This window comes from Synergistaceae bacterium, assembly GCA_017450125.1.
Taxonomy (GTDB): domain Bacteria; phylum Synergistota; class Synergistia; order Synergistales; family Aminobacteriaceae; genus JAFUXM01.
Genome location: JAFSWZ010000039.1, coordinates 1 through 57671, shown reverse-complemented (window position 1 = coordinate 57671; position 57671 = coordinate 1). Strand labels below are relative to the sequence as shown.

Genomic DNA, 57671 nt, shown 5'->3' with positions numbered 1-57671 from the left:
CCGTGAACTGCAAGTCCTTCTGCCGCGCCTTGAACACTATCATGTTCGTTACGTCGTTGAGCACGGAGCTGAGCTTGTAGTCTGCCTCCGAAATCTCCATCTTTCCGGCCTCAATCTTGCTGAAGTCAAGAATGTCGTTGATGATTGAAAGAAGGTTACGTCCTGCGCTCTCGATGTTGCGGGCGTAGGTGGTGATGCGGCTGTTGGTGCTCTCCCTGATAATCATCTCGTTCATGCCTAAAACAGCGTTAATCGGCGTACGAATCTCATGCGACATGTTGGCGAGAAATTCGCTCTTGGCACTGTTCGCGCGGCGTGCCTGCTCGGTTGCTGCTTTCGCGAGGGCTAGTGCGTCCTCAAGCTGTCGGCTGCGTTCCTCCTGCTCGCGGTGAAGCCTCGTCGTGTCAGCAACAAGTATGATGTAGAAGCCCGGGTTGACCGCGTAGAAGTTGAACTGCTTGTAGAATGTTCCGCCGTCAATGTCGCACACAATGTTTACCTCGTACAGCGAATCCTTCTGCGTCCCGAAAGCTATCGAGTCCGGCCCTAGCGCGAGAGCCATCGACTGCCTCTGCTCGTCCGTCCCGTGAAGTATAGGTAGTATCTCGTCATGAACGTAACTGTTGAAGATGTTGTGCTCGGACTTGGGGATTATGCTTCCTTCGGCGAGAGGTGTGCTCACAGTTATTGTGTACCTTCCCAGAGACATATACGCGATCATCTCGAACTGACGGGACAGTATCTTGTCCACGATCGTCTGATAGGCTTTGGTGTCGTTGCATTCCCTTTCCGTAATGAACGCTATAACGTGCCCGTTGAGGGGGTTGCGTGTCATCATTGCGGAGATTTCGACGTAGGAGATTATGCCCTTCTCGCGCCTGGACAACAAGACCTGCTTTATGCCGATCCTGCTCTTGACGTAAACATCAAGCAGTGAATTTACGCTGAAAGTATCAAGGAACTTCTTGCGCTCCATGAAGTTTATGTAGTGCCTGGCCCTGCGCCGTATCAGCTCGGAGTACACCGGCTCTTCGCGGTCGTGGCTGAAGAGGTCTTTACCGCGCGCCTCGTCGACGTGGTCAAGCGTCAGGTCAACCCTGAACATCGCCAGTGTGTGCTCGTCCTGATGGTAGAACGTCTGCCCCAGCGAGTCATAACTGGTGCGAATCTTCTCCTCGTAGCTCTTGAAGAGGGTGATGTCGCTGAAGGTCATGTACAGGTACTCGTCTTCGCCTGAAGATACGCGTGAACAGCGCACGTCGCACCAGATGACGTTGTGCTTTGCGGTAACCTTGCGGATCTGTATGCTTCTGGACTTGTCGGGAGCTTCGCAGTGCTTGAGCATGTACTGGGCGAGCTCCCTGTCCTCGTGGTAAATCACTTCGTCAATGTCCCGCATAACGTCATAGCTTGCAGAGGCTTCTTCGGAGTCCTCCATCATTGCGGAGTATTCGGGCGATACGTACAGCGTCTCGTAGCGTCCTCCGATGGTGCGCAGAAGGATAGAGTTTCCGCCGAGCTGCTTGATGGTATCTACGAAGTTTCTGCGTGAGTCGTCAGGCACATAAATCATGCTCCTTTGAGAATTATTGAGAGATATGCGCCTTATTATATTACCAGTAAAGATTTAGTGCAGAACCTCAGCGATAATATTCATGCCTTCCTCGACGAGTTCAGACCTTGCCTGAGAACCCATGTGCCCGATGCGGAAGACTTTGCCGGACAGCTCACCGTAATTCCCTCCGACAACGAGCCCTTTGCTCCTGAACGCCGCGTCAAGTTCCGGCCAAGACCACCCGTCAGGCACACAGAACGCCGTAACTGTCGGCGAGCAGATGTCTTCACGCTTGGGGTAGAGCTTGAGGCCGATGCGCCTGCCCATGTCCCTGCACAGCTGAGCAGCCTTCTCATGACGCGTTAATACCTCGTTCATTCCCTCTGACATTATCGCGTTGAGGGAGATATTAAGAGCCTTCATGCTGTGCCAGTCGTGGGAGTATGGCATGTAGTGAACGGCGGGAACGTTGCGCCACCCGGAATATGCCTCGTAGCCCTGATAGTTCACGTCCTCGATGACTTCCCATGCACGGGGCGATATGCTGGAGATTGAGAGGGATGACGTGAGGGAAAGAACCTTCTGGCTTCCGAGAAGGCCGATGTCTATCCCGCACGCGTCAACGTCGAGCGGAGCACCTCCCGCGCTCGAGACGAAGTCCACGACGAACAGCGCGCCGTACTCGTGGGCAATGCTCCCCAGTTCTTCGAGGCAGGGCGTGAGCGTCCCGCTCGGTGTCTCGCAGTGAACGGCGGTGATGACCTTCGGGCGGAAACGTTTTGCGTACTCGCGAACCTTCTGGGGATTGGGCACGTCGTCGTACTGGAACACGCAGACGATAGCGTCAGCACCGAAGCTCCGTGCCATGTCGCAGAATCCGTCGCCAAAGAGTCCCGACGAGACTGCGAGCAGCTTTTCGCCGGGTCTGAGGGTGCACTTGAGAGCCGCCCAGAGGACGGACATTGCTTCGCCGGAAGTTATCACGATGTCGCTGTTCGTGTGAAGCAATTGCTGTGTAAGAGACTGGTTGTCCCTGTAGAGAGTGAAGAACTCTTCCTCGAGGTCTGAGCTGCCGTAATCACTGCTCCATGCCGCGCGGATGTTTTCGGGGACAGTTACCGGGCCTGGAACGAGTCCTATTCTGTACTTCTCCATGATAACGAAACACCTCCGCCGCAATGTTAGTACAGTTTACAGCGGAGGCAATAATCATAAATGCTAGCCCGTCAATGCTTTACTTTTCCCGTACTTCCCCATAAAATTACCGTGAAGCCGCTGGCTTTGGCCATTATGATCGTTTACTGGGAGGGTAACATGAAGCGTTCTGCATTAACACTCGTTGAACTTATAGCAGGATTGGCGATACTTGCGCTTATTGCCGGAGTTACGTCGCTGAACACGGATTTTTCCCGGCAGACATCGGTCAACGAAGCCGCAAAGGTAGCGAAGTTCATCACCAGCAGCATGGTGAAGGCAGACAACCTTCACTCCAATTTCACGCTGGCTGTCGAGTCGCAGAGCATCAAGATAACGTGGATGAGACTGCCTTACGGCTCTGAGGGGCGCGAGGAAGTCCTTGAGGCAAGTCGGGGATGTTCCTACACGGTGAACAACGCAAATATCGAGTACTCATACTCGTCCAGTGCCTACTCTAAGGGCGGAACAATCGCTGTCAGAGGCAGGGGCGACCCGCACTACGTCATCTTAGCTTCGATCGGCGGAAGAGTCAGAACCTCCGATACTCCCCCAAGAAGCGACGAAGACAACGACGACTAACCCACGCTACACCGAAAAACGCAAGGCACATCCTTTTGTTGCTATAATAGGGCGCAAAAACTAACAGGATGTGCTTTCAACTTGCAGAATAATTCACGCAAACGCAAAAAGAAGAGCGGACGGCTCTCCGTCATCAAGGGAATCTTTCTCATAATCATAACCGTTGCGGCAGTGGGAAGTGCCTTTGCCTCATACTACCTCAAGAGGCCTTCAGAGTTCTGGGAAGAAATCATACCCATACCTGAGGGTGCAAAGGTCAGCGTCTCCGTCGAAAACGGAATGACCGCCGCTCAGGCCGCCCGTGCCTTCGAGATTCAGGGAGCACTGCTCAGAGGTTCTCCCGCCGACCTGTCAAAGTGGATGGTGAAATTCGGCATCGACAGAAGAATCAAGGCCGGACATTACGCGGTAGTTCCGTCTGACGCGTGGAACTTGGCCCGGCAGCTTCGGACGGTAAAGCCCGCTCTCCTCAAGGCGCAGATTGTGCCGGGACTTGATGTCTTCGCGGTGATAGAGTCCCTCGAGAGCCAGGACAGGAAAATTACCCGCAAAGCATTCTGTGAAGCACTGCTCAACAACAAAAACTATCCCCCGAAAATGGCAGACCTCCTCTCAGCCCTCCCTGAAGACGAAGAGACCCGTGTTGCTTTCCTCATGCCGGAAACATACATGCTCGTTGACCGCAACGCCGACGAACTCGTGAACGTCTCAGCCTCCGCGTGGTGGAATCACTGGGGAGACTTCATCAGCGAACACAAGCTGACCTCGCGTGACGTTCAGGAAGCCTCGATAGTCGCCGCAATGGTTGAGCGTGAAGTTCTGCATGACGCGGAGTGCCGTACAGTTGCCGGAGTTATACACAACAGGCTCCGCAGGAATATGAAGCTGCAGATTGATGCTACTGTAGTCTACGCGTGGAGGCTGAAGGGCAGGAAGCTCACGCGCGTGCTGTATAAGGACTTGGAGATTGATTCGCCGTACAACACCTACAAGATTCCCGGCCTTCCTCCGAGACCGATATGTGTTCCCGGCGTTGAGGCGTGGGGAGCTGCGCTTGACCCGGAAGACAACGAGTACCTGTACTACGTTGCGGACAAGAGCGGCTACCACCACTTCGCGAAGACCAGCGCGGAACACCAGCGCAACATCAAGCAGGTACGCTCTGAGCGTTGAGGGAGGTGCGTAACGTGGCAAGAAGGAGGCAGGACAGCGGAAAAGGCAGCTGGACAGAATTGTTCCTGTTCGTGCTGATAGTTGCGTGCATATACTTTATGCTTGCGTTGTTCGACAGCTCATTAACGGGCGAAGGCGGGCGCGAATGGGGAAAATCCCTGCGCGAAACGTGGGGAGGAGCAGTGATTGTGCTTCTGCTGTTCCTGATGTATGTCTGCATCGCAAAGCTGATGAGGTTCAGGATACCCAGACTTCCCCGTCAGGTTCTGGGAACGGTTCAGCTGTACATATCGTTTGCGTTCATGCTGGGCTTCCTCCGCGAGACGGGCTGGGAGTCGCAGATGACTCTGTTCCGCCCGGGTTCTTTCGGGAGCGGGCTGGCGAAGTTCTTTGTCCTCAACATCGGAACGTTCATCACCCTGCTGCTGGTTGCCGGGTCGTTCGTTCTGTCGGCAGTGTTCTACGGGTCGCGAATCCTCAGGCTGACTCTTCCTGCGCTTCCGTCATGGCGTTTCAGGCGGAGGAAGCCCAAGCCCCGCCGTCGTGAACGTGAGGACTACGAGCCCGACACGCCGGAAAGCATACTGTTCACAGAGAGCGTACCTTCGCCCAAGCTCAAGCCCGCCTCTCAGGACGACGAAGAAGACTCCGCGCAGATTGAGCTGCCAGAAATCGAGATGCCCGCTAGCCCCCGCCCTGCACCGAAACTCAGGACAGGACAGAAGGCCATAGAGATTATTGACGACGCACTTGCGATGATCGACGCAGGAACGACGGAGACCCCGAGACGCAAAGCTCCCGCGACACCGCCGCGCCCCCGCAAAGCCCGCCGTCCTCTCCCTGAAATTACGTTCCCTGACGGCACGGCAACTCCTGACACCGACTCTCCGAAACCCCAAGCAAGAACAAGGCGCGATGAAGCTGTCTTCCCTCCTCCGCCGGAAATCTTCGGCGAACGTTCGAGGTTCGATGCGTCGCGCAGTCTTCAGCGTGATTCGGAGAAGCAAGGCAGGACGATAATCACCACCCTCAAGAACTTCGGGATAAGTGCGAACGTTGCACAGACAGCGGCAGGGCCTTCGGTTGTACAGTACAAGCTCGAGCTTGCTCCGGGCACAAAGATAAGCAAGATCTCCGGCCTCGACGAGGAAATTGCGATGGACTTGGCCGTCATGACCGTTCGCATCGAAGCACCGATACTCGGGACGCATTACGTCGGCGTTGAGGTCCCGGCGGCTGAACGCAAGACCGTAACCCTCCGCAGCCTCATAGAGTCCGGCGAGTTCATCAACACTGCGGCGCGTCTGCCCCTGCCGTTGGGCGTGAGGACGGGAGGGCGTGTCTTGGTCAAGGGGCTCGAGGACATGCCTAATCTCTTGGCCGCAGGAGGAGAGGGCTCGGGGCGCACTACGTTCGTGAACACGTGCATCGTCAGCCTGTGCTCGGTAAAAACTCCTGACGAGCTCAAGCTCCTGCTCATCGACACGGAGCATTCCGACTTCTCCGGCTACGAGAAGCTTCCTCACCTGCTCGCCGAACCAGTCAGCACGCTCGACACTGCCCGCAAAGCTCTCGAGTGGGCGTGTGCCGAGATGGACAAGAGGACGGCAGACTTCGCGCAGGAGAAGGCCAAGAACATCGAGGCCTACAACCGAAAAGTTCCCAAGTCCAGAAGGATTCCCGAGATAGTGATAATTATCGGCGAACTCTCTGACCTCGTGTACGCGGCGGATAACGACTTCAGCGGTCTCATCATCAAGCTGGCTCGCAAGTCAGGCGGAGCTGGAATACACATGATCGTCTCTGCGCAGAAGCCCTCAGTGGACATTCTGCCCTCGATGATGAAGTCAGTCTTCCCCGCAAGAGCGGCCTTCACACTGAGTTCAGCAGCAGACTCCCGCAACATCATCGACACTGCGGATGCCGCGAAACTCACCGGCAAAGGAGACCTGCTCTTCATCAGCACAAACAGCCCCGTTCCCGTCAGGCTTCAGGCACCGTACATAGCGGCAGACAAAATCGCCGACTTCGTTGAGTACATGAGCACAAGCCTAGAACCGCCGGAACTGATGACGTTCTGAGGTGCTTCCCCCTGCCGAAAATGCGGGGGTAATTTTTTTGTCATGTTACAATAGCTCATTCAACCATCACAAAACTTAGGGGTGTAAGCATGATGAATAACGTACAGCGCGTCCACCTTATGGGCATCGGCGGTGCTGGAATGAGCGCGCTCGCCAAGCTCTTGCGGGCTGACGGGCTAGATGTCTCCGGCTGTGATCTCTGCGAGCCGCATTACGACCTGAACGGCATTCCCTGTATGATCGGGCATTCTCACACTCACATCACCAGCCTCAGCCCTGACGCATTGATCCTCAGCTCAGCAGTCCACCGCGACAACGAAGAAGTAACTTTCGCACAAGAGCACGGCCTCAAGATATTCTCCCGCGCACAGGCTTTGAGCTCGCTGTTCAACAAGTCGTACGGCATCGGCATAGCCGGAGCTCACGGCAAGACCACAACAACATCAATGACCGGCCTAATCTTCTTGAAGGCTGAGCTTGACCCGACAATCTACGTCGGCGCGAACGTCCCGGACATCGGGAGCAACGCAGTTTCCGGCAAAGGAGAACACTTCATCGCGGAGCTCGACGAGTCCGACGGAACGTTTGAGCTCTTCCACCCGTCAATAGCAGTCATCACCAACGCGGACTGGGATCACGTCGACCATTACCCGACGCGCGAAGCAGTGATTCAGGCGTTCACGAGGTTTGCGGACGGACGCAAGGAAGGCGGGACGCTCGTGATGTGCGCTGAGGACGAAGGAGCATCGCAGGTCTACGAGCTCTGCAGCAAGACGCGCGGCAAGATAGTACGTTACGGCTGGGGGAAGGGCCGCGACTGGGGCGCGTACAACATTATTCACATGAACGGCGGAGGAATCTCCTGCAGTGTTGCACGTGAAGGACACTTCTTGGGGCGGCTTGAACTCACTGTGAGCGGAGAGCACAACATCATGAACGCACTCGCGGCAATAGCTTCGGCGGACATCTGCGGGATAGACTTCGAGCTGTCTGCGGCGATACTGAAGGACTTTCACGGTTCGGAACGCCGGATGCAGGTCAAGGGCATAACCAGCGGCGACATTCTCGTGATGGATGACTACGCTCACCACCCGTCGGAGATTCACGCGACGATACGTGCTGTGCGGAACATTTACCCTGACAGAAGGCTCGTAGTTGTGTACCAGCCGCACAGGTATTCGCGTACGGCGAAATTCGCGGGATACATTGCGCAGTCTCTCGGACAGGCTGACAGCGCGTACGTTCTGCCGGTGTTCTCGGCTGGTGAAGACGAGATAGAGGCGGGCAGCTCTGAGGAGATAATCAAGCTCGCTCCCGAAAGCGTAAAGCCTGCAGAATTTGCGGAAATTCCTGCACTGCTTAAGGACGCTCTGAAGCCCGGAGATATTCTGCTGACTATGGGAGCAGGGGATGTCTACAAGCTCGGCGAAAAGTTTTTGACGGAGAATTAAAGCGTTTAAGGTATAATTACCAAAAATTTATCAGGAACTATTGAATGCGCTATGTTGTTGAATAACCTGCAGACCACTTTACCAGACATAACGATACACAAGAACGTGCCGCTTTCTCCGTTGTGCACGCTTGGTGTGGGCGGCGAGGCTGAATTTTTCGCAGCTCCTTCGACCATCGAGCAGATGCACATACTTTTTGCTGAAGCAGTAAAGGAAGGCTGCCCCGTATATGTTCTTGGAGGAGGAAGCAATGTACTTTTCCCCGACGGCCTCGTCAAAGGCATCGTAATTTCCACGCAGAACCTCACAGCCATAGAGTGGCGGACGAATCTCACAGCGGACATCGACGCTGGCTTCAAGCTCCCTCTTCTCATGAAGGAAGTACGGGAGCACGGGCTTGCGGGGATGGAGTTTGCGGCGGGGATACCGGGAACTTTGGGCGGTGCAATCGCGGGGAATGCAGGTGCGGGCGGTCATGGAGTTTGCGAGCTTCTTGACGAGGTTATAGCTGTAGAGCCGGACGGAAGCATAAGGATGTGGCACTCGAACGAGATAGCTTATTCCTACCGCAGGTGTTCGCTGGCCGGAGAAAAGCGCGTGATAGTTTCTGCCCGTATGACCTTCAGGAAAGCAACGCCGAAAGACGCTGACGTTCTGGAGAGCTATCTTCTCAGGCGCGGGACTCAGCCTCACGGCCTCCGCAACGCAGGCTGTACCTTCAAGAACCCCGACGGCAATTCCGCCGGAAAACTCCTCGACGAAGCAGGGTGCAAGGGCTTGCGTGCAGGCGATGCTGTTGTGTCGGACGTTCACGCGAACTTCATCCTGAACAGGGGACACGCAACCAGTTCGGACATCATGGAGCTGGTGAAGCAGTGCTCGCAGAGAGTGTTTGACAGCACGGGAATACGGCTTGAGCCTGAGATAAAGATACTTGACCCGTGTTTCAGCGTGTCGTGAGAAATTGTGCGCCGTAAACTTATCGTGCTTGTTATGCTGATAGGATGTATGACACGCATATACGAATACCGTTTTTGGTTCACCCTTAAGGACTACAAGGTGGAAGCGCAGTCTCAGGCACTGGAGCGCAGGCTGTGGGAGGTTTTTCCGCAGAGATGCCTGACGTTCTGGCCGTACCTGATCAGGGACTCTAAGGGCATGAAGGATTTTCTCGAGCGTGATATGCCCGTCATCGTAGAGACGAAAATGGAGGGCTTGGGGAACTTCAGGACGCGCATTGAGTGGCTGAAGGCTTGGGTTAAAGTCGAGTGGCGCGGAAAAATCTGGTGCATCTCCAGAGACCGCAAGATGTGGCTCTACGAACCGGGAAGACCCAGCGAAGCGGAAGCCGGTTCTCTGGTCTGGAAAGTCCCGGAGGACGGAGGAACAGGAGACGTGAGCGTACAGCCGCCGACGTTCGGAGTGTTCGCGTCGCCGATATCGACGGAAGTTATCGACTCGTTCCTCGAGGAGTTCAGGGGCTACCGTTGGTTTGATGCCGCGCAGGAAATCACGTGGGAACGCCGTGCAGGAATGGACTTGTTCGTGCTGAAGCTGGCTCACGGAAGACAGAGGTTCGAGCTTTACCTTCAGCGCAGAAAGTACGACGGACAGGAGATAGGAGCCTCGATAGACAGAGTGTTTGACGACCTCATCAAGCAGGGCGGCAACCATGTAATAGACGCTACATACGAGGGCAAAATAGTGCTTCGCAAGCTATAGATATACACAACAAAAGAAGGGAACTTGAGACAAAATGCCGGGAAAATCGGATAACCTAATTGTAGGGCTGAGTATTGGTACAACCAAAACTTTCATGATAGTTGCGGAGAAGAACCCGAACTATCCAGATTCCGTTCAAGTGATCGGATTCGGACCAGCACCTTCAAAGGGTATCACTAAGGGCATAATTGTGAATCTTCCTGACGCCCGGCAGTCAGTGATGAGAGCCTTGCAGGAAGCACAGAGCATAACCGGCGTTCCGGCCAAGAGGCTGAAGAACGTCATCGTAGCCTTCAACGCGCACAACGTGAAGAGCGAGCCGACGCACGGCATGATCACGCTCGGAGGAAGAGAGTCCAGAGCAGTAAGCGAGGAAGCCCTGCGCAACGTCATAGCGCGGGCGCGGGATCTTGTCTCGATGAGGAGCGACATCTGTGCCCTGCACATGATACCGACGCGCTACGAGCTCGACGGACAGAACGTTGATGACCCGCTGGACATGAACGGCAACAAGCTCGACGTGTGGCTTCAGACAGTAACCTTCCCCATGACTTTTGTGCAGAACGTAGTCAGCTGCGTAAGGGGAGCAGACCTCAACGTCAAAGGCCTCGTGCTGAAACCGCTAGCCGCGTCTCTGGGGGCAATCTATGAGGACGAAATGCGTGTAGGCTGCATCTCCATCAACATCGGCGGAGGCACGACAGGAATCGTTCTCTACAGGGGCGGGCGTGCTTTCCACGTAACGAGCATTCCTATCGGCGGCGAACACGTCAGCAGAGACCTCGCGATGGTGCTTCACCTGACTTTGAGGGAAGCTGAGTTCCTGAAGAAGAAGCTGTTTGTCGACAGCGAGGACGAACTCAGGAGCAGGGGCATCGATGTAGATACAGCGTTTCAGGTGGTGGTTGCGCGCCTCGAAGAACTGTTTGACGTGTACATCCGCAACGCGCTGGCCGAATGCACTCCGCAGAACTTTCCGGGGGGGATAATTCTTTCCGGCGGAGTGGCTTTGATGCCGGGCATTGACGTGATGATGGAGAACATTCTGCAGATGCCTGTGCGTATCGCTGACCGCCCGATCTACAACATGCCGGACGGCCTCGACAATGCCGCCTACGTTGACTTGGCCGGAATCCTGAAGTATGCCTCGATCACCGACAGAGACCCCTACGTGTTCATGAAGCCGGAACAGCCTCTGCCGGGACTGTCTGTGCAGTCGGACGAACAGCAGGAACAGCCCAAGAAACGTTCGCGGTTCTTTGGTGGGATTCCCGATGAGGAAGAGGACGAAGAGGAGACACCCCAGCCCGACAGCAGGGAAGAGGACGAGGAACCAGAAGAAACCGACGACGATGACGACGAACCCCGCGAGAGCGTCGGCGATAAGCTCAAGAGATTCCTTCACGACATAGGCAAGATGTTCTAGTGCCGCGCAAAATTGTAATGCCTGAAAAAATACAGTAAAATACGTTGCGCCGCATATCGCAGGAGGTAAATAAATTAATGAATCAGGACGAATTATTCAGCCTTACAGACACCAGTTCGCAGAAAGCAGAACAGCTGGTAGTCTTCGGAGTAGGAGGCGGAGGCGGAAACGCTCTCAACCACATAATTGAGTCCAACGTAATGGGCGTGGATTTCGTAGCCGCCAACACAGACCGCAAAGCCCTCGAGTCCAACCGTGCCCCCAACAGGATACTTCTGGGCGAGGCACTGACGCGCGGGCTCGGAGCGGGAGCTAACCCAGCCACAGGAGCTGCCGCCGCAAAAGAAAGCATCGACAAGATCCGCGAATACATCAACGGAGCAGACATGCTGTTCGTAACCGCAGGCATGGGCGGAGGGACAGGAACAGGAGCTGCACCCATCATCGCAGAAGCCGCCAAAGAAATGGGAGTGCTTGTTGTCGGCGTAGTAACCAAGCCGTTCGGGTTCGAGATGCGCAAGCGTATGTCAACCGCAGAAGAAGGCATCGCACAGCTCAAGAAGAACGTTGACGCGCTGCTTATCGTCGAGAACCAGAAGCTGCTTGAGCTCGACAACGGCCTAAAGATGAAGATAGTCGACGCGTACAAGAAGGTTGATGAGGTGCTCCGTCAGGCGGTGCAGGGAGTTACTGACCTCATCACGAAGGAAGGCTTCATCAACCTGGACTTTGCGGACATCAAGACCATCCTGAAAGCTCCCGAGAACGGCGGTGCAACGATCGCCATCATGGGCATGGGAGAAGGCGAAGGTGAAGGACGTGCCCGCAAGGCCGCAGAGCAGGCTATACACTCGCCGCTTATGACGCTTGACCTTTCCGGCGCGAAGGGAATGCTCCTCAACGTAACGACCGGCCCGGAAATCACGCTCGAGGAGATGACGCAGGCGGCGGACATCATACAGTCGACGGCCGACGAGGACGCGCAGGTAATCTGGGGGCACGTTATTGACGAGTCGCTGGGCGACAAGGTGCGCGTAACGCTCATTGCGACGTTCCCTGAGGGAGCACAGGCCGTGAGGAAGACCAGCGGTGCAACAGGCGGAACGGTCGGCGGGACAAGAATTCCCGGCAGCGGAACGACACCTGCAGGCACAGGCCAGACCGGCGGAAGAATAGGCATCCGTCCTCCTCTGCCGCCTCAGCCCACGCCGCCACAGCCCCTCATAAGAACGGGGAACAGGACATTAGCGGACTTGTACAACAGGAAGAAGAACATAGTTCAGGAAGATTTTCAGGAAGCATCGTTAGGAGAACCGAGCGAGGAAAGCGCGGCATTTCCGGGAGGATTGAAGAGATCATATGACCAGCCAGCCTACTACAGAACGACCGGCAGGAACTGAGCGTCGGCCAAGAATGCGTAGAGGAATCAAGAAGCGCGGTATATTGCCGTCATTCGGAGACATTGTCCTGCCAGTGGTGAGCGTTGCGGCTGTGGGACTGCTTATACTTGCGGGACGGCAGTTCTTCATCAGCGGCATGAACACTGCGCCGGAGATAACTTCAACGAAGGCGTACGCTGAAGCACCGGCTCTCATTGCTGAGCGCGAGAAGGAACAGGAAGCCTCTCTGCCTCCCGTGCAGCCTGCTGCTCCTGAGGTTGTGGAGGAAGCTCCGCAGAAAGAAGCAGAGACGCTAGCTGTTGCCGAACCTATACCTCCGATAACCGCTCCGGCAAAGGCATCAGCACCCGCGCCAGCTCCGGCCAAGAAGACCGAACCCGCGAAAGCCGCCGCTGTCCCGATGGACAAACAGTGGAGGGTACAGATAGGCTCGTACGGCTCTAAGGCAGCAGCTCAGGAGGCCGCAAAGAAGGTCAAGAAGGCGGGCTACAAGGCTGTTGTGTACCAGAACCCGGCCTCGAAGTACGTGAAGGTCTGGGTTGAAGGAGGAGTAAGCAAGTATCAGGCCGGTCTTGTTGTTGATGCGATGAAGAAGCTCGGCTACAAGACGAGTTTTGCTTTTCCGCCAGCAAAGAAGTAGACTTTCGGCGGCGGGCATCTCTTGAATGGGTGTCTGCCGTATTTTTTCTGCCATGAACACATTTGACACGCTTGAAGAATTACTGCACAGACATTCCGCCAACAGAATAATTCCCGGCCTTGAGAGAATAGAGCGGCTGCTTGAACGTCTCGGCAATCCTCAGGACACCTTCAAGGCGATTCACATTGTCGGAACGAACGGCAAAGGCTCAACTGGAGCGTTCATCTCGTCGGTGCTGCGGGCATCGCATTACAAGACGGCGTTCTACTCGAGCCCGCACCTCGAGAGCCCGGGAGAGAGGCTGCTCATTGACGGCCAGCCTCTGAGCGCGGATGAATGGATTGACGCTGTGAACGAAGCAGTGAGCGTCATCCGTGAGGACGAAGACCCGCCGTCGTACTTCGAGCTTCTGACTGCGGGGGCGTTCCTGCTGATGAGGCGGAAGAAGGTTGACGTGGGAGTTGTTGAGGCCGGGCTTGGCGGCAAGCTCGACGCGACGAACACCATGCACAACGTGATCTGTACAGCTATCGCGTCAATCTCAATCGACCACACGGAATATCTCGGCCCGACGCTTGAGGACATTGCGGGGGAAAAATTCGCTGTTGTGAGGAAGGACACTCCGGCGTGCTTCTCCGGGAATCCCGCGTCATTAATCCCTATGTTCAAGAAAGTCTGCAGGGAGCGGGGAGCTCAGCCGTTCGTCGTGAGCGAATCAGCTCGTGTAGTCGGAGTGAATGTTTCGCCGGAAGGCGTAACGCTGGGCTTCTCGGACGGCAGCTTTGAGATTGAGGAAGTCAGGACGAAGCTGACCGGCAGCTATCAGGTGAAGAATGCTGCTCTTGCTCTGTCGGCCTTGTCGCTCGTGAGGAATGTCCTGCCCTGCATCAGCGTATCTTCTGTGCGTGAAGGCATGGCTGTTGCGTTTTGGCCGGGAAGGCTCGAGGTTGTAGCGTATGACCCTGACATTGTTCTTGACGGGGGGCACAACCTTGACGGCGTGAAGAACCTCTGCGCGAGCGTGAAAGAGCTGTGGCCGGGAAAGAAGATCGGGATTGTTTACGCGGCTATGAGGGACAAGGACTACGCGGGATGCCTTGAGCTGATGAGCAGTGAGCTTGACCCGAAGCTGTACGTTACGACAGTGCCGGGAATGCCCAGAGCAGCTGTGCCGGATGAGTTGTTGGGAGCGTCGAGGGGGCTGGCGTGGAGAAACGAGCCGGAAGGATTCGCTCTGCCGGAAGACGCGCTGAAGAAAGCACGCAATGACGGGAATGATGTTGTGGTTGTGTGCGGAAGCCTGTATCTTGTGGGGTACATTAGGGGAAAGATAGGGAGCAGGGATTAGTCTGCCCCCTTAAACGCTATTTCGTTATTGCCTCGCGGGCTTCGCGTGCCTTAACCGCTATCTCTTCCGCATCGAGCGTCGGATACTCGCCGTTACGGTACAGCCAGCGGCCGTTGACCATAGTCCCCGCGACATCCGCAGAACTCCCCGCGTAAACAAGATACATCGCTAGGTTCTCCTCGTTCACGCCGATGTAGTGAGGCCTGTCGAGGTTCACCAGCACGAGGTCAGCGAACCAGCCCTCGCGAATCATTCCCTTCTGCGAGAAACCGAACGCCCTCGCACCCTCGTACGTCGCCATCCGCAGGACATCGAGAGCGGACACGCACACAGGGTCTCTCCGTGCTCCCTTGTGCAGAAGCGCGGCCGTGCGCATCTCTTCCCACATGTCGAGGCGGTTGTTGCTCGACGCTCCGTCTGTTCCGAGCGCAACAGGTATCCCCCTGTCCAGCCACTCCGGCAGAGGCATTATCCCGCTCCCGAGCTTCAGGTTGCTGCAGGGGTTGTGCACGAGAGAAACATTATCGGGAAGAGAGACTGACGGGTCAAGGTACACCGCGTGCGCAAGAACAGTATACGGTGCATCAAGAAGGCCGGACTCGTTAAGGTAGTCTTCTGCGGGCATATCGAGATTGTCGAGCTCTCCCTTAGTCTCCAAGAAGTGGAAGTGCACCCCGAGACCGTTGGACTTTGCCGCATCGGTTATCATCTTCATGTAGTTCATAGGCACAGTGTACGGAGCATGAGGGCCGAGCTGAACGGTGATTAATCCCTCGCGTCCGTGATACGCCTTCGCGAGCTCGAGGTTGTTCTCCAGCGAACGCTCTATCTTGCCGGGCTCGCCTGCTGTTATGCCCCTGCAGAGTGCCGCGCGCATTCCTGTACCTAACACGGCCTCAGCTACCCTGTCCATCTCGAAGTACATATCAGCAAAGCACGTCGTGCCTGTGGATAACATCTCCAGCATCGCACCCAGCGTTCCCCAGTAAATGTATTCGGGGGTTAGCTTGTCCTCCACAGGCCATATCTGTGTCTGCAGCCACTCCATTAAGGGTGTCTCCTCGCCGAGCCCGCGAAGAAGCGTCATCGCCGCGTGAGTGTGTGCGTTCACGAAGCCGGGAATCACCGCCATCCTTCCCCTGCCGGAAACTATCTTGTCTGCAGTCGGAGGGGTCTGCGACGCGTCAATAATCTCCGCAATCCTGCCCTTCGAGACCAGAAGGTGAACCCGCTCTGCCTTTGCCCGCGAACCGTCAGCAATGTATACGTCCTTGAAGAGTGTCGCCATTATTCCTGCCAGCTCCTCATGTACGCGGTCTGTTCAGGTGTCATCGTGTCAATCTCGATGCCCAGTGCCGCAAGTTTCGACTCCATCACGGCGCGGTCTGTCTCGTAAGGTACGGGGTAAAGTCCCGGCTCTAGCTTGTGAGTGTAGACGTGCAGTGCTGAGGCGAGCTGAAGCGAGAAGCTCAAGTCCATAATCTCGATGGGGTGTCCGTCCGCACACGCAAGGTTCGTCAATCTTCCTTCGCCGAGAAGGTTTATCCTGCGTCCGTCCTTCATCACGTAGGTGTCGATGTTGTCGCGCAGGTGCTCGATGTGGTCAGAGAGTGCCTCGAGGTCGGGCTTGCTTATCTCTACGTCGAAGTGTCCGGCGTTCCCGAGAACTGCGCCGTTCTTCATCAGCATCATGTGTTCGCGGCGGATGACATGAATGTTCCCCGTGAGGGTCAGGAAGATGTCGCCGACACGGGCGGCCTTCTCCATGCTCATTACGCGGAAGCCGTCCATCAGTGCCTCGCAGGCTTTGTGCGGGTCAATCTCCGTAACTACAACATGTGCCCCCATGCCTTGCGCGCGCATAGCTACTCCTCTTCCGCACCAGCCGTAACCCACAACTACGACGGTCTTGCCCGCAACAACCATGTTAGTAGTGCGAATGAAGCCGTCCCACACAGATTGCCCCGTACCATAGCGGTTGTCGAAAAGGTACTTGCTCAGTGCGTCGTTCACGTCGATAACAGGGAACTTCAGCACTCCCTGATTCGCCATTGCCTTAAGACGCTTAACGCCCGATGTCGTCTCCTCAGAACTGCCCAGAATGTTGGGTATCAAGTCCTGCATCTCCGTGTGAACTGTCGCGACAAGGTCAGCTCCGTCATCAATAATCACGTTGGGCTTGTAGTTCAGCACCTTCTTGACGTTGGAGAAGTATTCTTCTGTGGACATTCCGCGACGGCTGTAGACGTTCACGCCGTTCTTTGCGAGGGCGGCGCAGATGTCGTCCTGCGTTGAGAGAGGATTGCTCCCGCAGGCGGCGACACGTGCACCGAGCTTCTTGAGGGTGATGAGCAGGTTTGCGGTCTTGGCCTCAAGGTGAAGGCACGCGGCGATTGTTGCTCCCTTGAAGGGCTGGTCGTTGCGGTGCTTGTTGTAGAGGAACTGCAGGGAGGGCATGTACTGCCACGCCCAGTCGATTTTGTTCTGTCCGTGCTGAGCCAGTTCGATGTCAGCGACTTCGTAATCTGCCATAAAGTTTTATACCTCCTGTGAATATGTCTGCAAGAATTTTGCCGTATAGCCTGTATTGCTCTTAATGACCTCTTCAGGTGTCCCGAAGGTTACGATTTCCCCTCCGGCCTCTCCGCCTTCCGGCCCCAAGTCAATTATATAATCTGCCGACATTAATACGTCAAGGTTGTGCTCAATGAATATCACTGTGCACTTGTTCTTGTCGATCATCCTGTGAACAATCTGCAGCAGCTTCTTCACGTCCGTGTAGTAGAGCCCCGTCGTCGGTTCGTCAAGCAGGTACAGTGTCCTACCTCCGAACTTCTTCGACAGTTCTTTAGCGAGCTTCACGCGCTGTGCCTCTCCTCCTGAGAGCGTCAGTGCTGACTGCCCCAGCTGAATATACCCCAGCCCCGCGTCCTGAATCACCTTGAGCTTCCCGGCAATCTTCGGGATGTCAGCAAAGAACTCTATAGCCTCGTCAACCGTCATCCCCAGAACGTCCGCAATGTTCTTCCCCTTGAAGCGCACCTCCAGCGTCTCGTGGTTGTACCTTGTGCCATGACAGATTTCGCAGTCAGAGTATATGTCCGGCAGGAACAGCATAGACGTTTTCACGCTCCCCGCACCTCCGCAGGCCTCACACCGCCCGCCCTTGACGTTGAAGCTGAACCGTCCGGCGTTGTAGCCCCTCACTCTGGCTTCCGGCAATTGCGCGAAGAACTCACGGATCAGCGAGAAGACTCCCGTGTACGTCGCAGGGTTTGAGCGCGGAGTCCTGCCTATAGGCGACTGGTCGACAAGAACGATGTTGTCGAACATATCAGCTCCCTCAATGCTGGTGAACTTGCCGGGACGCTCCCTAAAATCACGGTCAAGCATCCTGCGCATTCCCTTGTACAGAACATCGTAGACCAGAGAGCTTTTGCCCGAGCCCGACACCCCGCTAATGCACGTGAACACTCCCGCCGGAATCTTCACGTCAATGTGCTTCAGGTTGTTGTGTGCCGCACCCTTCACCGTGAACCACCCCGAAGGTGAACGACGCGTTTCAGGCCTCACGATTCCCGATGCCTCGCCGCGCAGGTATCTCGCCGTCTGGCCGTCAGTCTTCAGCACGTCGTCATAGCTCCCCGCGTAGAGAATCCTGCCTCCGTTCTCTCCGGCTTCAGGGCCGAGCTCTATCAGTTCGTCTGCCGCCTGCATAGTGTCGCGGTCATGCTCGACGACTACTACGGTGTTACCGAGTGCCTTGATCGACTTCAGCGAACGTATCAGCTTCTCCGTGTCGCGGGAGTGAAGGCCTATCGTGGGTTCGTCGAGGACGTAGAGCACTCCGCTGAGGTTAGAGCCTATCTGTGTTGCGAGGCGTATTCTCTGCGACTCTCCGCCTGAAAGCGTGTCAGCCCTCCGCAGTAACGACAGGTAACCTACTCCGACATCAACGAGAAATTCTAACCTCTTGAGGATTTCGCTCATGACTTGGCCGATGATTATTGATTCATTCTTGGTGAGAGTTAGGGACTTCATGACGGCCAAGAGTTTATCCACCGGCATAGTGAGAAGGTCTCCGATGCCGTAACCCGACACTTTGACGTTCAGGGCTTCCTGCCGCAAGCGTAACCCTCCGCAGGTCTTGCACACGTCCTCTTCACGGTAAGACACAACCTCGTCCGCAACGTTCTCGTTGTCCGCAAACCACTTCAGCTTTGCTTCAAGCCATCCCGTTACGCCCTCAAAGCGTCCCATGTACGGGCGGGCTATTCCCTTCTCGTCGAAAATCATCGGCAGCTTCTCGTCCCCGCTTCCGTTCCAGATGAAGTCCTGAACTTCGGGAGAAAGGTCCTTCCACGCTACCGACAAGTCCCAGCCGTGCTTCTCCGCGAACATGTTGAGCTTGGTGATTGAGTGAGGCTTCGACCGCCAAGGGATAACCGCGCCGTCGAGCACGGAACGTTCCGGGTCAATCGCAAGCTCCCGCGAAAAATGCTCGTGGCTTCCCAGTCCTCCGCAGTCAGGGCACGCACCTTTAGGGACGTTAAACGAGAACAATGCGGGCTCTATTTCCGGCATCGAGATTTCACAGTCGGGGCAGGAGTAATTCTCGGTCATAGTGTATTCGGCCTTGCCCTCAGGAGCAATAAGCACGTAACCATCCGACAATTTCAGCGCGGCTTCAACGCTCTCCGCCAGCCTCGTGCGCTTGTCGGCGGAAACTCTCAGACGGTCAATCACTGCTTCAATGGTGTGGCGTTTGTTCTTGTCGAGGGAGATTTCTTCCTCGAGGTAATAAGTTGTGCCGTCAACCCGTGTGCGCGTGTAGCCTTTCGCCTGCGTCTGGCTGAAGAGGTTTCGGAACTCTCCCTTCTTGCCCCTCACTAACGGCGAAAGTATCTCGACTCTCGCTCCGTCCTCGTGCTCGAGGATGTACCCTAGAATCTCGTCGATGCTGTGCCGCTGTACGGGCTTTCCACATTTCGGGCAGTGCGGGATTCCGATTCGTCCGAACAACAGCCTGAAGTAGTCGTATATCTCCGTAACTGTCCCGACGGTTGAGCGTGGGTTGTGCCCCGTGCCTTTCTGCTCGATTGAGATTGCGGGCGACAGGCCGGAGATCTCGTCAACGTCGGGCTTCTTCTGAACGCCGAGAAACTGCCGCGCATAAGCAGACAAGCTCTCGACGTACCTTCTCTGCCCCTCAGCGTAAAGAGTGTCGAACGCCAGAGACGATTTCCCTGAGCCGGACGGGCCGGTGATAACGATTAACTTTCCGCGCGGAAGGTCAAGGTCAACGTTCTTGAGGTTGTGCTCCCTCGCGCCTCTGATTGTGATTGTGTCTGTCATGGCTAGAAGAGTAGGGTAAGCAGAGGAACGCTCACGAGTGATATTATCGTCGAGACAACAACGCACCGTGCCGCGAACTGGTAGTCCTTGCCGTACATCTCCGCGATGATTTCCGTGTTCGCCGCCGCAGGCATAGCAGTCAGCACCACCGCAACCTGCCACAGCAAAGTATCAACTCCCGCCAGCTTCATCAAGACCATGTAGATTATCGGGAGCACCGCCAGCCTTACAGCTGTCAGCTTGAACGCATCAGCGTCGAACGCCGAACGCAGATCGCTTTCACCGAGTGCCGCACCGATTATCATCATCGACAGCGGGCCGGTCATGTCCCCGATGTTCTTTATGGCGACGGACAGAACTCCCGGCAGCTTGAACGGCATGAACATTAACGCGATGCCAACGAACACCACAACGAGGCTAGGAGTTTTCGCGAGAATCATCATGCGTTCCTTAGTGTTCCCGCCGTCAACGAACAGCGACAGCCCCAGCGTCCAGATGAGCACTCTAACCGGCAGAAGGTAGAATGACGCGTAAAACACTCCCTGCGCACCGAAGACTGATGCGACAATCGGCATACCGGCATTCCCGGCATTCGAGAAGAGAGTCGAGAACTGCAGGACTGCATAACGGTTTACGCTCTCTTTGCGCCACAAGAATTTTCCCATAAACCACGCAATCACTACGCAGACTGTGGAGATAACCATAATTTCACACGCGGCTATGAGCTCGTCAATGCCTATATCAACGTTAAAGGAGTCCAGAATCATGCACGGAAGCGTGATGTCCAGCAGAAGATTTATGAAGCTGGAGCGTCCCTCGTGCTTAAGTATCTTTGTCTTGGCCATGATGATGCCGGTAACTACGTAGACGAACATCAAGGCTTGAGTGTTCAGCATACGCTGGAATACAGTCATGAATTATGCACCTCGCAATATGCCTCATTATACAGAAAATCCCTCCGGTTAAGCGCGAATCGCCGGAAGGATTCTCATCCGTATAAAGTTGTCCGTGTCATAATCTCATGCCGCAGGAAGAAGCCCCTGTATCTGGTATTCAGCAACCGCCGCCAGTACTGACGCTACTCCGTTCTTGTTCGGGTCTGTCTCCTCTTCGTCCGCACCAGCGAAAATCGGCGTGCCTTCCGCGACCTTCGAGGGGTGCTGTTCGCCGTCCTCTTCTTCCTTGTCCTCACGCGAGAGCTGTGCCCTTGCCTTCGCCGCTAACGCCGCCGCACGTGCCGCTACGCTTCTGTCCTGGCCGCTCGGGTCTGCGGGAGCATTCGCCGCCGCCTGAACCTGCTGCATGTTCCTGATGGTCTCTTCGGGTGTAGCTCCCTGCTTCATCTTTATGGGAACTTCCCCGCCCGTAATGTAGCGTTTTCCGTCCGGGCCTTCAGTGTACGTGTAGCTTATTGCTCCCCCGAACTCCCCTGCTGCTGCTTTGTGGGCCGCCTCGTGGGCTATGACTTCACGTTCCGTCTGCTCGAGCTCGTGGATCTGGGCTTCCTCTTCGTCGTCGGCTTTGTCCTCTCTGCGTGAAGCTGCCTGTTTGCCGGACTCCTCCTCAAGGATGTTCTGTGTCTGCTCTGACTCGCGGCCGTCCTTGTCCTGAGCGTCGCTGACTTCCTGCTGTCCTGTCTTGATGTCCTCGCTCGTTATTCCTCCGTTCACGCGGCTGAGCTGTTCCTCAGTACCCTTCATGGTGATTGACGCGCCCGTGATGTACCGGCGGCCGTCCTCACCTATCGCGTACTGGTACACCGTGTGAACCTCCGCAGAACTCCCGAGACGGGCACGAATGTTCTGCTCCTCCGCGAGAATCTCCTGCTCCTTTGCCTGACGGTACTGGTCAGCCTTCTGCGTTGTGCGGGAACTCTGCATCATTGGCTGCAAATATCCTGCCGACAGCATTGATGTTACCTGCATGATCTACACCTCCTTGTGCTTTGGGTACGTATATTATACTAGATACCGCCTCCCCTATTAACTTTTGCGTAACGAGACACACATAGATTATCGGCTAAACTTTCGCCATAAGTTCCCAGATTATCAGCTCGAAGCCCTGCCAGCCTTCCGCTCTTGATGTCTTCTCGAGGAACGACAGCCGGATTGCTCCGAGCATGAAGCGTTTGATTCGTTCTGCCCCGTAATGCTTCAGCGCGCTTCGGGACTTCCCCACCGCGTACTTCTTCTTCACGGGGTCATTGTCCGTCGCTTTGAGGGCTTCTGTGTACTGTCGTTCGGGAAAACACGACATGATGAACGCCGGACGCAGACGGTTGGTGATTGCGGCGAGTGGCTGAAGGATCGAGTCTGTTCGCAGGTAGCGTATCGCCCGTGCAACGTCGCGGGGCTTGTTGTCGCACACTCCGTCAATCAACATCATCTGTGCGCGCCCTCCCTCGTCGAACGACAACGCTTCAACGTCCGACTGTGTTATCTCTCTGCCTTCAGCGTAAAGACCGAGCTTCAGGACTTCGTTGCGCAGTTCCTCCTGAGACTCTATGCTGTCCGCAAGTAACTGTGCCGCATCAGGCGAGAGCTTGAACTTCTCGGACTTCGCGATGTCCATCAGCCAGCTCTGACGCTTCCACGGGGGAATCTGTGCTTCCGGCTTGATGATGGTGATTGCTGAGGCTATGGGCTTTAGGGTCTTGGTGTCCGTCGTGAAAACCAGAACAATCTGCGTGTCGGCTTTGTCGTCCTCAAGAAGTGATGACAGCGTCTCAGGAAAATCTCCCAGCGTCTCTGCTCCTTCGACGACCACTGCTTCACGCTCGGCGAACAGTCCCGGCTGAATGATTGTGCTGAACATTTCCTGCCATGACGGGAAAGTCTGCGCGTCATACTTTGCGGAGAGAGGCCAGCCCTTCTTGGCGAGCTCCCCCAGAAGTTCCGCTAGCTGCCTTCTCTGTGCTTCAGAATACTCTATTGCGGTTATGTGCGGCAAGTCTTATCACCTCAGGGGGAATTATAAAATAAGGAGGCTGCTTGAGCCCCCTTCATCCCCTAACTTTCCGAAGAAAGAATCTGTATCCACACTTCCCCGCCGCTGGTGTACGGTGTCTTCATGTCGCGTTCGAGAAGCCCGGCAACTTCTGCCCTGTCCGCCAGCTTGCTCCTCATCCATTCGTTGTCATCAAGCTCGCATCCCGCGTAAAGTCCGTCTTCCGTCCTCAGTATCATGCATCCGTCGAAAACTCTCACTGCCTTCTTTCCGTCCCTCTGCCCCGATAATACCGCCACTCTCGCGCTCTGCAGCCTGCTGATTACACGCCTTGCCTGAGCTGTCGTCTCTGCGTTGATGTTCGACAAAGTCAGTACTGTGCTCAGTACTCCCGTGAATGTTACCACTATCAGTATCTCGATCAACGTGAAACCTTTGTGTATATTTGCCATTGTGTTTTTCCTCCTGATGTGTGTATTTTCGGAGGAGGCGGGCAATTCTTTAACGCCGCAAAAAATCTCCCGCCCATCTCTGAGCAGGAGACTGCTTTACGGAGAACTTAACCCTTCACCACAATGTTCACGAGCTTGTCGGGCACAACTATGACCTTCACGAGGTCTTTACCTGCAATCCTCTCGGCAATGTAGCCCTCAGACAGAATGCTTGCCTGAAGCTCATCCCTGTCCATTCCTGCAGGACGCTCGAACTTTCCGCGAACCTTGCCGTTTATCTGCACGACGATTGTAACGCTGTCTTTCGTGAGCGACGACTCATCGACAGCAGGCCAAGATTCCGCGCAGAGCATGTTTTCATGACCGAGCATCTCCCAGAGCTCCTCAGTGATGTGCGGGCAGAAGGGGGACAGGCAGTTCAGCAGAACGTCAACAGCTTCGCGCCTGAGCTCCCATGCTTCGGGCGAGTCGCCGTTCGCGGAGTAGATGGCGTTCGTGAGCTCCATAAGGCGGGCTATCGCGGTGTTGAACTGCTTCTCGTCGCTGATGTCGTGGGTAACGTCCTTGATGGTCGTGTGAATCTTCCGCTTGAGATCCCTCAATTGTGCGTCCTTCAGCTCGCTCATCGGGATGACCTTGCCGTACTCCTTGAGCTTGGCCGCGTTGTCCTCGACGTAACGCCATACCCTATTAAGGAAGCGATGCGCGCCCTCGACGTTGCGGTCTGACCACTCCAGGTCATTATTCGGCGGTGCGGCGAAAAGAATGAACAGCCTTATTGTGTCCGCGCCGAACTTCTTGACCATCTCGGTGGGGTCTACGGTGTTGCCCAGAGACTTCGACATCTTCGCGCCGTCCTTGATGACCATTCCCTGAGTGAGCAGGCGGGTGAAGGGTTCGCGGTAATCCGTGAGGCCGATGTCCGTGAGGAACTTCGCGAAGAACCGCGCGTAAATCAGGTGAAGGCACGCGTGCTCGATTCCGCCGATGTACTGGTCAACCGGCATCCAGTAATCCACGTCGGACTTCTCGAAGGGTGCGCGCGTGTCTCCGGGCGAGCAGTACCTGTCGAAGTACCACGACGAGCAGAAGAACGTGTCCATCGTATCAGCCTCGCGGCGTGCCGGGCCTCCGCAGTGCGGGCAGGTAGTGTTGAGGAAGTCAGGCAGGTCGAGAAGCGGTGAATGTCCGACCTCCTTAACCTCAACATCTTCAGGGAGACGGACGGGGAGCTGGTCTTCAGGTACAGGAACGACTCCGCACTTGTCGCAGTACACGAACGGTATCGGCGTTCCCCAGTATCTCTGGCGCGAAATCAGCCAGTCCCTCAGCTTGAAGTTGACCTCACGCTTGCAGTAGCCTTCCTTTTCTCCCCAGTCAATCATTGCGGGGATTGCGTCGGCTGTCTTCATTCCGTCGAATTTTCCTGAATTACAGACTATGCCATCGTCCTCGAACGCATGAGACAGCGTTTCGCCGTCAAGAGGCTCGCCGTCTGCCGGGTTGATGACGGGGATAACGGAGATGCCGTACTTGCGCGCAAAGTCGAAGTCGCGTCCGTCGTGGGCAGGGACACCCATTATCGCGCCGGTGCCGTAATCGATGAGGATGTAGTTAGCTACCCAGATGGGAATCTGCTTGCCGGTAACAGGGTTGATGCCGAAGAACGGAGTCTTGAAGCCGAGCTTCTCTGCTCCTGCGTCGCTCCTCTCGATGGATGACTGAGCCGCCGTCTGCTTCACGAACTCAGCGAGCTTCTGTGCGTCCTCAGGCTTCATGGCGGCCTGCATCTTCTTCACGAGCTCGTGCTCGGGTGCTAGTGCAATGAACGTTACGCCGTAAATCGTGTCGAAACGCGTCGTGAAAGCCTCAAGCTCATAGTCCAGCTCGGGAATCTTGAAGGACAGCCGCGCACCTTCAGACCTGCCTATCCAGTTGGTCTGCATTATGCGGACTCGTCTCGGCCAGCCGTCTAAATCCTTCTCGATGTCGTCTAGGAGCTCCTGCGCGTAGTCCGTAATCTTGATGAACCACTGCTTGAGGTTCTTCTTGTGCACAGGGCTTCCGCACCTCCAGCATCCGCCGTCAACGACCTGCTCGTTCGCAAGGACAGTGCCGCAAGTGTCGCACCAGTTCACTGGAGCTTCCTTCTGGTAGACTATGCCGCGCTTGTACATCTGCAGGAATATCCACTGATTCCAGCGGTAATACTCGGGCAGGCAGGTTATAGCTTCGCGCCGCCAGTCGTAGCTGTAGCCCATGCGCTTGAGCTGCTCAGTCATGTAGGCGATGTTGGACAGCGTCCAGTCGTGGGGCTTGGTCTTGTACTTCAGGGCGGCGTTTTCTGCGGGCATTCCGAAACTGTCGAAGCCGATGGTGTAGAGGACGTTCTTGCCGTTCTTGCGGAAGAAGCGGGCTAACACGTCGCCGATGGAGTAGTTGCGTATGTGTCCCATGTGTAGAGCACCTGACGGGTAGGGGAACATTTCGAGGCAGAAGAATTTTTCGCGCGTTGGGTCGGTGCGGGATTCGAAGCAGTGTGAGGCATTCCAGCGTGCCTGCCACTTGGATTCTATGTCAGCAAAGTTGTAGGGCATTAAGAGATTCGTACCTCCGGGTAAAGTTTGTGATATTCGGAGGGAATTATACAACTAAAAATTTACCCTCCCAAAAGTTCAGGAGGGATTGTGCTCTTGCTGCCTTATTGCTCGCTGTGCGTTATCACTGCGTCGTAGATTGCCCTGACCGCATTCTCAAAGTCCTCGTCGTAGACCCCCAGCAGGATATTCAGGTCATCGCCCCCCTGCTCGACAAGCCTCACCTTGATGTGTGCTCCGGCAAGTGCGTTGAAGATCCGCGCGAAGATCCCGTGAACTGTCCCCATCCCCTGACCGATTACAGCTATCACGGACAAGTCATTGCGCACCTCGATAGCCTCAGGCTTGATTGCGTCCTCGAGCTCCTTGATGATCTCTGCCCTCTTCAGGTCGAACAGCGGACTCTTCACCGCTATCGAGAACTGGTAGATTCCTGACAGGTAATGCTCGCAGGAAATGTTCCTGTCGGAGAATATCCCGAAGACTTTTCGCCCTATCCCTACCGTCCTGTTCAGCCCGAACTTGTGGATGTGTATAACCTTGTACTTCCTGCGCCCGGCTATGCACGCGGCTACTCCCCTATGCGAATCTTCCGGAAGCTCCTTAGTTATCAGCGTGCCTCTGTCGTCAGGGTGGTGAATGTTGCGGATAAGTATCGGGATGCCGGCATCGTGCATAAGCAGGATAACGTCCTCGTAGACCACTTTGATGCCCATGTATGTCAGCTCTTTGAGCTCGGCAAAGGTTATATTGCGTATTATCTCGGGATTCGGGACTATTGCAGGGTCTGCGCTGAATATCTCCGTAGCTTCCGCCCACTTCTCGTACTTGTCAGCTTTCAGGGCAAGGGCTATCACTGCTCCCGTCGCGTCGCCTCCTCCGCGCTCGAAGGTCTTGATGTTGTTGCCGGAGACAGTGCCGTAGAAGCCGGGTATCACCGCGTGTTCTACGCTGCTCAGGACTTCCTGCACTGCGGCGATGGACTTCTCGGCGTTCAGGGTTCCGTCGCGGTTGAAGATTATCACCTGTGCCGCGTCAATGAACTCCCAGCCCAAGTACTCAGCCATTATCCGGCCCATAATATACTCTCCGCGCGAAACTATGTATTCGTTTGTCCGGCCAAGAAACAGGTTCTTCTTGAGGTCAGTGATCATCGCGTGCATGTCGAAGTCTATGCCCAGACCGTCAATTATCTCGTTGTAGCGCGCTTCGATCTTGTCGAGCATCTCGGTGAAGTTCTCGCGGTTGCCGTATCTGGCGTGGCAGATGTAGAACATGTCCGTAACACGGATTTCATCGCCCGAACGTATTCCCGGCGCGGAAACCACAACGTAACGCCGCGAAGGGTCTGACATGATTATATCTGCTGTCCTGCGTATGCTCTCGGCATCTGCAAGGGATATACCTCCGAACTTGGAGACAATAAGGCTCATGTGATTACTCACTTCCCTGAAAGATTAGGATTGCTGCAACACCATACCATTATACAGGGCATTGACTGCCTTCTCATAGTCTGAATCATCAACTCCGACGATGATATTCAGCTCATCGCTACCCTGATCTATCATCCTTATGTTTATGCCTGCGTCCGCGATTGCCCGGAAGATCCGCGCGGCAACTCCCTTGACGTTGACCATTCCTGCGCCGACGACAGCAATTGCCGACAAGCCCTTCTCTATCGTGATGCAATCAGGGTCAAGGACGTTCTTTATCTCGTCGAGAATCTCGCTCCTTCTGCTCTCGAAGGCCGAGCCGTTCACGACGACGGAGATTGTGTCGATGCCGGTCGGGCAGTGCTCGAACGGAATACCCTTCTGCGCGAAGACCTGAAGGAGTTTAGCCCCAAAGCCCGTCTCGCCGTTCATCATGGACTTTTCCACGCGCACGGAACAGAAGCCCTTGCGTCCGGCTATTCCTGTAACTATCGGCCTCACAGTCCCTTCGGGGAGAGATGCCGCTATGAGAGTTCCTGCGTCGTCGGGACGGTTGGTATTGCGGATGTTGATGGGGATTCCCGCCTTCCTCACAGGGAACACTGCATCTTCATGGAGAACGCTCGCGCCCATGTACGACAGCTCCCGAAGCTCGGTGTACGTGATGTGCTCGATTACGCGGGGATTCTTGACTATTCGCGGGTCAGCACTGAGCATACCTGAAACGTCCGTCCAGTTCTCGTAGAGGTCAGCCTTCACCGAACGTGCCACTACTGAGCCGGTAACGTCAGAGCCTCCGCGCGAGAATGTCTTGATGCTCCCGTCAGGAAGCGAGCCGTAGAAGCCAGGCACTACAGCACGTTCATACCTGCTGAGAACCTCACCGAGCGTCTTGAAGGTCTTATCCTCGTCGAGCGTGCCTTCCGCCGTGAAGAAAATTCCTTCCGCCGCGTCAACAAACTGCCAGCCCAAGAACGCCGCAATAATCTTCGAGTTGATGTATTCTCCCCTGCTTGCCGGATAGTCGGGAGTCGTCCCGGCCTTGAGCTTCTCCGAAATCTCCGCAACCTCCGCGTCAATGTCGAACGTTATCCCCAAGCCCTCGATGATTTTCGCGTAACGGTCGGCAATGTCCCGCATCGTGTCAGCGAAGTCCTCTCCTGCTTTTGCCTGAGCGTGAGCCTTGTAGAGCATGTCGGTTATCTTGATGTCCTCAGCGTACCTCTTGCCCGGTGCTGAGGCGACGACGTATCTGCGTTCCGGCTTGGCTGTGATTATCGCGCAGGCCTTCTTTATCTGTGAGGCATCCGCCAGCGACGTGCCCCCGAATTTCGCCACAATAATATTGTTCAAGCTGTATCAGTCCTGTATTGTAGAGTTGTAGTTCATTACGACGGCAGCATGAACCGCCGAAGCTGTGATGAATGCCTCAGGGACGGGCAGGAAGCGGTCGCTGTGCAGAGGGTATTCACAGCCCGCGCCGATGTGGTAGAAGCATCCAGTCCGAGCCATCAGGAAGAACCCGAAGTCCTCGCTGGTGAATAACGGCTTCTCTATCACATCAACCCTTTCGTCCCCGAGCACCTCTCTAGCTGTCTTCTCGGCTAACTCGGTCAGAGCGTCGTTGTCGTTGACGATGCCGGGACAGGAGTCAGTAATCTCGCACTCGCACTTTGCGCCGAACTTTGCCGCACCTTCAGTGCAGACTGTCTCGAGCTCACGGCACATACGGGCTCGTTCGTCAACGCCGTACGTCCTGATTATGCCGGTCATCTCGCACCTTCCCGCAAGAATGTTGTTCGCTGTCCCCGCGTTAATCGTCCCGACGGACACAACACCGCCCGGAATCTTCAGCATCTCCGGGATTATGTGTGCTGCCGCCTCGATGGAGTCTATTCCCTTGTCGCGCTGTGCACCGTGCGCGGACTTGCCGATGACCGTAACCTTCCACGTTGCTGAAGCCGCGTAGAAGTTCCCGTACTTTATGCCGATGTGCCCGGCGGGTAATGCAGGGTCAACGTGCGCACCGAACACCGCATCAACATGGTCGAGTGCACCTGCCTTAATCATCCTGTCAGCTCCGCCCTCGCCCTCTTCGTCGGGCTGGAAGAGCAGAGTAACCCTCCCGCAGAGTTCTTTGCGGTGAGCCGTGAGAATCATTGCCGCACCGAGCACGCTCGTCATGTGCACATCATGTCCGCAGGCGTGCATAACTCCGGCGTTCTGGCTGGCGAAACTGCACCCCGTCGCCTCAGTTACCGGCAGTGCGTCAATGTCTGTGCGTAATGCACTGTTGCGGCCGGGCTTCATTCCGTCGATGTATGCGACTATCGCTGTGTCCAGCACTCTCTTGTGCGGAATCTGCAGGAGGTCGAGCTGGCGTTCAAGGTATTCGGCTGTCTTGTGCTCGTGATTGCCGAGCTCTGGCATTCGGTGCAGTCTCTCGCGAATCTCCGCAAGTCTTGGCCGGAGTGCCTCTGCTTCCTTCAGGAAATCTATGCTCATATCTTCCTCAATGACTGCTGAAGCGCGGTCTTCAGAGTCGTAGTCTCGTCCTTGTCCTTGATGACACGTGCAGGGCAGCCCGCGACGACTTTTCCGGGTTCAACGTCCTCTATCACTACTGCTCCGGCGGCAACTACAGCACCTTCACCGATGTGAACTCCCTCGATGACTACTGCATTAGCACCGACAAGAACATTATCATCAACGATTACGGGCTTTGCCGATGCGGGCTCGATGACTCCTGCGAGGACTGCTCCTGCTCCTATGTGGCAATTCTTCCCGACGGTCGCACGGCCTCCGAGAACTGCTCCCATGTCTATCATCGTTCCTTCTCCTACGACCGCGCCGATGTTGAGGATTGCTCCCATCATGATTACGGCGTTCTTGCCTATGCTCACGTCATCGCGGATTATTGCGCCGGGCTCTATCCTTGCGGGAATGCCTTTAATGTCGAGGAGCGGAATCGCCGAGTTGCGGGCTGAGTTCTCTACAACGATGTCTATTATCCAGTCGTTATGAGCCATAAGAACGGGCTGAATCTCTTCCCAGTCGCCGAAGATTATTCTGTCCGGCGTACCGAATATCCTCACGTTCGTGCCGGAGAAATCTATCTCCTCGCGTTCTTTCAGGAAAACTTTTACGGGCGTGGTCTTCTTGGCGTTCGCTATTCTGTCGATTATGTCCTGAGCGTCCATCTCTTACGCCTCCTTGAGAAACTCGCGCATTCCGTAAAGTCCGGCGGGCTGGGTAATTAACCACTTTGCCGCAGACAGCGCGCCCCGTGCGAATAATGCTCTGTCCTTTGCGTCATGACGCAGGGTGATGGTCTCGAGGCCGTTGGAGAAGATTATCTCGTGAGTGCCGACCTCCGAGCCGTAACGCAGTGAGTGTATTCCTATCTCGCCGGAAGGACGCTTGCCGTTCTCGTGCCTGCCGATGTTCAGGGTTGAGCCTTCGCGGGCTTCCTGCAGTCTCTTCGCGAGCATTACTGCCGTGCCGCTGGGGACATCGAGCTTCTGGTTGTGGTGTGCCTCTATCATCTCTATATCGCACTCGCCGAACACCCGCGCAACTCTTTCGGCCAAGTCAGCGACCAGAGCAACGCCTATTGACATGTTGGGCGACAGGAAGACGGGAATCTTCTTCGAGGCTTCGCGTATCAACGCCAGCTCTTCCTCCGTCTGCCCCGTCGACGCAATCAGCACGGGAAAACTTCTCTTCACGCAATAACTCACAACGTCATTTGTGGCTTTGTGGTTCGTGAAGTCTATCACGCAGTCCGCAGAGCCCGTGAACTCGTCGAGAGACTTATAGATTCCCTCTCCTCCCGCAACGTCGACAAGAGCCGCGATGTTCTCAGCTCCTGCCATCCTCGTGATTATGTGCCCCATCTTTCCGGCGGCACCGTTGATTATCAGCTTCATGACTAGAGTAACCCCTGCTCCTGCATCAATGCCTTGAGCTTCTGCCAGTGCGCGTCTTCCATCGGCGTTAAGGGAAGCCTGACGTAGTTCTTGCACCAGCCCATAGCCGCCATAGCCGCCTTCGCTGGAATCGGGTTGACCTCAGAGAACAGGGCATTGACGAGCGGAAGATACCTGCACTGCAACTCAGCCGCACCCTTAACGTCGCCCGCAAAGAACCGCTCGCAGATCTCCATTGTCTGCTTCGGCGCAACGTTCGACAGTACGGAAATCACTCCCTTGCCGCCCATCGAGAGGATAGGTACTATCTGGTCATCATTGCCAGAGTAGATGTCGAGCTTGTCGCCGACTAACTGCACTGTGTGCACAATCTTGCTGATGTTGGAATTCGCTTCCTTGATGCCCCGAATCATTGGATGGTCTGCTACCGCCGCATAAGTCTCCGGCTCAATGTTCACGCCCGTCCTGCTGGGCACGTTGTAGAGGATGATTGGCTTGTCCACTGCGTCGGCAATCTTCGTGAAGCTGGTGATAAGTCCCTTCTGGGTTGCTTTGTTGTAGTAGGGAGTGATGACGAGAAGGCCGTCTGCTCCTGCATCGCACGCAAACTTAGAGAGCTGTATTGCGTATGCTGTGTCGTTCGAGCCGGTTGCGGCGATGACCTTGCACCGTCCTGCTATGCGTTCGACCGCGAACTTCACCGCGTCCTTGTGCTCCTTGTCGTTGAGGGTCGAGCCTTCGCCCGTTGTCCCTGCGATGACGAGCGCGTTGATGCCCTGCTCGCACTGCCAGTCAATCACGCGTCCGAATGCGTCATAGTCGATGCCGTTCTCGTTGAGGGGGGTAATGAGTGCCGTAGCTACTCCCCTGAAAATGGGGCTGTCCGTCATGAATAATAACCTCCTGAATTTATATTCATACACAAAAAAGCCGCCCCTTGTCCTAGTCGTGAAAGAGCGGCCTTAATGTTCAGCAAAATCTTCTGTCCGTCATTCACCACAGAACAAGAGACAGTTACGCTTTATCTTGGAGCACGAAGACACTGCGCAAGAATAACGCATCAACTCTTCATCCTCCTCCGCAAAAATTTAGTGTGAATGCGTGAAATGATAGACGCGAAAATTTATCTTGTCAAATCCCCGCGTGATATAATTGCGACTGTTTCCAGTACAAAACTTTTAGGAGATGAATTAGCAGTGAAGAAGTTATGTGTTCTTCTGGTGCTGTGCAGTGTGTTTGCGGCAAGCTGTGCGTTCGGCGCGGACATCTGGGCAACAACAGACATGACCTGGTCAGAGTACTATGCGGGTGAGACCGGCGAAACATCTTCTGACCTCAAAGCAGAAGGCCTCGACGCGTTCAGCACCCCGACAACTCACGGGCTGGGAAGATTTCCTTTGGTGCTCGGAGTTTCCGGCGACAACGGAACGACCCTCAGCGGCATGAAGGCTGTGCAGGTGAGAATGAGTGAAGATGTGTACAATGCTTTGACCGACAAAACACGTTTCACGCTCAGCACATCGTCATTCAGAGAGTACAAGCCCGTGAACGCTGACGGCTCGTTCGGCGCAATGGTCGGCGAGAAGGTTACGGCGGGTGAAGCTGTCGTGTCGATGGCGACGGGCTCAAGCGCACGCTGGGGGCACTACGTCCTGAGCGTGAAGAGTGCTGACATTGACATCGGCACAACGGACACGAGCAAGGTTGCCGCGAACTACATGGGAGCACTGCTCGAGACCGCGAGCGGAAAGGTCTACGGCCTGCGTCATGACAACAACATCTGGAGCAACACCGACGTAGCTTTCTGCGTGAGCGCAAACTACACCGAGCCTCACGGGACAGGAGTCCAGAGGAGCTGGCAGTACACCTCAGACCTTGAGGGCGAGACCATCACCAAGATAACCTACCTCCTCAAGGACAAGCCCGACGTTGTGGTCAACACGAACCTTTACGTCAAGCCTCTGGGAAGCGCGGACATCGAGGCAGAGTCGTCGGACTACAAGAGAGATGCGACGGTCTCCGTGAAGTTCGTCGTGAAGGATGCGGAAGGCTACACGCTCTCGGGCCTCTCAACCGGGAGCGGCAGGAACAGCAAGGCCGTAACTGGTTACACCTACGAGGGCGGAGTACTGACCCTCACGAACCCAGCAGAAGGGAGCTACACTGCGACATTCACGAGCGAAGAATACGCTGATGTTGCGGCGACGTTCAAGGTGTCGTCATGGTACGCAACGACTGACATGACGTGGGCAGAGTTCTACGCGGGAGAAATCGGCGGGAAAGCGGCAGACATGGCAGAGGAATATGATGCTGTGAGCACAGCTACCACGCGTTTCGTGAGCAGGTTTCAGGGCTTTACGGCCAGAACTTCGGGAGACGGCACGGTCTTCGAAGGCGTGAAGGCAGTGCAGGTCCGAATGACCGACGCAGTGTATCAGACTCTCAGGAACGACAGCCGCTACACGTTCAGCGGAGATACCTTCGCCGAGTACAAGGACGTTGATGCAGACGGCACGTTCGGAAAGATGGTTACGCAGTCTCTGGATGTGAACGCAAAGCTGAGCGTTGACGTAGCTCTTGCCGGAGGGACTTCCAACGGACACGGCCACTACAGGCTGAACCTCTCTAACTTCAACTACGCGAGCCTTGATCTGGACATCGGAGCAAGCCTCGACAACTTCTTGGGGGCGACGCTCGAGACCAGCGACGGAGCAGTCTACGGCCTCAAGCCTCTGCATAACCTGTGGATAAGGGGCAACTTGGCCGAGCAGATAGGCTTCAGTATTGATGACTTCGAGGAAAAGAACGGAACTCACCTGTCGTTCAAGCACACTGAGGACATGCAGGGCAAAACCATCAAGAAGATAACCTACATGCTCAAGAACCAGCCTGACGCGGTGATAAGCTGTGATGTGTTCGTCAAGTATTTCTGCAAAGCAGTGGCTTCCCCCGACAAGGCAGAGGCAGAAGCTGGAGACACAGTCAGCTTCACGTTCCAGAACGTGCCTTCGGATGCGGGCTACACGGTCTCAGCGGTTACGCCTTCAGCGAAAGGTTCGTCGGCAGTCAGCTCTGAGCTCTATTCTTACTCTGACGGAAAATTGACGTTCAAGGCAGGCATCCCGGCCAATTCTTATGTTATAACGTTCTCCAGCAGCAACTACACGGACATCACTGCAGCGGTGTACGTTTCGGGCTGGCATTACGCGACGACGAACATGACCTACACGGAGTTCTTCACCGGCGAGATAGGGGAAGCCTCAGCGATCAGCCTCGACGCTGTGAGTTCGGCGACAACGGGCAAGGCCGCAAGGTTCGGCGTGCTGTCGTTCGACGTTGTATCGGAGGACGGGAAGAGCATCACGCGCATAGGCGGTCTGGCTGACGTTCACGTGAGGATGAACGAGGAGCTTTACGGGCTTCTGAGCAAGGACTCGCGCTACAAGGCCAGCAGTGAGGCCTTCAGCGAGTATAAGGAAGTCAGCGCAGACGGGACGTTCGGGAAAATGGTTACCGAGCTCGAGGAGGTTGCGAGTGCATCTGTCGCGCTCTCCAGCGGAGCATCAACAGTGTGGGGCAACTACTGGCTGAAGCTCTCGGGCGTTGACAGCATCGACGTTTCAGGGAAGTATCTCGGCGCAGTTCTCGAGACTTCGGACGGAAAGAAGTACGGCCTACAGCACCTCTACAACTTATTCTTCAAGAATGACGAGATGGCATTCTGCGTAACGGACTTCACGGAGCCTCACGGCAACCATCCTGCTTATGCACACACCAACGACTTGGCCGGAAAGACCATCACCGGCATAACCTACCTGCTCAAGGACGCGCCGGACAAGCACATCACGTGCAGTGTGAAAGTCCCTCTGTTCTCAGAAGCGACGGTTGGTGTCTCTGGAGACAAGGTAACCACAGGAACTGATGTAACAATCCCGCTGACGTTCACGGGTATTCCTGAAGGGGTATCGTATGATCTTGCTTCGTTTGTTTTTGTGAACGGGCGCAACCGTACACCGATAGCAGGCTATACGTACACAGGGAAGGCCTTGACGATCAGCGGGGATCTTGCCGGTGGAAATTATACGGCAATCTTCAAGATAGAGGGGTACAGCGATATAGCCCTGAACTTCTACGCGGAAGGTAATCACTACGCGACTACCGACATGACTTGGGCGGAGTTCTACGCAGGAGAGACCGGCAAGACTTCAGCTGACCTCTGGGTGGACGGTCTTGACGCAGTGAGTTCTCCGACAGCCAGAATCGCAAACAATTTCGCCCAGCTGGCGAGCGAGAGCAACGACATCGGCGGCAGGGACATCACGGGCGTAAAAGCTGTGCAGGTTCGCATGTCTGAGGCAGTGTATCAGGCACTAAGCGCGGACAAACGATACACGTGGAGCGTAGATGTTTTCGCTGAGTACAAGGACGCTGATTCAGCAGGTAAGTTCGGCAAGATGTTCACGGAAGAAAGGGAGTTCGACGACGCTGCAATAACCCTCTCGAGCGGAACAGCCAGCACGTGGGGGAACTACACGCTGAACATCACACATGCCAGCCTTGACACAATAGCCGCGCGCGAGAACTATCTGGGCGCACTCATCACGACTTCGGAGGGAAAGACTTACGGCCTCAGGCACAACAGCAACTTGTGGTTCACCGCAGGAACTGTCGCACTGACAATCAAGGAGTTCATCGAGCCTCACGGAATCTCGAGGGATTATGATTACACAGCAGACCTTGAGGGCAAGACCATCACTGAGATCAAGTACATGGTGAAGAATCTTCCTGACGTTGTGCTCAAGAGCAGCGTGTTGCTGAAGAAACAGGCAAGCGTTGATGTTTCGCCGGTGTACCCTGAGGGTTATCACGCACTCCTTCAAGGTGCGGGGCAGGCAGTAACGATGTCGTTCGATGTTCCTGCGGGAGCGGAGTACGATATAGTGTCAGTAACGCCGAACATCAGGCACGCGGACGCACTCAGCCCTGACCTCTACACTTACTCGAGCAGCGACAAGACTCTGACGTTCTCGCCGTATGTCGGAGCGGGAAGGTACAAAGCTGTGTTCGGGAACGAGACGTACATTGATGTGAGCACGTTCGTTGATGTCTTCACGACGGACGCAACAGACCTTATCGTCTCGACGGACAAGAACACTGCCGCCTTGAACTTCCTGCTTACTCCTCGCGGGGCAATGGACGCGGTTGATGCCGAGCTCGACAAGAACAACTTCATCAACGCAACGGACTGCACGTCGAGGGACATCAACAGGGCGGACGCATACGATGCGGGCGTTCAGGACTCCGGCTTCTCGTTCGACATAGTTCTTAACGGGGTATCAGCCGACTATAAGGGTATCGTAGGCTTCGGAAAGCAGTTCACCATGACGCGTACAACGCTTGGGACGGAGAATTACAACAGGGTCTTCACGGCGATAAACGCACTTCCTGTCGGAGAGAGCGGCTACCGTGAGATGCCGAACCTCTCGGATCTGAGCAGCAAGACAGGGCTAAAAGTTGTGGCGGTACAGGCTTACGGTGTGTCGCGCGATGTAACTGCTCTCACGGGGGCAGGCGCGATGATTGACGGAGAAGACATCATGCTGTTCTACGGAGTGATGGCGGCAGATGCGGCTTCGGGGGATGTTGAGGAAGGCGAGTACATGCTTTCACCTGAAGGCGAGACGCTGATAGCCGACGGAGTGAAGGACGGGCACATAAAGCTGGCGATGTACATTGCAGTTTCGGGTGTGTCATCATCACCGGATGTGAAGCCCGACAGCGGAGACAACTCTGTTCCCGACACCGACAGCGTAGATGTTACTGTTCCCGAAGTCGACAGCCGCGACACCTCCGCGCCGACTGTTGAGGCTGTGCCTGTGAGGCCTTCCCGTCCGACAGCGAACCTAGAGAGCGAAACAGTAACCGGGAATATAATCAGCCTTCTTCAGGCCATTGTGGGAGTTCTCACCGGCGACACGGAAGTCCTTGCGCTTCCCGAAAGTGCGTCAGGCGGCGACAGATCCTCCCTCAGCAGTGAGGAAGTTGCGGCCATCCCGGCAGGCGAGATACCGGCACTCGTTCTCCCCGTAATGCGCGTGGAGACCCCTGCAGTCTACGTCTGGGGAATTGACCTCACGAGCCTCGACGTGGGAGCAGTTATCGTACTGCACATGTTCCCCGAGAGCGACACTGGCACTGCGGAAGTCAGCGCGTCAGACGACAGCGGCGACGACGAGACCGGCACGTTCGTTGACGACGACGGAAACGAGGTCAAGACCGTTCCCGAGAGCAAGAAGGTCAACGCGGCGGCGTACATGGAGCCGGACAAGACCTACGCGCCCGTCATTACCACGAGCACAGCAGAGCCTTCATCCATCGGAAGCCCCGGCGGCGGCTGTGATGCGGGACTCTCCGTCGCAGGAGCAGCAGTCCTCGCGTTCTTCATCAAGCGCAAGAGATAACATCAACACGCAGAACTGACACGGCGGGCTTCTCCTGAAATTATGGGGGGAAGCTCGCTGTTTATGTGCGATAATTGCATCATCTCAATGTATCGTTAGGAGGAAATATTTATCGCTTATGCTTCAGACTATTAACCCCTTCCTTGTCGCAGGAATGCTGTTCTTCCTGTCCCTCGTTGCCGGAGCACTCTCCGAGAAGATAAAAGTCCCTGCCCTTATCCTCTTTCTCGGGATCGGTATGCTCGCTGGTGTTGACGGTCCGGGCGGCCTCAACTTCTCCGATGCCGTCGCCGCAAACAACGTCGGAACGTTCGCGCTGGCATTTATCCTGTTCTCCGGCGGCTTCCAGACACAGTGGAGCGACGTTAAGCCCATCGTTACGCAGGGAGTTGTGCTCTCGACTCTCGGAGTGTTCCTCACTGCTGTAGCTATGGCTGTGCCTCTGGCTATGCTCCCGCAGTTCGACTACAAGGACGCGTTCCTTCTCGGCGCAATAATCTCCTCAACAGACGCGGCGGCAGTCTTCTCGATCCTACGCACGCAGAAGGTCGGCGTTAAGGGAGCGTTGAAGCCCCTGCTTGAGTTCGAGAGCGGCAGCAATGACCCTATGGCAGTCTTCCTCACTCTCACGGCAATAACCTGGCTGAAGACTCCTGACGTGCCGGTTACGGAACTCGCTGTGAAGTTCGTTGTTCAGATGGCGGCAGGCGGAGCTATGGGCTTCGTGATGGGGAAGTTCGCGTGCTACGCAATCCAGCGTCTCAGGGTTACGAATGAGGCACTCTATCCCGTGTGGGGAATCTCCATCGTCATGGCAACCTTCGGACTTACCGAGACGGTCTACGGCAACGGATACTTGGCCGTGTACGTGTGCGGCATCGTAATGGGAGGCGGAGACTTCCTCTACAAGTACAGCCTGCAGAGATTCCACGAAGGCTTTGCGTGGCTGATGCAGATAATAATGTTCCTCGTGCTGGGACTGCTCGTTACACCGCGTGAAGTCTTCGACGTTGAGGTGATAAGTTTCGGGCTTCTGGTGTCGTTCTGCCTGATGTTCATTGCCCGTCCTATAGCCGTATTCATCGGGACAATCTTCAGCCGCTTCAACTGGCGGGAAAAACTCTTCGTGAGCTGGACGGGACTAAGAGGAGCAGTGCCCATAATCCTCGCAACTTACCCGCTCACTGAGGGACATCCTCAGGCAAAGTACATGTTCAACCTGATATTCTTCGTCGTCCTCACATCAGTGATGATTCAGGGCAAGACCCTCGCTGGTGCTGCAAAGCTCCTCCGCCTTGATGCCGCAGTACGCGAGGCCAAGAGCTGGACGCTGAACTTCGACATCACGCCGAGTTCTGGCGATGACGTTACGCGCGAGGTAGACCTTCTGCCCGATGCGGCGGTGATCGGCACGGCGGTGAAGGATCTGCGTTTTCCCGACGGAGTAACTATCCTGCTCATCAACAGAGGAGATAAGTACCTCATCCCTAAGGGCTGGACGGTGCTCGAGAAGGACGACACGCTGTTACTGTTCGGAGACAGGGCGAAGCTCACGGACATAGAGGCAAAACTTGCTGTGCGGGCGGAAAATCCCAGTTGATTTTTGCCCCCAATGCGCTAATATTCAGTAATACCCGTAAAGGAGAACTTACACATGAATACTGACAGACTGCGCGAATTTGTCAAAGACTTGTTCACGCTCCGTACAGTGTGGATTGACAGAGGGGCAGGGAAGTGGACCGTCAAGAAGCGGCTTCATCCTCTGCTTCGCGGAGTGTTCTGCACTGCCGGAGTTGTGCTGTGTGCCACTGTTTACGCCGGGCTGAACATGCCTCATGCCGTCGAAGCCGAGCCCCAGCCCGTGATGGTTACCGCCTCGCTCCCTGAACCCGAGAGCCTTCCTCTTCCTGCGCCGGAAGAACCTCCTGCCCCTCCCGTTCAGCAGGAACAGCAGCACATAATCATTCCGCTCGCGATGACGAAGAACACGATAGTTCTGCCCTCAGAATCTAATCCCCACACCGACAGGATAATAGTGGAAACTCTGCCTGCTCCTGTCTCTGTGTCTCTTCAGCCGAACAACGGCAGGTACAGCATTGTCATCAACAAGTCAGAGTACACCTTAACGCTCTACAGGGGCAATGAACCCGTGAAAACGTACAGCGTTGCCGTCGGCAGAAACAAGGGCGACAAGCAGAAGAGGGGCGACAACAGGACACCCGTCGGGGACTTCAAGATAGTGTCGATCGAGAACGCATCCGGCTGGTCTCACGACTTCCGCGACGGCAAAGGCAAGATCGCAGGAGCTTACGGCCCGTGGTTTCTGAGGCTCGACGCTAAGGGCTGGAAGGGCATAGGCATTCACGGAACGCACGACCCCGACAGCAGGGGCACGAACGCCACAGAAGGATGCATCCGCCTCAGCAACGAGGACATAGCGGAGCTGAAGCAGTACGCGTACCGCAACATGCCGGTAACGATAAGGGAGAATTAATCATGCTGAAATGCGGAATTGTAGGACTGCCGTTGTCAGGAAAATCTACTGTCTTCAACGTAATCACCAGAGCCGGAGCAGAGGTTAAGCCTTACGCATCCGGCAAGACAGAGCCGAACCGTGCGCTCGTGAACGTTCCTGATGCACGTTTTGACCGCCTCGTGGAGATCTTCAAGCCCAGAAGCGAGAAGCCCGCTGATGTCGAGTTCGTGGACTTGGCCGGATTGTCGCGCGATGCAGGGAAGGGAGCGGGGCTGGGCAACTCGTTCCTGTCGTTCGTTGCCGAGAGCGAGGCACTGCTTCACGTCGTGAGGGTCTTCAAGAATGCTTCAGTGCCACACCCTGAGAACAGCATTGACCCTCTGCGGGACTGGCACATAGTAGAAGCGGAGTTAATTTACCGTGATTTAGGGGTAATCAGCAACAGGCTTGCACGTCTAGACGAGAAGAAGGCCAAGAAGAAGCTGACACCTCAGGAGGCGCAGGAGCTCGAGCTTCTGAAGGAGTTAGAGGCTCACCTTCTGGACGAGAAGCCTCTTCGTGAGTTCGAGCTCACTGATGAGCAGAAGCGCGCACTCTCAGGGTTTGCGTTCCTGACGCTGAAGCCTGAACTTGTCGTGCTGAACCTCGACGACACTCAGACGGGGGATGTCCCGGAGCTTGCCCCTCTTGAGGCGGAGATGTCCGCTAAGGGCTTGAAGTCGGTAAAAGTCTACGGAGCTACTGAGATGGAGCTTGAGCAACTTGACCCGGAAGACCGCGCGGAGTTCATGAAGGACTTGTCCATCACAGAGCCGGGCAGGGACAGGCTGATTCACGAGGCGTACAAGCTGCTGGGGCTGATTTCGTTCTTCACGTCAGGCAGCGACGAGGTCAGAGCATGGACGTTGCGTGAGGGGAGCAGTGCTGTAGATGCCGCAGGAACAATACACAGCGACCTTGCGCGAGGCTTCATCAGGGCGCAGGTTGTGGCGTACGAGGACTTTATCGCGAACAACGCATCAATTGCGCAGTGCCGGGACAAGGGAGTTCTGAGGCTCGAGGGCAAAGAGTACATAGTCAAGGACGGCGACATGATAGAGATCCGCTTCAACGTGTAAGAGTAGAAGAAGCCCCCTGCCGACATTCAGGGGGCAGGTTTTCTACACGATATACTTTCTCAGTACGGGGATTTGATTCAAGACCGCAGATATTCCGAACGCAACCACAAACGTTGCTGAAGCAATTACAGGCACTGAAACTCTCGTGTCGAACAACAAAAGGTTAAGCCCCAGCTTCCTTAGAAGATGTATCACAGCTTCATGTGCAAGGTACGCACCGAAACTGTATTTAGCCAGCATCCTGAAGAAATCCCTGACCTTTTCATTAGCTGGGCAGTGCTCCTTGAAAAGCACAAAGATTGCCGTCGCTTGGAATAACACGCTGAGCCCAGAGCCGATAGGGTATTTGGTGTACAGCGAGTCATTCTGCAGAGAGTATCTGCTGTATAGGAATGTCCCCAAGAAGCCCAGCACACCAAGAACGTAAACCATACGCTCCGCGTTACGGGACAGCTTGATTCTGCTCATGACGTACCCGAACACGAAATAGCCGACATGTGTGGAGAATATGGACAGATGAAAATTATCAGCAAGTTTTTTGGCGGCTTCATCATAATACTCTGAAATCGGAGACACGAGGCGCAGGATTTGCGGCACAACGAACACTGCAATGAAGCTCAGCACAAGAAAATATCTCGTCAGGAACTGTGAGTCTGCTACTTTCTTCAAGAATGGAACCAGCATGTACATTGTCATTATCATCGGCAGAAACCACATATGATAATGCCCTGTCATTATGTTGGGGATGATTTCGGCTGATGCTCCTGTCTCCCTATAGACTGCAAGCGCGTATACTGCTGACCACGACAAATACGCCGTGAATATCCTCAGTATGTATTTGCCGTAAATTTTCCTGACTGGAATATCTCGGCTGAGGAACAGTGAACCGCTTATCATCAGGAACATAGGAACTGCCCACCTTACTGTACTGCCGTAAAACCTGAAGACTTCCTGCGATACGCTGCTTGTGTAATTTCTGCTTGAGGCGTGAAGCAACATTACTGCAAAAGCTGCCAGCACCCGCAAAAAGTCAAAATAGCAGGCTCTCTGCTCTCTGCTCTCTGCTCATTATTATATGCTCCTTCCTAAAAAATCAAGGGTTATATGAGTTATTTTACGGTGCGTTGACGAAAATTTACAGTCCCAAGTTGAACAGGTTGTCGATAAGCTGTTCCTTGAACTGGTCAGTAGTACTCTCCTCCTCGACGCTCTTATCACCTTTGCCCGTCGGAATCCTAAGCCTCATCTTGAACTGTGTGTCGTCCCTCTGCTTCTCTTCGTCCCTGTTGAGGATGTCTATCGGCAGGAAGTCCTCTATCGGCTTCGTTATCTTCAGGTTCAGCAGGCGCAGGTTCTGCCACGAGTTAGCGAGCGTGAATGACACATTCTGGAAGTCCCTCCGCTTCAGGCCAAGAACACGCCCCGCCGCATCCTTGAGGACGTTGCGCGCAACACCGCCAGTAACGTACTGGAACACTCCCTTCATCGCGCCCAAGAACTGGTCGAGAATCTTAAGGTCAAATCTTCCGTCGCAAACAAGGTTCAAGCCCTTTCCCGGAACTCCAAGCGAACCGTTGAGGTCAACATACCTGTAGAGCGGCTCATCATTGCCTGCGCGCGCGCGTGTGCCTGGATTCAGGAAGACATCCGTTCCGTTCCAGAAGAATGAACCGCTGATGTTCTCGAAACTTATGCGCTTCGTCGGAGTAACTTTGTCGAGAAATGCCATCTTGTGAAAATATCCCGGCGTTGTCGAAAATTTCCCGCTCGCAAAACTCGTGTTCATCATGCCCTGCTGTCCCTTCATGCTGACCTGTGCGTCGACGCTCCCTACAAGTTCTCCCTCAGGCAGAAACTTATTCGCCAGCTTCCCGAAGTCCAGGTGCATGACCTTCACGCTGCCCTTCCACGAAGATTTCGCGATGTCGTACTCAAAGCCCGTGTCTATCGTCCCGTCGCTGAGCTTCGCACCCGCCTTTCTGAGTTCTACTCTGTTCGTAGAGGGGCTGTAAGTTACAGGAAGGGTTATGTCCGTAACGTCTATCTTGTCCACGAGCTGAAGTCTCGGGATCCGCGCGTCTACGCGTACGTCCGCACCCGGCTTCGTGCTCCCCTTGACGTTGACGGTGAGTTTGCCCTTCGCGATTCCGGCCATGTCAGGCATCTGCGTCTGTATCGCCTTGTCGATGTCCAGAGGCTTCGTGCCAACCTGATACGTCCACACTCCGCCGCTGTTCCGAAGGTCAGTCTCTGCGTCAGCACGGAACTCACCGACTCTTGCTCCGGCGTTCACAACAAAGTGATTGTTTTCGGGAGACCTCAGCCTTACCGTTATGTCGTCAATCTCCGTGCTCCCGTAAATCACCGGCGACTTCAGCTGAACGTCAAGCGCAGGCTGTCCCAGAGTTCCGCGAAGTGCCACGTCTCCCCTTATCATTCCTGTTACCGGCGCGCTCCCCATTGCTTGGGTCAGAATCTTCTTCAGGTTAAGCCGTCCGACTTTGGCCTGAACGTTCACCGCACTCTTCATGATGTCCCGCTGGTTGATGGTCAGGTCTCCGTTGCCGATAATGTTTGCGCCGTTGATGTCAGCTTCGAGCCTCTTCACGACAACCTTCCTCGTGTCCCCCTGAACCTCGAGAACTCCACCCTTAACGTCAGCCAGCTCACCTGCTTTGACGTTCGCGGCTCTGAGGACTGCACTTACTGAGGCACGGTCAAGAGGTCCTTTGACGTTCACGCTGCCCCAGACTTTCCCGGAGACCGGCATGTCCGCTGTCTGCAGCTTCAGGCGGGTCATGAGCTCGGCCAGGTCGATGCCCTGCGTTGAGGCCGACAAGTTAAGCACAGGGTTGGCGGTGTTCTTGACGTTCGCAGTGCCCTTGAGCGAGACAGTCCCGCCGGGAAGTGCTGCCCTTGCCGACGGAATGTTCAGCGTACCGTTCGCGAAGGACAACGGAACGTCCACATTGCCGAATCTTCTGCCCTGATAGCCTAGATTGCGGGCTTTGAGGTCTGCGGTTGCCTTTATGCCGTTGATGTTGTTGTAGTTGCCTGACCCGCTGGCTGTGAGGCTCAACGTCCCCGACAAGTCAGGCACGAAAGCTCCCGGCTCTACGTTCTGGGCATTGGCGTTAAAGCTGAATGCTCCTGAATTGACGTTTGCAGTCCCTCCGAGCGTAACTCTGCCCTTCGGGAGACTGATTACTGCGCCGTTGATTCTCGCTGTGCTGTCAGCAAACGTGAACGGGACATCCACGTTACCGAATCTTCTGCCCTGATAACCCAAGTTTCGCCCCTTGAGGTCTGCGGTCGCGCGGATTGTGGGTATCTTCGTGTAGTTGCCTGACGCGTTCGCAGTGAGGTTGAACGTCCCCGCAACATCCTTCACGAAATAACGGGGTTCTACGTTCTGTGCGTCTGCATTGAGGCTGAAAGTGTTTCTGAGCAGGTCAGCTGTCCCGTCAAGGGTTATTCTGCCTTTCGGGAGGGTGATTGCCGCGTCGCTGATTGATACCTTGCCGTCCGACACATCTACAGGAATGTTCACCGTCCCGACGCTGTAAGTCTGGTAGCCTACGTTCCGTGCCTTGAGGTCTGCTTCTGCCTTGATGCTCTTGATGTCCGTGTAGTCCCCCGAACCCTGCGCGGTCAAAGTGTACGTGCCCTTAACGTCCCGCAGCATCGGAATGGCTCGCGGCTCTATGTTCTGTGCGTCCGTCCTGAAGCTGAAACGGTTAGTGCTGAGGTTCGCGCTCCCTGAAGCAGTGAGCCTTCCTTTGCCGAGATTCATCGACAAGCCTTCGAGCTCCGCGATGCCCCTGCTGTTGCTGTAGAACGCTTCCGCAAGAAGATTCGTGAGCGTTACTCCCTCAGCACCGAGACGGTCTGAAGTCAGCTTCGCAGTTACGTCGAGTGATTCCGTGAGAACTGCTCGGGCGGTGATTTTGCCTTCGGGACGTTTAACGCTCTTGGCCAGAGCCGGAAAAGTCCTTACCGCCGTCGGGATGTCCAGATTCACGATTGAGAGGACTGCGTTCGGTTTGATGCTGCTATCAGAAGCTGTCTGTGCTTCTGCGCGGGCAAATAACTTTCCGCCGAAAATTTCTCCATTGGCGTTGAGGCGCGGAAAACCTCCGGGAGTGAGCGTCAGCTGTCCGGCCAAGCTCCGCAGAATCCTTACTCCTGCCGCCGTAATCTGCGGAATGTCCGCCTTAACGTCCGCACTCGTTCTTCCGAGAATGTCCCCCGACAGCACCGCGTCAACGTCGAATTTCACGCTTCCTCCCTCGCCCTCGAGGCCTGCTTCCGGCGCAAAGATACGGCCTATCTCGTTCAGCGAGATGTTCAACGCTTCTCCATTCGCCTTAACCCTGAGAGTGTTGATGTCCGTCTCCGAGTCCAGCTTCACGCTTGCGGCTCTGGTGTTGAGTGCAGCATTGTCCAGCGTGAGGACTCCTGCACCATCCCACGCGAAAGGTACTCGCAGATTCAGCGGAACGTCCATCACTTCGGCGCGCGGCATCGACACGACACCGTTTGCCTTCAGCCTTCCGTCCTCGCTGACTGCAGAGAATCTCCCGTCAAGCCTTCCCGATGCAGTAACCGGCAGAGGCGGCGCGAACCTCATGAACTCATCAAGAGATAACGCCGTCAATGACAGGTAAGCCTTCAACGGTTCGAGACAGCCAGCGAATTTCCCCGTGCCCTTGCGTCCAATGAACAGATCCGACGAGATTACCTCGAGGGGCTCAAAGTTTATCCGTGCGTCTGCTTTGAGGGGTAATGTGTTGTCGTTCGAGGTTACGTCTGCGGCGAAAGAGAAAATGCCTTCGGGCGTGAGAGTGATTGCGTCGAGGGACAATGCAGCGTACGGCGTGCCGAAATTCACGTCGCTCACCGAGAGGCTGAAAGGGTTAAGGTGAAACGCGGAGGATTCTTCGTCTTCCTCGTCATCGTCTTCTGCGTCTTCGTCCTCTTCATCTTTTTCGAACAATCCCGCAACTGTCATCACCTTGTCGAGGTCAGAACTTACACCCCTGACGTTAAGGCTCTTGATGTAGGGCAGTCCGTCTCCTCCTGCAAGAACCATGTCCCAGTCCGGGCTCACTGATGCGTAGCCGAGCGTGAACATCTCCTCGTCCCCAGACGACAGCACAAGGCCTTCCAGCGTGAAGCCCTCGCGTACTGAACCGTTTACGCTGTCCACAGTCAGCGTCATGGGAGCAAGGAAGTAGCTGCCTGCCCTCTCAGCCAGAGGCTTGACGAGCCACGAGCCCGTGTCGAACCAGAAGAGCGCGGCAGTAACAGCAATGAGCACGATACAGAGATATATCACATACTTTATGAGTGAGCCTATGATGCGCACAGTAATATTCACATCCTGAAAAAATTTCGTTAATTATATTCTAAAATGTGGTATAAATTTACGTTGCCAAAAATCAAATTTATGTATGGGGGTAATTACGATTTCACCTGTGAGAAAGTCAGTGCCCGCTGATACATCGGAGGACACTAGGCAGAGGAAAGCATCCGGCTCGTCCAAGACCAAGACCACCACGAAGACAACTAAGAAGACGGCTTCAGCATCGGCAAAGACAACCAAGAAGACAGCATCCGCAAAGACGGCCGGGACTAAGAAAGCATCAGCCACAAAGAAGACACCCGCAAAACCCAGAAAGGTTATCAGCACATCATCAGAGGACAGCGGCAAGATCTTGGTGATTGTGGAGTCGCCGTCGAAAGCCGCAACTTTGTCGGGAATGCTGGGGAAAGGCTACATCGTCAGGTCAAGCAAGGGGCACATGAAGGACTTGCCCAAGAGCAGGCTAGCCATCGACATAGAGCACGACTTTGCGCCTGAATACATCCTCGTGAAGGGCAAAGCCGCCCTCAAGAACGAGCTGCTGAAGCTGGCGGCAGGAGCATCACGCGTTCTCTTGGCCTCCGACCCTGATCGCGAAGGCGAGGCGATAGCGTGGCACTTGGCCGACATTCTAGGAGTGGACTTGTCGCAGAAGTGCCGAGTGAGGTTCTACGAGATTACGGCAAACGCAGTCCGAACCGCCGTGAAGAATCCTGACTACATCGACATGAACAAGGTCGACGCACAGCAGGCACGGCGAGTCCTTGACCGTCTCGTCGGCTACACGTTGAGCCCTCTGCTGTGGAAGAAGATACGTTACGGGCTTTCTGCCGGACGCGTACAGTCTGTGGCGTTGAATCTCATCTGCCAGCGCGAACGCGAAATACAAGCCTTTGTGCCAGACCCGTACTACATAATCACAGCCCGAGCAGAGAACGGCGGCCGTGTTTACGAGCTCCGAGCCTACAAGCTGGACGGCAAAACTCTCATGAAGAACAATCTTCCGCTCGGAATAAACACTAAGGAGAAGGCAGAGGAGATTATTGCGGAGATAAGGGCGAGCGAACTTGTTGTTACGGAGTTCAAGAGCAAGGACAGCCCGCACTCAGCACCTGCGCCGTTCAGGACGAGCACGTTACAGCAGGAAGCCAGCCGGAGGCTCAGCATGGCACCCGCCCGCACGATGAGGGTAGCGCAAGAGCTCTACGAGGGAGTGAACGTTCCGGGCAGAGGGAACATCGGGCTGATAACTTACATGCGCACGGACAGCCTCAGAATCTCGAACGAAGCACTAGACATGTGCAGGCAGTTCATCGCGGGAACGTACCCGCCCGCATACCTCCCCAAAGCTCCGAACGTCTACACAACATCCAGCAAGAACATGAAGGTTCAGGACGCTCACGAAGCCATAAGGCCGACGGACATTGCCCTTACTCCCGAGAGCCTTGAAGGCGCGCTCACTCCCGAACAGCACAAACTGTACTCGCTGATATGGCGGAGGTTCACGGCGAGCCAGATGACTCCGGCAGTTACGGCCAAGTCAACGGTAAAGGCACAGGCCGGGCGCGTAACCCTAAAGCAGGAAGGCGAAACGCTTGTGTTCGACGGATGGAGCAGGTTGTGGCCTCTTGACCTTAAGGGCAGCGAAGTAACGAAGATTGACGCGGGCGAGATGCTGGAACTTGCTGATGTTCAGAGCGAGAAGAAGGCAACGAAGCCGCCGTCGAGGTACTCAGAGGCCGGCCTGATTAAGACGCTCGAGGAGAACGGTGTCGGCCGTCCGTCAACATACGCGACGATAGCGGGGACGCTGGACTCGCGCGGCTACATCGAGAAGAACGAGGAGCGCAGGTTTTGTCCCACTCCTCTTGGAATGACGGTAGATGAGTTCCTCGCGCAGTACTTCAACCGTAAAGACTTGTCGTCGATCGTTGACGCGGGATTCACGGCGCAGATGGAGAAGGAACTTGACGAGGTAGAAGATGCCTCGCGCAGGTGGCTTGACGTTGTCGGTGAGTTCTGGGGGGAGTTCAGCAACACACTGAACGAGGCGGAAGATGCTCCCCGCGTGCCGATACCCGAGCCTGAGCCCATAGGTGAAGCGTGTCCTGAATGCGGGCATGACCTCGTGAAGAAGCGCGGACGTTTCGGGGAATTTATCGCGTGCTCGAACTATCCTGCGTGCAAGTACACGAGGCCGATTCTGTCGACGATCGGGGTGAAGTGCCCGAAGTGCGGAGAAGGAGAGATTGTGAGGCGCAAGAGCAAGAAGGGGCGGACGTTCTACGGGTGTTCGCGGTATCCTGAGTGCGATTATGTTGCGTGGAACAGGCCTGCGGGGGAAAAGTGCCCGGAGTGCGGAGAGGACTTGTACAGGCGGGGAAGCAGTGTATTCTGTGCAACGTGCAAGTACAAGGCGGCGGCTGACTCTGCGGATGAATAAACTTAAATGATGCAGGAGGTTTCAACGTTTAGGCTTCCTGCATCTACTTTTTGCTGTAAGGAATATCCAGCCTGTCCAGAATCTTCACGAAGTCTTCAAGAGAACTGCTGTTGCCCCGAAGTATCAGGTACTCAATCCCTCTAGCCTCGAGCTGTGCGCAGTTCTGCTCGCCCAGCGTGTCAGCTATAAATATGTCGCTGTCCCTTGCTATTGTCGCATCCGCACTCTCAGGGTTGCCTTTACCCATCAGTTTGACTTCAACACGGTAGATTTTTCCTGCCCTGCTGATGAGCTTATAGTCTGTCTCTCGGTCGTAGGCTCTCTTCTTGTCTCTGGTGAACGGCCTGTTGTCTATGTTCTCAGCAGGAACTCCAGCCCTCCTGCACAACTCATCAACTAGCGGCTTCTCTACCTTTTTACCGATTGCACTCCATGCCCCTCCGCGTATCTGCAGTTTCTTCGTAGCGAGGGCGTTAATCACTATCAGGCTCTCCGTCAGCGAGAGATTAACCGTTATATCTTTATGGCTTATGCTGATTGTTATCGCTATGTCATTGTCTGAGTCGTTCTCAAGCTCTGTGAGCATTGAGCGCAGGTACTCGAAATTGTCATTTGCGGCCTCAAGAATAATCTTCCGCGTCGCACGGCCGTGAATGGTCGAAGAAGCTAGAGTTGATTGCGTTCACTACTTCATCACGGTAATCACAGCCCGATAGTAATTTGCTGACAGTGCTTCGGATTATTCCTTCCTCGAACGTCATAATATCCTTCCGCCTCGCTATCTATAATCTCTGCGTAATCTTCATTCATCTCGCACAGGACAGGCAGCCTCCCCATTCTCCTTGCGACACGCCCGAATGTCCCCGACCCCGCAAACGGGTCAAGCACAGCATCACCTTCAAACGAATAGTACCGCAGAATCCTCCTGCACAGTTCTTCCGGAAAAACAGCCGGATGATTCTTGTCGTATTTCGGCGCAATGTACCAGCAGTTGGACGTGTCTATCTCTTCTTCGTCGTGCCTGTCGTATTCGCCGTATGCCTTCATGTTGCGGTCAAGCAGAAACGGGCAGTTCTTGCGGTAAATCATTATGCTTTCGGTTATGCAGTTGGGCTTGTAGGAAAGAGGCTTGCGGGTCTGCTTGTAGCCGCTTATCCTGTCCGGGACTGACGGCTCGGGCTTTATCCAGATAATCTCGTCGATGAAGTAATATCCTGACTCGCTAAGCACCCTGTGAAAGTCGTAGTGTATAGGGTATCTTATGCTCTCGAACTCGCGTCCCGGCCTCTTCGTGATGACTGGGGAAACGTTCACAATCATGAACCTCCCGGCCTCAAGCACACGGCTGCACTCGGAAAACACCCTGCCCATTTTTGCGAGATAGTCAGCGTACGAAGAATAGTCCGAGTATTCCCGAGCGTTGTAATACGGCGGAGAAGTGAATACCAACTGCACCGACTCACCGGGAAGCTGGCTTAATGTCTGCTCGCAGTCCCCGACAAGAAGGATCGGGCTGGTGATTCCTGTGCGGGGCTGTAATTTCTCCCTGCCCTGCCGGAACATGTAATAGCTGTCCATCTTGTCTATGACCTCATTATGATAAGTCTCTATGATTCTACGGCGGAGATGTGAAAATCTCTCGTCCTCCCTGCTCTTGTACAGGCAGGTTCTGAACATCTGGTAGATTAATTCCATCGGGTTATCTTTCTTGAAGGCCTCGCGTGATATGAAGTCATATATTCTGCTGTTATCGGTGTGCCGTCCGATTGATGAAACAGCTTCACGCCGGATGTCAATATCAGTACTGCTCCCAAAAATCTCAAGCAGAAGCGAGAAACTTTCAGAAGTACGTTCTTTGCCGATAGCTTTGACTTGTTCAACGGAGTACATGATAATATTCACCGCAAAAAATTTTAGCACAGGGATAAATTCATGACGGACATAAAGATAATCGGTGCAGGCCTCGCCGGAAGTGAAGCCGCATACCAGCTAGCACAGAGAGGCTTCAACGTCTCGCTGTACGAGATGCGCCCCTCGCTCCTGACTCCCGCGCACAAAACAGGCGGACTCGCGGAAATAGTGTGCAGCAACTCTCTAGGCTCGGAGAACAAAGACGGCAGAATCTCCGCCGCAGGCATCCTCAAAGAAGAACTCTCACTCCTCGACTCGCTGATACTCTCCTGCGCACAAGAATCACGCGTCCCAGCAGGAGGAGCGTTAGCCGTTGATCGCGAAAAGTTCTCCGCACTCGTAACCGAACGCATAACCTCTCACCCGAACATTACGCTTATCCGCGAGGAAGTCAGGGACATTCCCGACACACCGGCGATAATCGCTTCCGGGCCTCTGACCTCTGACGCGCTCGCCGGGAAACTCCGGGACATTGCGGGAGAACGCATATACTTCTATGACGCAGTCGCGCCGGTGGTCATGCGGGACTCTATCGACATGTCGCGGGTGTTCGTGTCGGGACGTTACGGACGAGGGGACGACTACATCAACTGCCCCTTTTCGCGCGACGAGTACAATGCATTCTATGACGCATTAATCACTGCAGAGAGAAACCTTCCTCACGACTTCGAGAAGGGCAAGTACTTTGAAGGCTGTATGCCCGTCGAAGCAATTGCCGACAGAGGGAGAGACACCCTGCGTTTCGGACCGATGAAGCCTCGCGGCCTCGTTGACCCAAGAACAGGGCACGAACCCTACGCGGCAGTTCAGCTCCGGCAGGACAACGCAGAAGGTACGCTCTATAACCTCGTGGGCTTCCAGACCGGCCTGAAGTGGGGAGAACAGAAGCGCGTATTTTCCATGATACCCGGCCTCGAACACGCAGAGTTTGTACGTCTGGGCGTAATGCACCGCAACACCAGCGTGAACGCTCCGGCAGTCCTAGACGAATGGTTACGGCTGAAGGGCAGGGACAACGTGTTTCTTGCGGGACAGATTACGGGTGTTGAAGGGTACATGGAGAGCACCGCAATGGGGCTCGTTGCGGGGATAAACATTGCGTGCGGGTTGCCGTCTTGGCCGCGCGAAACAGCAATCGGCTCGCTACTGCACTACCTCATGACTACAGACCCCAAGCACTTCCAGCCCATGAATATCAATCTTGGCCTGTTCCCGGAAATCACACTGCGTGGCAAGAAGGAACGCGCGCAATTCCACAGGGACAGAGCGATTAACGCAATGAAGGAGTTTCTGGAGAAATTATGATTTACGTTGTAGGCACAGGGCCGGGAGGAACTGACGAGATTACCCCCCGCGCAATGAACATCCTGAAATCGTGTGATGCTGTCGTCGGCTACTCGCGATATATCGAGCTCCTTAAGGAAGAGCTGAAGGAGAAAATAATTTATGTTTCAGGGATGAGGCAGGAAGTAGACAGGTGCACGATGGCTCTGAAGCTGGCGCAGGATTACGGGAAGACTGTTGCGGTAATCTCGAGCGGAGACGCAGGAGTCTACGGCATGGCTGGCCTCATGATGGAGGTTGCGCAGGGCAGCGGTCAGGAGGTTGTCGTCATTCCCGGCATAACGGCGGCTAACTCTGCGGCGGCAATTCTCGGTGCTCCGCTGATGAACGACTATGTTACCATCAGCCTGAGCGACATAATGACCGGCTGGGGAACAATCGAGAAGAGGCTTGTTGCCGCGTGTATAGGGGATTTCGTGATCTGCATCTACAACCCCGCCAGCAGGCACAGACCCGAACACTTCAAGCGTGCATGTGAGATTCTTCTCCGGCACAAACCGCCCGAGACTCCCGCAGGGTACGTTAGGAACATCGGACGTGAAGGAGAGACGCACGAAGTTACGACGCTCGGAGAAATCATGACGCGTGAAATCGATATGCTCTGCACCGTCATAATCGGCAACTCACAGAGCTGTATAGTTGATGGAAAGATTATCACTCCGCGCGGCTACAATGCATGATACAATACGCTTGCGGGTAGTTCAGACGGCTGCCGTGTCTTCATGATGCGGAGGAAAGTCCGGGCTTCACAGGGCAGGATGCCAGCTAATTACTGGCCGGAGCAATTCGAGGGAAAGCGCAACAGAAAATATACAGCCGCAAAACGGCAATGGTGAAATGGTGTCGGCAAGAGCGCACCAGATATGATGCAAATCATATGCTTTGCAAGCCCCATCCGAAGCAAGGTCTAATAGGGAGGATTTGTAGGCGGCCCGCTGACCTCCGGGTATGACCGCTGGAGGCATTCCGCGAGGAGTGTCCAAGATAAATGGCCGTCTCTCACACAGAACCCGGCTTACGGACTGCCCGCATTATTTCTTAACGCACAAAGGATATTCACGAATTTGGAGACAATACGATTTTACGACTGGCAGCTACGGGCATTCAACCACATCAAGAATCACAGCGCAGTATTATCCGCCCCGACAGGTTCAGGCAAGACATTAGTTGCCTATCTGTGGGCAGGAATCCTCAGGCGCGACAGCACAATTAACCCCAACAACGACGCAGAACGCATAATCTTCACCGCCCCCATCAAAGCCCTCAGCAACGAACGCTATTTAGACCTGCGCAGAATGGGGCTTGATGTCGGCCTCGAAACAGGAGACTTCAAGCGCAACGAGGGAGCAGGAATAATCTGCTGTACTCAGGAAATTTACACGATGAAATACGCGCGCATTCCCGGCCAGAAACTTATCATTGACGAGTTCCACTACATATTCAGCGATTCGGACAGGGCACGGACATACATTGACGGCATAAGGAACACAGACTCAGAAACAGAAATACTCGTAATGTCGGCGACGCTCGGGAGCATCAAAAGCGTGGGCAAGTACTTATCCGGCATCTGCCAGCGCGAGTTCGTGCTTCATGCGGCCAAGAAACGCGTAACAGAACTAATCTTCCAGCCCAACGACCCGGTGAAGCTGTGGGAGATTCACGATTCGCTGGTGTTTCTGTTCTCACAGCGTGGAGTGATGGACATTGCGGGACAGATAGCGGCGACGAGAAAGAGAATCCCTCCGCAGGACGTTAAGCGCATCAACGAACTTGCGGCAATCCTCGAGGTGAAAAATGTTGCGTCGTTCCTGCTTAAGGGTGTTGGAACTTATCACGGAAGTATGCTGCCGAAGGAGAAGCTGTTAGTGGAGTCTGCGTTCAGAGAGAGGCTGCTTGATGTTGTGTGCGGGACTTCTGCGCTGTCGCTGGGCGTGAACCTTCCTGCACAGTCGGTAATCTTTGCCCAGCTCGTGAACTACTACAACTACAAGCCGATAACGCACGGAGAGTTCATGCAGATGTCCGGGCGTGCAGGGAGGAAGGGGCTCTTTGACCCGGGATATGTTACGTGGCTGAAGGACTCGGAGTTCGAGTGCGAGCACTACAGCACGGGAAAAATCTTCCGCAAGCTGATGGACGCGAAACTTGAACAGCCCGTGATAAAGCTCAGCCCGTCATTCGGAAGGTTATTGCGGAGGCAGATTCTGATTGAGGACGAGGCAGAATACATTGCGGAATACTCTATGCCGTCGCTGAGGGCAGATGATGTTCTGCGGAGGCTCAATGCTGACATGAAGAAGATAGACCGCGAGGCACGTAGGATAGCGCGCGGGGGAAGCCGAAAGACGTTCATGAAGATTCTTGCTGAGATATGGTATGACGAGATGGAGGTAGAGGAGAACTTGGAGATGGCGCGGCTGTTCCTAGATGAACCGATGCCGAGCGCGCTGATGGCCGCGAAGCTGATAATACAGTACGAGAGGAATTACCTGCAGTCATTGCTGAAGATAAAGCGTTTTGCGAACCAGCTTCCTAGAAGCCGGAGGTTCAGGCTGATGGACGAGCTGAACAGGACGGTAGACAGCATAGACCCGACGATATACGGTTTTGAGGAGAAGCTGGGGGAGATTGAGGCGGGGAGATAACAATGTGATATAATCTTCAAAAATCACGAAGAAAGAGGTAGACAAACGTGCTTGATGCCGCTATAATCGACAAGGCAACACGACAAGGCAACACGACAAGGCAACCTTCACGATTCTGCAAGGCCATATGAAGACTTCGACACAGACAAACTCACACCAATATACGACATAGTAGCTCCTCATTCCATCATGAAGAAGACGGAGCGTTATTTCCTCAACGGGATAATACGCGCTCTGAGGCCTCGTAAACTTTTGGAGGCCGGAATAGCAGCAGGAGGCGGGAGCGCAATAATCCTCAACGCAATTTCCGACATTGACGGAGCAGAGCTGTATTCCGTCGATTACCTCGAGGAATCTATCACCAGCACGGAGAAGCATTCAGGTTTTCTCGTGGAGGAGAAGTTTCCTGAGTTTCTGGACAAGTGGCATGTCTTCAGAGGAGGTGATGTCTCGCACTTCATAGAGGAGATCGGCGGAGACATTGACCTGTTCATGCTGGACACTGTCCACACGCACCCGTGGGAGACGCTGAACTTCTTGTGCGTCCTGCCGTTCATGAAGGATGACTCGTGGGTTGTCCTGCACGATATTTCCCTGTTTGCACAAGAACGTTACCGCTACAACTTGGCCTGCCGCTACCTGTTCTCGAGCGTTGTGTCGGAAGATAAGGTTGTTCCTGCTCCCGACGCGGAGGACAAGATTCTGCCGAACATCGGAGCGTTCAGGGTGTCCGAGCTTACGAGAAGGTTTGCCGGCAACCTGTTTGAGGCTCTGGTGATCCCGTGGAACATGCAGCTGCTGGAGAAAGATCTTGCGGACATCTCGAAGGTCATCGAGAGGCACTATCCCGCAGAGCAGTACGAGTTCTTCTGCAGGATTCTGGAGTTCCAGCACTATCTGTTCACGCACCCGCAAAGCATGAAGTCAGCACTCTACGGCAGCGTCAAGCAGAGGCTGAGCCCCAAGACGTTCAGCTTCCTGAACAGGATCAGGCGCAAGCTAAAGCTGTAAATACATGAGATTGCTATAATCACGCATCACGCCGTAACTGTGCACGGTGTAGAATCTCTCTATAAACTCAGTAACGGAGGAATACACATGAAATTCACGAAGATGCACGGCTGCGGAAATGACTACGTCTACGTCAACTGCTTTCCCGGCTTCGAGACCGTCGACAACCCCGAGAAGCTCTCGCCCATCGTCTCCGACCGACACAAGGGCATCGGTGCGGACGGCATCATCCTGATTCTCCCTACGGACAAAGCAGACGCGTTCATGCAGCTCTACAACTCCGACGGGAGCTCTGACACAATGTGCGGCAACGGAATCCGCTGCGTGGCCAAGTACGTCTACGATCACGGTCTCGTCCCGCCGGACAGGCGCACCCTCCTCATCGACACTCCCGTCGGAATGCACGAGATAAACATAACCGTTGAGGACGGCAAGGTCTCGTCAGCAACCGTAGACATGGGCATCGGCCGCGCAACAACCAGCATACCGCAGGACATCACGGTTCACGGGGTGAAGCTGAAGTACATCGGCATCAACGTCGGCAACGACCACGCAGTCTACTTCCTCGACGAGAACCCTGCGATAGCCGACATTCACACTTGGACGGACAGCAAGTTTGCGTCAGAAGGCGACTACTTCGAGCGGCACGAGAATTTCCCGAACAGAATCAACAGCGAGTTCATCGAGGTAGTCTCGAGGCGTGAAATCAACATGCGCGTGTACGAGAGGGGAAGCGGCGAGACGATGGCCTGCGGAACGGGCTCTACTGCGAGTGCATTTGCTGGGGTTGTGTCTGGAAGACTGGACAGGAACTGCGGAATAACCGTGCACCTTAGGGGCGGGGACTTGGTGATTCGCGTCGACGACGAGGACAGGTGCTTCATGACGGGGCCTGCTGTCGAGGTCTTCAACGGAGAATATTAAGCAGTAAGAAGCCCCCCTGCTATGTAACAGGAGGGCTTTGCGCTTGTGGTGCTGTTATTGTCTACAGGTAAATTCCGCGAAGCTCGACAATATCCGTTACCCTCTTGATGGCAGCGATATATGCCGAACGCCTCATCGTCGTCTTGTGGTTCACTGCGTAGTCCCAGACCTTGTCGAAGTTCTCGGTCATGAGAGTTACAAGCCTTCTGTTGTAGACCTCTTCGCTCCAGCGGAAGCCCTGAAGGTTCTGCGCCCACTCGTAGTATGACCCGATAACGCCGCCTGCGTTCGCAAGGAAGTCCGGCACTACGATTACGCCCTTGTCGTTGAGAATCTGCTCTGCCTCTGGTGTTGTGGGGCTGTTCGCGCCCTCGAAGACGTACTTTGCCTTGAGCTTGCCTGCCGTGTCCTGATTAAGCACGCCCTGTGCCGCCGCAGGAACGAATATATCACAGTCCAGACCGATAATGTCTTCTCCCGGAATCTTCTCGCAGCCTTCCTTCTCAAAGCCCGTGAGCTTCCTTCCGCGCTGGCCGGGGTTGGTGTTCATGTACTCAAACGCCTTCTCGATGTTGATGCCGTCCGGGTTGTAGTATGCGCCGGTCGTGTCGCTGATGGCTACGATCTTCACGCCTGCTTCGTTCATTATCTTGGCCGCGTAGCTTCCGACGTTGCCGAAGCCCTGAACC

General features: G+C 55.0%; 41 protein-coding genes and 1 other RNA gene (1 of these 42 running past the window's edge). 21 read left to right on the top strand and 21 right to left on the bottom strand.

Features of this window, described 5'->3' with window-relative positions; all coding sequences use genetic code 11:
* Both IJT02_09140 and IJT02_09135 read right to left on the bottom strand, forming a co-directional pair.
* A protein-coding gene (locus IJT02_09140; protein MBQ7545089.1) for a response regulator crosses the window boundary here: on the bottom strand, positions 1-1564 show its 5' portion. 1484 nt of this gene lie to the left of the window's left edge; 1564 of the gene's 3048 nt are visible here — the first part of the coding sequence; its start codon is at positions 1562-1564; its stop codon lies beyond the left edge, outside the window.
* 63 nt (positions 1565-1627) lie between these two features.
* Positions 1628-2710 (bottom strand): alanine--glyoxylate aminotransferase family protein, encoded by a 1083-nt coding sequence (locus tag IJT02_09135; protein ID MBQ7545088.1) that lies wholly within the window; start codon positions 2708-2710, stop codon positions 1628-1630.
* A gap of 159 nt (positions 2711-2869) precedes the next feature.
* Between IJT02_09135 and IJT02_09130 the strand changes: the two genes are divergently transcribed.
* The 10 genes from IJT02_09130 (at position 2870) to IJT02_09085 (ending at position 14572) form a co-directional block, all read left to right on the top strand.
* Positions 2870-3331, top strand: coding sequence for a hypothetical protein (locus IJT02_09130; GenBank protein ID MBQ7545087.1), 462 nt, complete (start codon positions 2870-2872; stop codon positions 3329-3331).
* 81 nt (positions 3332-3412) lie between these two features.
* The gene (mltG, locus tag IJT02_09125; GenBank protein MBQ7545086.1) at positions 3413-4504 is read left to right on the top strand and encodes an endolytic transglycosylase MltG; all 1092 of its coding nucleotides are present in this window, start codon (positions 3413-3415) and stop codon (positions 4502-4504) included.
* Between the two features lie 14 nt (positions 4505-4518).
* Positions 4519-6585 carry a hypothetical protein gene (locus tag IJT02_09120; GenBank protein ID MBQ7545085.1) on the top strand — a complete coding sequence of 689 codons (2067 nt, stop codon included), beginning with the start codon at positions 4519-4521 and terminating at the stop codon, positions 6583-6585.
* Positions 6586-6674: 89 nt separating this feature from the next.
* On the top strand, positions 6675-8036 hold the full coding sequence (gene murC, locus IJT02_09115) for a UDP-N-acetylmuramate--L-alanine ligase (protein ID MBQ7545084.1): 1362 nt from the start codon (positions 6675-6677) through the stop codon (positions 8034-8036).
* Between the two features lie 51 nt (positions 8037-8087).
* Positions 8088-8996, top strand: coding sequence for a UDP-N-acetylmuramate dehydrogenase (gene murB / locus IJT02_09110; protein MBQ7545083.1), 909 nt, complete (start codon positions 8088-8090; stop codon positions 8994-8996).
* 48 nt (positions 8997-9044) lie between these two features.
* Positions 9045-9758: a hypothetical protein gene (locus tag IJT02_09105; GenBank protein ID MBQ7545082.1), complete on the top strand. Its 714-nt coding sequence runs from the start codon at positions 9045-9047 to the stop codon at positions 9756-9758.
* Positions 9759-9792: 34 nt separating this feature from the next.
* On the top strand, positions 9793-11184 hold the full coding sequence (gene ftsA / locus IJT02_09100) for a cell division protein FtsA (protein ID MBQ7545081.1): 1392 nt from the start codon (positions 9793-9795) through the stop codon (positions 11182-11184).
* A gap of 77 nt (positions 11185-11261) precedes the next feature.
* Positions 11262-12584 carry a cell division protein FtsZ gene (gene ftsZ / locus IJT02_09095; GenBank protein MBQ7545080.1) on the top strand — a complete coding sequence of 441 codons (1323 nt, stop codon included), beginning with the start codon at positions 11262-11264 and terminating at the stop codon, positions 12582-12584.
* On the top strand, positions 12544-13224 hold the full coding sequence (locus IJT02_09090) for an SPOR domain-containing protein (GenBank protein ID MBQ7545079.1): 681 nt from the start codon (positions 12544-12546) through the stop codon (positions 13222-13224). The genes ftsZ and IJT02_09090 overlap by 41 nt, the downstream gene beginning before the upstream one ends.
* A gap of 52 nt (positions 13225-13276) precedes the next feature.
* The gene (locus tag IJT02_09085; GenBank protein ID MBQ7545078.1) at positions 13277-14572 is read left to right on the top strand and encodes a bifunctional folylpolyglutamate synthase/dihydrofolate synthase; all 1296 of its coding nucleotides are present in this window, start codon (positions 13277-13279) and stop codon (positions 14570-14572) included.
* Positions 14573-14588: 16 nt separating this feature from the next.
* Here the strand turns inward: IJT02_09085 and IJT02_09080 are convergent, their stop codons facing one another.
* The 14 genes from IJT02_09080 to IJT02_09015 all read right to left on the bottom strand — a co-directional run bounded on the left by IJT02_09080 (position 14589) and on the right by IJT02_09015 (position 32174).
* Positions 14589-15860 carry an amidohydrolase gene (locus tag IJT02_09080; protein ID MBQ7545077.1) on the bottom strand — a complete coding sequence of 424 codons (1272 nt, stop codon included), beginning with the start codon at positions 15858-15860 and terminating at the stop codon, positions 14589-14591.
* Positions 15860-17104, bottom strand: coding sequence for an adenosylhomocysteinase (locus IJT02_09075; GenBank protein MBQ7545076.1), 1245 nt, complete (start codon positions 17102-17104; stop codon positions 15860-15862). The genes IJT02_09080 and IJT02_09075 overlap by 1 nt, the downstream gene beginning before the upstream one ends.
* A 6-nt stretch (positions 17105-17110) precedes the next feature.
* The gene (gene uvrA, locus IJT02_09070; protein MBQ7545075.1) at positions 17111-19927 is read right to left on the bottom strand and encodes an excinuclease ABC subunit UvrA; all 2817 of its coding nucleotides are present in this window, start codon (positions 19925-19927) and stop codon (positions 17111-17113) included.
* A gap of 2 nt (positions 19928-19929) precedes the next feature.
* A complete protein-coding gene (locus IJT02_09065; GenBank protein ID MBQ7545074.1) occupies positions 19930-20841 on the bottom strand; it encodes an AEC family transporter in 912 nt (303 codons plus the stop codon).
* Between the two features lie 105 nt (positions 20842-20946).
* On the bottom strand, positions 20947-21852 hold the full coding sequence (locus IJT02_09060; protein MBQ7545073.1) for a hypothetical protein: 906 nt from the start codon (positions 21850-21852) through the stop codon (positions 20947-20949).
* A gap of 94 nt (positions 21853-21946) precedes the next feature.
* Positions 21947-22876 (bottom strand): hypothetical protein, encoded by a 930-nt coding sequence (locus tag IJT02_09055; GenBank protein MBQ7545072.1) that lies wholly within the window; start codon positions 22874-22876, stop codon positions 21947-21949.
* A gap of 59 nt (positions 22877-22935) precedes the next feature.
* A complete protein-coding gene (locus tag IJT02_09050; protein ID MBQ7545071.1) occupies positions 22936-23325 on the bottom strand; it encodes a prepilin-type N-terminal cleavage/methylation domain-containing protein in 390 nt (129 codons plus the stop codon).
* A 107-nt stretch (positions 23326-23432) separates the two neighbouring features.
* Entirely contained in the window at positions 23433-25922 is a 2490-nt protein-coding gene (locus tag IJT02_09045; GenBank protein ID MBQ7545070.1) for a leucine--tRNA ligase, read from the bottom strand.
* A 104-nt stretch (positions 25923-26026) separates the two neighbouring features.
* Positions 26027-27355: an aspartate kinase gene (locus IJT02_09040; protein MBQ7545069.1), complete on the bottom strand. Its 1329-nt coding sequence runs from the start codon at positions 27353-27355 to the stop codon at positions 26027-26029.
* A 24-nt stretch (positions 27356-27379) separates the two neighbouring features.
* Complete coding sequence (locus tag IJT02_09035; protein MBQ7545068.1) at positions 27380-28699, bottom strand: aspartate kinase; 1320 nt, start codon at positions 28697-28699, stop codon at positions 27380-27382.
* A 15-nt stretch (positions 28700-28714) separates the two neighbouring features.
* The gene (locus tag IJT02_09030) at positions 28715-29860 is read right to left on the bottom strand and encodes an amidohydrolase (GenBank protein ID MBQ7545067.1); all 1146 of its coding nucleotides are present in this window, start codon (positions 29858-29860) and stop codon (positions 28715-28717) included.
* Entirely contained in the window at positions 29857-30555 is a 699-nt protein-coding gene (gene dapD, locus IJT02_09025; protein ID MBQ7545066.1) for a 2,3,4,5-tetrahydropyridine-2,6-dicarboxylate N-acetyltransferase, read from the bottom strand. The genes IJT02_09030 and dapD overlap by 4 nt, the downstream gene beginning before the upstream one ends.
* Positions 30556-30558: 3 nt before the next feature.
* Positions 30559-31284, bottom strand: a complete 726-nt coding sequence (gene dapB, locus IJT02_09020; GenBank protein ID MBQ7545065.1) for a 4-hydroxy-tetrahydrodipicolinate reductase — start codon at positions 31282-31284, stop codon at positions 30559-30561.
* A gap of 2 nt (positions 31285-31286) precedes the next feature.
* The gene (locus IJT02_09015; GenBank protein MBQ7545064.1) at positions 31287-32174 is read right to left on the bottom strand and encodes a 4-hydroxy-tetrahydrodipicolinate synthase; all 888 of its coding nucleotides are present in this window, start codon (positions 32172-32174) and stop codon (positions 31287-31289) included.
* Between the two features lie 306 nt (positions 32175-32480).
* Here IJT02_09015 and IJT02_09010 point away from each other — a divergent pair, with 306 nt between their 5' ends.
* From IJT02_09010 to ychF, 4 genes are all read left to right on the top strand, one after another.
* Entirely contained in the window at positions 32481-37745 is a 5265-nt protein-coding gene (locus IJT02_09010; GenBank protein ID MBQ7545063.1) for a hypothetical protein, read from the top strand.
* Positions 37746-37863: 118 nt separating this feature from the next.
* Positions 37864-39345: a potassium/proton antiporter gene (locus tag IJT02_09005; protein MBQ7545062.1), complete on the top strand. Its 1482-nt coding sequence runs from the start codon at positions 37864-37866 to the stop codon at positions 39343-39345.
* Positions 39346-39399: 54 nt separating this feature from the next.
* The gene (locus IJT02_09000; protein ID MBQ7545061.1) at positions 39400-40239 is read left to right on the top strand and encodes a L,D-transpeptidase; all 840 of its coding nucleotides are present in this window, start codon (positions 39400-39402) and stop codon (positions 40237-40239) included.
* Positions 40240-40241: 2 nt separating this feature from the next.
* Positions 40242-41339, top strand: a complete 1098-nt coding sequence (gene ychF / locus IJT02_08995) for a redox-regulated ATPase YchF (GenBank protein ID MBQ7545060.1) — start codon at positions 40242-40244, stop codon at positions 41337-41339.
* Positions 41340-41381: 42 nt separating this feature from the next.
* On the opposite strand, the gene IJT02_08990 is transcribed toward ychF, so the two are convergent.
* On the bottom strand, positions 41382-42359 hold the full coding sequence (locus IJT02_08990; protein ID MBQ7545059.1) for an acyltransferase family protein: 978 nt from the start codon (positions 42357-42359) through the stop codon (positions 41382-41384).
* Positions 42360-42474: 115 nt separating this feature from the next.
* Positions 42475-46707, bottom strand: a complete 4233-nt coding sequence (locus IJT02_08985) for a hypothetical protein (protein ID MBQ7545058.1) — start codon at positions 46705-46707, stop codon at positions 42475-42477.
* A gap of 85 nt (positions 46708-46792) precedes the next feature.
* Between IJT02_08985 and topA the strand changes: the two genes are divergently transcribed.
* Positions 46793-49147 carry a type I DNA topoisomerase gene (topA, locus tag IJT02_08980; protein ID MBQ7545057.1) on the top strand — a complete coding sequence of 785 codons (2355 nt, stop codon included), beginning with the start codon at positions 46793-46795 and terminating at the stop codon, positions 49145-49147.
* A gap of 43 nt (positions 49148-49190) precedes the next feature.
* Here the strand turns inward: topA and IJT02_08975 are convergent, their stop codons facing one another.
* The gene (locus IJT02_08975) at positions 49191-49802 is read right to left on the bottom strand and encodes a CfrBI family restriction endonuclease (protein ID MBQ7545056.1); all 612 of its coding nucleotides are present in this window, start codon (positions 49800-49802) and stop codon (positions 49191-49193) included.
* A 47-nt stretch (positions 49803-49849) separates the two neighbouring features.
* Positions 49850-51037 carry a site-specific DNA-methyltransferase gene (locus IJT02_08970; protein ID MBQ7545055.1) on the bottom strand — a complete coding sequence of 396 codons (1188 nt, stop codon included), beginning with the start codon at positions 51035-51037 and terminating at the stop codon, positions 49850-49852.
* Between the two features lie 42 nt (positions 51038-51079).
* Between IJT02_08970 and trmFO the strand changes: the two genes are divergently transcribed.
* From trmFO to IJT02_08940, 6 genes are all read left to right on the top strand, one after another.
* Positions 51080-52363 (top strand): methylenetetrahydrofolate--tRNA-(uracil(54)-C(5))-methyltransferase (FADH(2)-oxidizing) TrmFO, encoded by a 1284-nt coding sequence (gene trmFO, locus IJT02_08965; GenBank protein MBQ7545054.1) that lies wholly within the window; start codon positions 51080-51082, stop codon positions 52361-52363.
* Entirely contained in the window at positions 52360-53082 is a 723-nt protein-coding gene (gene cobJ, locus IJT02_08960) for a precorrin-3B C(17)-methyltransferase (protein ID MBQ7545053.1), read from the top strand. Before trmFO ends, cobJ begins: the two co-directional genes overlap by 4 nt.
* Positions 53083-53095: 13 nt before the next feature.
* An RNA gene (rnpB, locus tag IJT02_08955) (RNase P RNA component class A) lies at positions 53096-53435 on the top strand.
* Between the two features lie 31 nt (positions 53436-53466).
* Complete coding sequence (locus IJT02_08950) at positions 53467-55047, top strand: DEAD/DEAH box helicase (protein MBQ7545052.1); 1581 nt, start codon at positions 53467-53469, stop codon at positions 55045-55047.
* A 189-nt stretch (positions 55048-55236) separates the two neighbouring features.
* Positions 55237-56058: a class I SAM-dependent methyltransferase gene (locus tag IJT02_08945; protein MBQ7545051.1), complete on the top strand. Its 822-nt coding sequence runs from the start codon at positions 55237-55239 to the stop codon at positions 56056-56058.
* Positions 56059-56145: 87 nt separating this feature from the next.
* The gene (locus tag IJT02_08940) at positions 56146-56982 is read left to right on the top strand and encodes a diaminopimelate epimerase (protein ID MBQ7545050.1); all 837 of its coding nucleotides are present in this window, start codon (positions 56146-56148) and stop codon (positions 56980-56982) included.
* A 61-nt stretch (positions 56983-57043) separates the two neighbouring features.
* On the opposite strand, the gene IJT02_08935 is transcribed toward IJT02_08940, so the two are convergent.
* On the bottom strand, positions 57044-57671 hold a 628-nt coding region (locus tag IJT02_08935; GenBank protein MBQ7545049.1), incomplete at its 5' end, for a glutamate dehydrogenase.

Bases quoted from the DNA above. Each gene is read 5' to 3' on its own strand.
- dapD (MBQ7545066.1), bottom strand. From the start codon at position 30,555: ATGGACGCTCAGGACATAATCGACAGAATAGCGAACGCCAAGAAGACC.
- dapB (MBQ7545065.1), bottom strand. From the start codon at position 31,284: ATGAAGCTGATAATCAACGGTGCCGCCGGAAAGATGGGGCACATAATC.
- IJT02_09060 (MBQ7545073.1), bottom strand. From the start codon at position 21,852: ATGCAGGTAACATCAATGCTGTCGGCAGGATATTTGCAGCCAATGATG.
- IJT02_09000 (MBQ7545061.1), top strand. From the start codon at position 39,400: ATGAATACTGACAGACTGCGCGAATTTGTCAAAGACTTGTTCACGCTC.
- IJT02_09085 (MBQ7545078.1), top strand. From the start codon at position 13,277: ATGAACACATTTGACACGCTTGAAGAATTACTGCACAGACATTCCGCC.
- IJT02_09135 (MBQ7545088.1), bottom strand. From the start codon at position 2,710: ATGGAGAAGTACAGAATAGGACTCGTTCCAGGCCCGGTAACTGTCCCC.
- cobJ (MBQ7545053.1), top strand. From the start codon at position 52,360: ATGATTTACGTTGTAGGCACAGGGCCGGGAGGAACTGACGAGATTACC.
- IJT02_08940 (MBQ7545050.1), top strand. From the start codon at position 56,146: ATGAAATTCACGAAGATGCACGGCTGCGGAAATGACTACGTCTACGTC.
- murB (MBQ7545083.1), top strand. From the start codon at position 8,088: ATGTTGTTGAATAACCTGCAGACCACTTTACCAGACATAACGATACAC.
- IJT02_09015 (MBQ7545064.1), bottom strand. From the start codon at position 32,174: ATGACGGACAGCCCCATTTTCAGGGGAGTAGCTACGGCACTCATTACC.
- ftsA (MBQ7545081.1), top strand. From the start codon at position 9,793: ATGCCGGGAAAATCGGATAACCTAATTGTAGGGCTGAGTATTGGTACA.
- topA (MBQ7545057.1), top strand. From the start codon at position 46,793: ATGGGGGTAATTACGATTTCACCTGTGAGAAAGTCAGTGCCCGCTGAT.
- IJT02_09090 (MBQ7545079.1), top strand. From the start codon at position 12,544: ATGACCAGCCAGCCTACTACAGAACGACCGGCAGGAACTGAGCGTCGG.
- IJT02_09075 (MBQ7545076.1), bottom strand. From the start codon at position 17,104: ATGGCAGATTACGAAGTCGCTGACATCGAACTGGCTCAGCACGGACAG.
- IJT02_09080 (MBQ7545077.1), bottom strand. From the start codon at position 15,860: ATGGCGACACTCTTCAAGGACGTATACATTGCTGACGGTTCGCGGGCA.
- uvrA (MBQ7545075.1), bottom strand. From the start codon at position 19,927: ATGACAGACACAATCACAATCAGAGGCGCGAGGGAGCACAACCTCAAG.
- IJT02_09105 (MBQ7545082.1), top strand. From the start codon at position 9,045: ATGACACGCATATACGAATACCGTTTTTGGTTCACCCTTAAGGACTAC.
- ychF (MBQ7545060.1), top strand. From the start codon at position 40,242: ATGCTGAAATGCGGAATTGTAGGACTGCCGTTGTCAGGAAAATCTACT.
- IJT02_09050 (MBQ7545071.1), bottom strand. From the start codon at position 23,325: ATGGCAAATATACACAAAGGTTTCACGTTGATCGAGATACTGATAGTG.
- IJT02_09040 (MBQ7545069.1), bottom strand. From the start codon at position 27,355: ATGAGCCTTATTGTCTCCAAGTTCGGAGGTATATCCCTTGCAGATGCC.
- IJT02_09030 (MBQ7545067.1), bottom strand. From the start codon at position 29,860: ATGAGCATAGATTTCCTGAAGGAAGCAGAGGCACTCCGGCCAAGACTT.
- IJT02_08945 (MBQ7545051.1), top strand. From the start codon at position 55,237: ATGAAGAAGACGGAGCGTTATTTCCTCAACGGGATAATACGCGCTCTG.
- IJT02_09065 (MBQ7545074.1), bottom strand. From the start codon at position 20,841: ATGACTGTATTCCAGCGTATGCTGAACACTCAAGCCTTGATGTTCGTC.
- trmFO (MBQ7545054.1), top strand. From the start codon at position 51,080: ATGACGGACATAAAGATAATCGGTGCAGGCCTCGCCGGAAGTGAAGCC.
- IJT02_09005 (MBQ7545062.1), top strand. From the start codon at position 37,864: ATGCTTCAGACTATTAACCCCTTCCTTGTCGCAGGAATGCTGTTCTTC.
- ftsZ (MBQ7545080.1), top strand. From the start codon at position 11,262: ATGAATCAGGACGAATTATTCAGCCTTACAGACACCAGTTCGCAGAAA.
- IJT02_08970 (MBQ7545055.1), bottom strand. From the start codon at position 51,037: ATGTACTCCGTTGAACAAGTCAAAGCTATCGGCAAAGAACGTACTTCT.
- IJT02_09130 (MBQ7545087.1), top strand. From the start codon at position 2,870: ATGAAGCGTTCTGCATTAACACTCGTTGAACTTATAGCAGGATTGGCG.
- murC (MBQ7545084.1), top strand. From the start codon at position 6,675: ATGATGAATAACGTACAGCGCGTCCACCTTATGGGCATCGGCGGTGCT.
- IJT02_09045 (MBQ7545070.1), bottom strand. From the start codon at position 25,922: ATGCCCTACAACTTTGCTGACATAGAATCCAAGTGGCAGGCACGCTGG.